Origin of the sequence: uncultured Abyssibacter sp. (assembly GCF_964000955.1) — a bacterium.
In the GTDB taxonomy this organism is placed as follows: Bacteria; Pseudomonadota; Gammaproteobacteria; order Nevskiales; family OUC007; genus Abyssibacter.
The window spans coordinates 1-49,867 of the sequence record NZ_CAXFCL010000059.1; the positions used below are offsets into that span (position 1 = coordinate 1).

Annotated in this window: 49 protein-coding genes; 24 read left to right on the forward strand and 25 right to left on the reverse strand. The window is 65.8% G+C overall.

The window, feature by feature from the left end:
• From ABNS06_RS02710 to rsmG, 3 genes are all read right to left on the reverse strand, one after another.
• On the reverse strand, window positions 1-297 hold a 297-nt coding region (locus ABNS06_RS02710; RefSeq protein ID WP_348672428.1), incomplete at its 3' end, for a ParB N-terminal domain-containing protein.
• Complete coding sequence (locus ABNS06_RS02715; RefSeq protein ID WP_348672429.1) at window positions 297-1,073, reverse strand: ParA family protein; 777 nt, start codon at window positions 1,071-1,073, stop codon at window positions 297-299. The genes ABNS06_RS02715 and ABNS06_RS02710, both read right to left, overlap by 1 nt.
• Window positions 1,073-1,657, reverse strand: a complete 585-nt coding sequence (gene rsmG / locus ABNS06_RS02720) for a 16S rRNA (guanine(527)-N(7))-methyltransferase RsmG (RefSeq protein ID WP_348672430.1) — start codon at window positions 1,655-1,657, stop codon at window positions 1,073-1,075. Before rsmG ends, ABNS06_RS02715 begins: the two co-directional genes overlap by 1 nt.
• Before the next feature lie 204 nt (window positions 1,658-1,861).
• Here rsmG and ABNS06_RS02725 point away from each other — a divergent pair, with 204 nt between their 5' ends.
• Both ABNS06_RS02725 and ABNS06_RS02730 read left to right on the forward strand, forming a co-directional pair.
• Window positions 1,862-2,158, forward strand: coding sequence for a hypothetical protein (locus ABNS06_RS02725; RefSeq protein WP_348672431.1), 297 nt, complete (start codon window positions 1,862-1,864; stop codon window positions 2,156-2,158).
• Between the two features lie 210 nt (window positions 2,159-2,368).
• Window positions 2,369-2,668: a hypothetical protein gene (locus ABNS06_RS02730; protein ID WP_348672432.1), complete on the forward strand. Its 300-nt coding sequence runs from the start codon at window positions 2,369-2,371 to the stop codon at window positions 2,666-2,668.
• Window positions 2,669-2,779: 111 nt separating this feature from the next.
• Here the strand turns inward: ABNS06_RS02730 and ABNS06_RS02735 are convergent, their stop codons facing one another.
• Window positions 2,780-3,772, reverse strand: coding sequence for a YhdH/YhfP family quinone oxidoreductase (locus ABNS06_RS02735; protein WP_348672433.1), 993 nt, complete (start codon window positions 3,770-3,772; stop codon window positions 2,780-2,782).
• Window positions 3,773-3,973: 201 nt separating this feature from the next.
• Between ABNS06_RS02735 and ABNS06_RS02740 the strand changes: the two genes are divergently transcribed.
• On the forward strand, window positions 3,974-5,347 hold the full coding sequence (locus ABNS06_RS02740) for a sensor domain-containing diguanylate cyclase (protein ID WP_348672434.1): 1,374 nt from the start codon (window positions 3,974-3,976) through the stop codon (window positions 5,345-5,347).
• A gap of 82 nt (window positions 5,348-5,429) precedes the next feature.
• The gene (gene pdxH / locus ABNS06_RS02745; protein WP_348672435.1) at window positions 5,430-6,056 is read left to right on the forward strand and encodes a pyridoxamine 5'-phosphate oxidase; all 627 of its coding nucleotides are present in this window, start codon (window positions 5,430-5,432) and stop codon (window positions 6,054-6,056) included.
• A 21-nt stretch (window positions 6,057-6,077) separates the two neighbouring features.
• Here the strand turns inward: pdxH and ABNS06_RS02750 are convergent, their stop codons facing one another.
• Window positions 6,078-6,707 carry a glutathione binding-like protein gene (locus ABNS06_RS02750; RefSeq protein WP_348672436.1) on the reverse strand — a complete coding sequence of 210 codons (630 nt, stop codon included), beginning with the start codon at window positions 6,705-6,707 and terminating at the stop codon, window positions 6,078-6,080.
• A gap of 28 nt (window positions 6,708-6,735) precedes the next feature.
• On the reverse strand, window positions 6,736-8,313 hold the full coding sequence (locus tag ABNS06_RS02755) for a sodium:solute symporter (RefSeq protein WP_348672437.1): 1,578 nt from the start codon (window positions 8,311-8,313) through the stop codon (window positions 6,736-6,738).
• A gap of 174 nt (window positions 8,314-8,487) precedes the next feature.
• Here ABNS06_RS02755 and ABNS06_RS02760 point away from each other — a divergent pair, with 174 nt between their 5' ends.
• A complete protein-coding gene (locus tag ABNS06_RS02760) occupies window positions 8,488-9,198 on the forward strand; it encodes a VTT domain-containing protein (RefSeq protein WP_348672438.1) in 711 nt (236 codons plus the stop codon).
• Here ABNS06_RS02760 and ABNS06_RS02765 read toward each other — a convergent pair.
• On the reverse strand, window positions 9,195-9,773 hold the full coding sequence (locus ABNS06_RS02765; RefSeq protein ID WP_348672439.1) for a lipocalin family protein: 579 nt from the start codon (window positions 9,771-9,773) through the stop codon (window positions 9,195-9,197). The two genes, ABNS06_RS02760 and ABNS06_RS02765, sit on opposite strands and share 4 nt — an antisense overlap.
• A gap of 100 nt (window positions 9,774-9,873) precedes the next feature.
• Here ABNS06_RS02765 and ABNS06_RS02770 point away from each other — a divergent pair, with 100 nt between their 5' ends.
• Genes ABNS06_RS02770 through ABNS06_RS02780 form a run of 3 tightly spaced genes read left to right on the forward strand, consistent with a single transcriptional unit; the run spans window position 9,874 to window position 12,172 of the window.
• Window positions 9,874-10,611 carry an endonuclease/exonuclease/phosphatase family protein gene (locus tag ABNS06_RS02770; protein WP_348672440.1) on the forward strand — a complete coding sequence of 246 codons (738 nt, stop codon included), beginning with the start codon at window positions 9,874-9,876 and terminating at the stop codon, window positions 10,609-10,611.
• Window positions 10,608-11,837 carry a cardiolipin synthase ClsB gene (clsB, locus tag ABNS06_RS02775; RefSeq protein WP_348672441.1) on the forward strand — a complete coding sequence of 410 codons (1,230 nt, stop codon included), beginning with the start codon at window positions 10,608-10,610 and terminating at the stop codon, window positions 11,835-11,837. Before ABNS06_RS02770 ends, clsB begins: the two co-directional genes overlap by 4 nt.
• Window positions 11,834-12,172 carry a PGPGW domain-containing protein gene (locus ABNS06_RS02780; RefSeq protein WP_348672442.1) on the forward strand — a complete coding sequence of 113 codons (339 nt, stop codon included), beginning with the start codon at window positions 11,834-11,836 and terminating at the stop codon, window positions 12,170-12,172. The genes clsB and ABNS06_RS02780 overlap by 4 nt, the downstream gene beginning before the upstream one ends.
• A gap of 6 nt (window positions 12,173-12,178) precedes the next feature.
• Here ABNS06_RS02780 and ABNS06_RS02785 read toward each other — a convergent pair whose 3' ends face one another.
• Together ABNS06_RS02785 and ABNS06_RS02790 are read right to left on the reverse strand one after the other, a co-directional pair.
• Complete coding sequence (locus ABNS06_RS02785; protein WP_348672443.1) at window positions 12,179-13,633, reverse strand: DUF3336 domain-containing protein; 1,455 nt, start codon at window positions 13,631-13,633, stop codon at window positions 12,179-12,181.
• A 213-nt stretch (window positions 13,634-13,846) separates the two neighbouring features.
• A complete protein-coding gene (locus ABNS06_RS02790; protein WP_348672444.1) occupies window positions 13,847-14,608 on the reverse strand; it encodes a sulfite exporter TauE/SafE family protein in 762 nt (253 codons plus the stop codon).
• Window positions 14,609-14,919: 311 nt separating this feature from the next.
• Between ABNS06_RS02790 and ABNS06_RS02795 the strand changes: the two genes are divergently transcribed.
• The 6 genes from ABNS06_RS02795 to ABNS06_RS02820 all read left to right on the forward strand — a co-directional run bounded on the left by ABNS06_RS02795 (window position 14,920) and on the right by ABNS06_RS02820 (window position 21,237).
• Window positions 14,920-15,528 carry a TetR/AcrR family transcriptional regulator gene (locus ABNS06_RS02795; RefSeq protein WP_348672445.1) on the forward strand — a complete coding sequence of 203 codons (609 nt, stop codon included), beginning with the start codon at window positions 14,920-14,922 and terminating at the stop codon, window positions 15,526-15,528.
• Between the two features lie 43 nt (window positions 15,529-15,571).
• Window positions 15,572-17,968 (forward strand): MMPL family transporter, encoded by a 2,397-nt coding sequence (locus ABNS06_RS02800; RefSeq protein ID WP_348672446.1) that lies wholly within the window; start codon window positions 15,572-15,574, stop codon window positions 17,966-17,968.
• Entirely contained in the window at window positions 17,952-18,743 is a 792-nt protein-coding gene (locus ABNS06_RS02805) for an outer membrane lipoprotein-sorting protein (RefSeq protein ID WP_348672447.1), read from the forward strand. Before ABNS06_RS02800 ends, ABNS06_RS02805 begins: the two co-directional genes overlap by 17 nt.
• Before the next feature lie 10 nt (window positions 18,744-18,753).
• Window positions 18,754-19,557 (forward strand): thioesterase family protein, encoded by an 804-nt coding sequence (locus tag ABNS06_RS02810; protein WP_348672448.1) that lies wholly within the window; start codon window positions 18,754-18,756, stop codon window positions 19,555-19,557.
• A 278-nt stretch (window positions 19,558-19,835) separates the two neighbouring features.
• Window positions 19,836-20,495, forward strand: coding sequence for a BON domain-containing protein (locus ABNS06_RS02815; RefSeq protein ID WP_348672449.1), 660 nt, complete (start codon window positions 19,836-19,838; stop codon window positions 20,493-20,495).
• Between the two features lie 166 nt (window positions 20,496-20,661).
• Complete coding sequence (locus ABNS06_RS02820; protein ID WP_348672450.1) at window positions 20,662-21,237, forward strand: outer membrane beta-barrel protein; 576 nt, start codon at window positions 20,662-20,664, stop codon at window positions 21,235-21,237.
• A 77-nt stretch (window positions 21,238-21,314) separates the two neighbouring features.
• Here ABNS06_RS02820 and ABNS06_RS02825 read toward each other — a convergent pair whose 3' ends face one another.
• Window positions 21,315-21,713 carry a hypothetical protein gene (locus ABNS06_RS02825; RefSeq protein WP_348672451.1) on the reverse strand — a complete coding sequence of 133 codons (399 nt, stop codon included), beginning with the start codon at window positions 21,711-21,713 and terminating at the stop codon, window positions 21,315-21,317.
• 382 nt (window positions 21,714-22,095) lie between these two features.
• On the opposite strand from ABNS06_RS02825, the gene ABNS06_RS02830 reads away from it, so the two are divergent.
• The 3 genes from ABNS06_RS02830 to ABNS06_RS02840 all read left to right on the forward strand — a co-directional run bounded on the left by ABNS06_RS02830 (window position 22,096) and on the right by ABNS06_RS02840 (window position 26,075).
• A complete protein-coding gene (locus ABNS06_RS02830; RefSeq protein WP_348672452.1) occupies window positions 22,096-24,522 on the forward strand; it encodes a penicillin acylase family protein in 2,427 nt (808 codons plus the stop codon).
• A 100-nt stretch (window positions 24,523-24,622) separates the two neighbouring features.
• Entirely contained in the window at window positions 24,623-25,354 is a 732-nt protein-coding gene (locus tag ABNS06_RS02835) for a phosphoadenylyl-sulfate reductase (RefSeq protein ID WP_348672453.1), read from the forward strand.
• An 88-nt stretch (window positions 25,355-25,442) separates the two neighbouring features.
• Window positions 25,443-26,075, forward strand: coding sequence for an alpha/beta fold hydrolase (locus ABNS06_RS02840; protein WP_348672454.1), 633 nt, complete (start codon window positions 25,443-25,445; stop codon window positions 26,073-26,075).
• Between the two features lie 14 nt (window positions 26,076-26,089).
• Here ABNS06_RS02840 and pyk read toward each other — a convergent pair whose 3' ends face one another.
• The 7 genes from pyk to ABNS06_RS02875 form a co-directional block, all read right to left on the reverse strand.
• Complete coding sequence (gene pyk / locus ABNS06_RS02845; RefSeq protein WP_348672455.1) at window positions 26,090-27,520, reverse strand: pyruvate kinase; 1,431 nt, start codon at window positions 27,518-27,520, stop codon at window positions 26,090-26,092.
• A gap of 56 nt (window positions 27,521-27,576) precedes the next feature.
• Window positions 27,577-28,596, reverse strand: coding sequence for a 2-dehydropantoate 2-reductase (locus ABNS06_RS02850; RefSeq protein ID WP_348672456.1), 1,020 nt, complete (start codon window positions 28,594-28,596; stop codon window positions 27,577-27,579).
• An 8-nt stretch (window positions 28,597-28,604) separates the two neighbouring features.
• Window positions 28,605-29,036 carry an acyl-CoA thioesterase gene (locus ABNS06_RS02855; protein ID WP_348672457.1) on the reverse strand — a complete coding sequence of 144 codons (432 nt, stop codon included), beginning with the start codon at window positions 29,034-29,036 and terminating at the stop codon, window positions 28,605-28,607.
• 202 nt (window positions 29,037-29,238) lie between these two features.
• Window positions 29,239-30,237, reverse strand: a complete 999-nt coding sequence (locus tag ABNS06_RS02860; protein ID WP_348672458.1) for a hypothetical protein — start codon at window positions 30,235-30,237, stop codon at window positions 29,239-29,241.
• Window positions 30,238-30,381: 144 nt separating this feature from the next.
• Window positions 30,382-31,374, reverse strand: a complete 993-nt coding sequence (locus ABNS06_RS02865) for a hypothetical protein (protein WP_348672459.1) — start codon at window positions 31,372-31,374, stop codon at window positions 30,382-30,384.
• Window positions 31,375-31,590: 216 nt separating this feature from the next.
• On the reverse strand, window positions 31,591-32,481 hold the full coding sequence (locus ABNS06_RS02870) for a haloalkane dehalogenase (protein WP_348672460.1): 891 nt from the start codon (window positions 32,479-32,481) through the stop codon (window positions 31,591-31,593).
• Between the two features lie 75 nt (window positions 32,482-32,556).
• Complete coding sequence (locus ABNS06_RS02875) at window positions 32,557-34,317, reverse strand: diguanylate cyclase (protein WP_348672461.1); 1,761 nt, start codon at window positions 34,315-34,317, stop codon at window positions 32,557-32,559.
• 259 nt (window positions 34,318-34,576) lie between these two features.
• On the opposite strand from ABNS06_RS02875, the gene ABNS06_RS02880 reads away from it, so the two are divergent.
• Window positions 34,577-34,945 carry a cupin domain-containing protein gene (locus tag ABNS06_RS02880; protein WP_348672462.1) on the forward strand — a complete coding sequence of 123 codons (369 nt, stop codon included), beginning with the start codon at window positions 34,577-34,579 and terminating at the stop codon, window positions 34,943-34,945.
• On the opposite strand, the gene aroE is transcribed toward ABNS06_RS02880, so the two are convergent.
• The 3 genes from aroE to ABNS06_RS02895 are packed head-to-tail and all read right to left on the reverse strand — an operon-like array spanning window position 34,924 to window position 37,639.
• The gene (aroE, locus tag ABNS06_RS02885; protein ID WP_348672463.1) at window positions 34,924-35,760 is read right to left on the reverse strand and encodes a shikimate dehydrogenase; all 837 of its coding nucleotides are present in this window, start codon (window positions 35,758-35,760) and stop codon (window positions 34,924-34,926) included. The two genes, ABNS06_RS02880 and aroE, sit on opposite strands and share 22 nt — an antisense overlap.
• Window positions 35,757-36,761 carry a porphobilinogen synthase gene (gene hemB / locus ABNS06_RS02890; RefSeq protein ID WP_348672464.1) on the reverse strand — a complete coding sequence of 335 codons (1,005 nt, stop codon included), beginning with the start codon at window positions 36,759-36,761 and terminating at the stop codon, window positions 35,757-35,759. The genes aroE and hemB overlap by 4 nt, the downstream gene beginning before the upstream one ends.
• 35 nt (window positions 36,762-36,796) lie before the next feature.
• Window positions 36,797-37,639, reverse strand: a complete 843-nt coding sequence (locus ABNS06_RS02895) for a DUF547 domain-containing protein (RefSeq protein ID WP_348672465.1) — start codon at window positions 37,637-37,639, stop codon at window positions 36,797-36,799.
• 42 nt (window positions 37,640-37,681) lie between these two features.
• Between ABNS06_RS02895 and glpK the strand changes: the two genes are divergently transcribed.
• From glpK to ABNS06_RS02925, 6 genes are all read left to right on the forward strand, one after another.
• Entirely contained in the window at window positions 37,682-39,211 is a 1,530-nt protein-coding gene (glpK, locus tag ABNS06_RS02900) for a glycerol kinase GlpK (protein ID WP_348672466.1), read from the forward strand.
• Between the two features lie 65 nt (window positions 39,212-39,276).
• Complete coding sequence (locus tag ABNS06_RS02905; RefSeq protein WP_348672467.1) at window positions 39,277-40,311, forward strand: YbaY family lipoprotein; 1,035 nt, start codon at window positions 39,277-39,279, stop codon at window positions 40,309-40,311.
• Window positions 40,312-40,366: 55 nt separating this feature from the next.
• Entirely contained in the window at window positions 40,367-40,999 is a 633-nt protein-coding gene (locus tag ABNS06_RS02910) for a LysE family transporter (protein ID WP_348672468.1), read from the forward strand.
• Between the two features lie 67 nt (window positions 41,000-41,066).
• The gene (dauA, locus tag ABNS06_RS02915) at window positions 41,067-42,752 is read left to right on the forward strand and encodes a C4-dicarboxylic acid transporter DauA (RefSeq protein ID WP_348672469.1); all 1,686 of its coding nucleotides are present in this window, start codon (window positions 41,067-41,069) and stop codon (window positions 42,750-42,752) included.
• Window positions 42,753-42,771: 19 nt separating this feature from the next.
• Window positions 42,772-43,659, forward strand: a complete 888-nt coding sequence (locus ABNS06_RS02920) for a hypothetical protein (protein WP_348672470.1) — start codon at window positions 42,772-42,774, stop codon at window positions 43,657-43,659.
• Window positions 43,660-43,715: 56 nt separating this feature from the next.
• A complete protein-coding gene (locus ABNS06_RS02925; RefSeq protein ID WP_348672471.1) occupies window positions 43,716-44,432 on the forward strand; it encodes a hypothetical protein in 717 nt (238 codons plus the stop codon).
• A gap of 36 nt (window positions 44,433-44,468) precedes the next feature.
• On the opposite strand, the gene ABNS06_RS02930 is transcribed toward ABNS06_RS02925, so the two are convergent.
• From ABNS06_RS02930 to ABNS06_RS02950, 5 genes are all read right to left on the reverse strand, one after another.
• A complete protein-coding gene (locus tag ABNS06_RS02930) occupies window positions 44,469-45,071 on the reverse strand; it encodes a DUF924 family protein (protein WP_348672472.1) in 603 nt (200 codons plus the stop codon).
• Window positions 45,071-46,045: a magnesium transporter CorA family protein gene (locus tag ABNS06_RS02935; RefSeq protein ID WP_348672473.1), complete on the reverse strand. Its 975-nt coding sequence runs from the start codon at window positions 46,043-46,045 to the stop codon at window positions 45,071-45,073. The genes ABNS06_RS02930 and ABNS06_RS02935 overlap by 1 nt, the downstream gene beginning before the upstream one ends.
• A gap of 90 nt (window positions 46,046-46,135) precedes the next feature.
• Complete coding sequence (locus ABNS06_RS02940) at window positions 46,136-47,110, reverse strand: malate dehydrogenase (RefSeq protein ID WP_348672474.1); 975 nt, start codon at window positions 47,108-47,110, stop codon at window positions 46,136-46,138.
• A gap of 104 nt (window positions 47,111-47,214) precedes the next feature.
• Entirely contained in the window at window positions 47,215-48,675 is a 1,461-nt protein-coding gene (locus ABNS06_RS02945; protein WP_348672475.1) for a PAS domain S-box protein, read from the reverse strand.
• A 21-nt stretch (window positions 48,676-48,696) separates the two neighbouring features.
• The coding region (locus tag ABNS06_RS02950) for an FtsX-like permease family protein (RefSeq protein WP_348672476.1) at window positions 48,697-49,867 on the reverse strand (1,171 nt) is incomplete at its 5' end.

Sequence of the window (49,867 nt, forward strand, 5' to 3'; positions counted from 1 at the left end):
CAGCCCGACCATCTGCACCGCCCGCCAGCGACGCTCGCCGGCAATCAGTTCATAGCCCTCGTCGGCTCGGCGCACGACGATGGGCTGAATCACACCCTGGGCACGGATCGACTGCGCCAGCGCTTCCAGCGCCTCCGGGTCGAACTCACGGCGCGGCTGAAACCGACCGGGCCGGATCGACTCGACGGCAATGTCCTCGAGGCTGCCTTCCGCCTCCGCCTGCTCGCGCGAGACTTCGACCCCGCCGGCGAGCAGCGCGTCCAGCCCACGCCCGAGACCCCTCTTCTTCGCAGCCATCAGGCGGCCCGGCGGCGACCGCCGCGCAGCACTTCGCCGGCCAGCGCGAGGTAGGCCTGCGCGCCCTTGGACTGGCTGTCGTACTCAAAGGCCGGCAGGCCATGGCTGGGCGCCTCGGCCAGGCGCACGTTGCGCGGGACGATGGTGCGATACACCTGGTCCGGGAAATGCGCCAGCAGCTGGGCGGAGACTTCATTCGCCAGATTGTTGCGCGGATCGAACATGGTCCTCAGTACCCCCTCGATCTCCAGCCGCGGGTTCAGCACCGCACGGACCTTGCGAATCGTGTCCAGCAGCGCAGACAGCCCTTCCAGCGCGTAGTACTCGCACTGCATCGGAATGACCACGCCGTCAGCCGCGACCAGCGCGTTGACCGTCAGCATCGACAGGGCCGGCGGGCAGTCGATGACAACATAGTCGAAATCATCCTGAATCCCCGCCAGCGCCTGAGCCAGCGCCTTCTCGCCGCCCTTGCGCTGCCGCAGGCCGACTTCGGCCGCGGTCATGTCCGTGTTGCTGGGCAGCACCGAAAAACCGAGCGAAGCGGGCGTCACGATCGCCTCGCCGATCGCCGCCTCGCCCAGCAGCACATCACAGCCGGTCAGCTCCAGCTCGTCCTTGTTGACGCCGACACCCATGGTCGCGTTGCCCTGGGCGTCGATGTCGACGAGCAGCACGCGCTTTTTCGTCGCCGCCAGCGAGGCAGCGAGATTGACGGCCGTCGTCGTCTTGCCGACACCGCCTTTCTGGTTGGCTATCGCCAGGACGCGCGCCATCAGCCGGCCTCGGAAAGAATGACGACACAGCGCTCGGCATCCAGGCCGGGCACGGTCAGGGGGAGAATCGATTCGACGTTCACGCTGTTGTCCAAGGCTTTGAGTTCCTCGTCGGGAACCTGTCCCTTCATCGCAACCCACCGACCACCAGGTGCAAGCAGGTGGCGGGTCAGGTCGACAAAACGTTGCAGGCTCGTAAAGGCCCGGCAGGTGACGGTAGCGAAACGGGTGTCGCTTTGAAAGTGTTCCACGCGCGCCTGCTCGATCGTCACGTTGGACAAGTCGAGCTGGCGACACACGTGACGCTGGAATCGGACCTTCTTGCCGACCGATTCCACCGAGGTGATTGCGAGTTCTGGCCGCGCGATCGCCCAAGCCAGGCCCGGCAACCCGGCGCCACTGCCGATATCGGCCACCGGCCGGCGCGCATGGGGCAACACGACGAGGCTGTCCAGCAAGTGATGCGTCACCATCTGCGCCGGATCGCGCACCGCCGTCAGATTGAAACTGCGGTTCCAGCGCGTCAACTCGCTCAGGTACAGCGCAAACTGCTCGACCGTCCGAGGCTCGGCCGTGAACGACAATGCCGCGAGGCCGCGCTCAATCTGTGATTCCAGGGAACTCAGAGCGGACTCCCGTGCCGGCGTGGTCGATGGATGGGCGAGGCGCGGGAGTATACGCACCGCCGGGGTCCGGACGGACGACACCGACCGCGATCGACCAACGCGCCGGGAACATCCGGGATCGCTTCGCGTCGGAAACTGGGAACTTCGAGCAAGGCAACCACCATGCGAACATTTCTGGCGACTCTCCTCGGCGCATGTCTCGGCCTGCCGGCCGCGGCGCAGGCGCAGCTGGGCGAGATCAACACACCTTCCGTCCCGACGCTGAGCCAGCGCGCCGGACCCGGCCCGGCGTCGATCCCTCCGTTCGCCGCGCTCGATGTCGATGATGACCGGCAGATCTCGCAGGAGGAAGCCGCCAGCGACATGACGGTGAGCCGCTACTTCATGCGCGCCGATCGCGACCGCGATCGCAGCCTCTCCCGTGCCGAATACGTCGCCCTGCAACAGCAACTGCGCTGAACCGGCGCCACGCTGTCGGGAGGTGGCGACGCCGGCAACCACCTGATCATGTGGGGATTTCTCTCCCATGCCACCTGGTGTCGTCGCTGATCGGCGCCACCCGGCCATTCCAAGTGACTGAAATCATGGGCCCTGGAGCTGGCACAGCGGTTGCGCCAGCGATGGTGCGAGCAAATCGCATGACTGACGCATCAGACAGGAGGTCCACGAATGACTCGTTACATCACAACCATCGCAGCCTTGCTGTTCGCGGGAACCGCTGCCGCCGGTGGCGCCCTGAGCGCCGATGTCGGCGTTGGCGTCGACATCTCCGGCCAGACCGACACCGAATTCTCGGAACTGGACACGAATGCCGACGGCATGATCAGCACGGCGGAAGCCGAGGCAGACAGCACCGCCTCCATGCGCTTCACCGAAGCGGATGAAAACCATGACGAAATGCTGACCAAGGCGGAATTCTCGGCCATTGCCAAGACATCCGCCGAGCAGGAAGAGGAAGCCGGCGAATAACACGCTTCCGAGGCATGGTCCTCGCGCCGTCCACCGGCGCGGCGGGCCTTGAGGGCCTGACCCTCGATCAACGGCCGTGGACCCTGAGTCCATGGCCGTTTTCATGCGGGTTCAGTCCGCCAGCCGGACGACAAAGCGACCGATGTGACCGCCGGCGAGGATCTCGTCGCAGGCACCCGGCACCTCGTCCAGCGTGATCTCGCGCATCGGGATGCTGTCCATCGTCACCGGCTTCCAGTCACCGGCCAGATGCGTCCAGACGTCCCGCCGCCTGGGCATGGGGCATCCGGCGGAACGCACGCCGATCAACGTCACACCGCGCAGGATGAAAGGCAGCACCGTGGTGTTCAGTTCGACGCCGCCCGCCATGCCGATGCTCGCGACATTCCCCTCGGCCGCGGTCACGCGGATCAGCCGCGACAGCAGGTCGCCCCCCACGTTGTCGACCACCCCGCCATAGCGCTCGGTTTCCAGCGGACGCGTCCCGACCCTCAGCGCGTCCAGGGCGATCACCTCGGTCGCGCCGAGCGCCTTGAGGTAATCCTCCGCATCGAATTTGCGACTGATGGCATGCACCGTGTACCCGAGCCGGCTGAGTATCGCGATGGCGAACGAACCCACCCCGCCGGTCGCGCCCGTCACCGCGACGGCGCCCAGCTCCGGCGCCTGCCCGTTGTCCAGCAAGCGGGAGATCGCCAGACCCGCCGCGAACCCCGCGGTGCCGTATTCCATGGCCTGACGCAGGGACAGGCCGGATGGCAGATGGACCACCGAGTCCGCGGGCACGGTGACCGTGGTCGCAAGCCCGCCGTCGCGCGTTTCCGACAATCCACGCCCCGTGACCAGCACGTCGTCGCCCACCTGGAAGCGCGGATCCTCCGACTGCTCGATCACGCCGGAGACATCAACGCCGGCGTTGAGCGGGAACCGGCGCAGGATGCGACCCTTGCCCGTCACCGCCAGCGCATCCTTGTAGTTCAGGCTGGACCACCGGGCCCGGAGCCGAACCTCGCCCCTGGCCGGCATCGGTGCGGACCAGTTCTGTATTTCGGCAATCGTGGACTCGCTGCGGCGGTCGATCCGCAGCGCGCGTTCTTCGGTCATGGTCACGGACCTGACGACTGGGGTTCAACCGGCATGGTAACGGCCCAATGACCGCCCAGGCGGCGTCATGTCCCCCGCGAACCCGGCGGCGCGAATCGACATCACCGGATATTCACGTCGGATCCGGTATACCTCCAACTGCCAGCCCTCCCTCGATTCGAGCCACCCAGCAACCCGAACCCCAGCGTGCATCAGTCCCGGTTGATCTCCGTTCTCTCCAGCCTGGGCGGTGGCTCCACCTCCGAAGCCACGTGGCGCCTGGCGGCGATCGCACTGTTCACCGCGGTGCTGGCGATCACCGAGACCGGCGTGGGGCTCTACCAGCGCTCGGCGGCCGCGGGCGCATTCACCGACGCCGCGGTCACGGTCAGCCAGGCCCAGGCACGGATGGAGTCGGAGCTGGCGTCCATTCTTCATCTGAGCAGTGGCCTGAGCGCCTACTTCACGCTCAACGCGGACCATCTGGATGCGGCGGAAATCGAGCAAATGTTCGCCCTGCTGCATGACGAAGCCCGCCATGTGCGCAATTTCGGTCTGGCGGTCGGGTATGTATTGACCTACGTCTACCCGGTCGAGGCCAACCGGGCCGCCATCGGCCTCGATTATCGCCGGATACCGCGCCAGTACGAGGCGGTGCGCGAAGCGATCGAGCGCGGCCAGCCGACGCTGTCCCCCCTGCTGGATCTCGCACAGGGCGGTCAGGGCGTGATCTATCGTGCGCCGATCTTTCGCAACGGCGAATACTGGGGGCTGCTGAGCACGGTGATCGACGTTCACAGCCTGACCCGCGCCCTGTTCAGCGAATCAGGCTTCGGCGGCATGCCCATCGCCGTCAGGGACCCGAAAAACGTCACGATCTGGGGCGACGACGCGCTGTTCGACAACAGCGACAATCCGATGCTGGTCTCCGACCACGACTGGCAGTACGTCGCCCAACCCGCTTCCGACCCACGCATTCCGGTCATTGTCGGCCTGATACGCGGCTTCGGACTGTTGCTGGCGGCGTCGCTGGCCTTCAGCCTGTACATGGCGCTGCGTCATCACGACGACCTGATCCGCCTGTCCCGCCAGGATGCCCTGACCGGCCTGGCGAACCGGCGCCGGCTCAACGAACACATCCGTCACGGCCTGGAGCGGGTCAGGCTGAACAACGACCCGGGCTTTACCGTCGTCTTCGTCGATCTCGACGGGTTCAAGCAGATCAACGACAGCATGGGACATCGCGCTGGCGACGCGGTGCTCTCCGAGATCGCGAGACGGCTGGTCGGCCTCTGCCACGGCGGCGATGTCGCCGCGCGCTGGGGCGGCGACGAGTTCGCGATCTATCTGGCCGGATTGCGCGACCGCGACCCGGAGGTCGCGCTGGATCGCTTCCGGTCCGTGTTCGATCGTCCGGTCACCTTCAATGGCACGGCGATCCTCATTCGCGGTTCGGTCGGTCACGCCATCGCGCCGCGAGACGGCGACAACGAACAGGACCTGATCTGCGCGGCCGACCGCCGCATGTACCGGCAGAAGACGCACCGTCATGCGCCGGACGACCGGCGACAAGGCCGCCCCGCGCGGGCATCCTGATCGCCATCGGGCGGACAGGCCGACGCTTGCTGCGGCATAGTTTCGCACCTGGAAATCCACAACCGACGGATCACTTGCCGCGATGGCTCAGTACACGCTTCACGAACAGGCCGGCCTGGACGTTCAACAGCTGGACGCCAACCCGCTGACCCAGCTGGCTCACTGGATCGACGATGCCCGGAACGCCGGCATGCTGGATCCGGTCGCGGCCTGTCTGGCCACCACGTCAGCCGGCGGCCAACCTTCCGCGCGCATCGTGCTGGTTCGCGAAATCGGCGAGGGCTCCGTGGCCTTCTACACCAACCACGAGAGCCGCAAGGGTCGCGAACTGGCGGAAAACCCGGCCGCAGCACTGTGCTTCTGGTGGGACAAGCTCCAGCGACAGGTCCGACTGGAAGGGACGGTCACCCGGATGTCCCAAGCCGACGCCGAGCCCTACTTCCGGGAACGCCCCCGCGGCAGTCAGATCGGCGCCTGGGCCTCGCACCAGTCCCGGCCGGTCGCCGAGCGGGCCATGCTTGAGGACCGTGTCGCCGCCATCGCCGAACAATTCGGCGACGAACCGGTCCCGATCCCGGACTTCTGGGGCGGCTATCGACTGCGGCCGTCGACGATCGAATTCTGGCAGGGACGCGACAATCGCCTGCACGACCGGATCCGCTTTTGCGCGACGGACGGCGGCTGGACCGCCGACCGCCTGGAACCCTAGCGATAGCGGCCCGCCGCCCGGCTAGCGGGTCTTCTCCCCGTAGGCGGCACGAGCCGCCGGCCGTTCCGCCATCAAGTCGTACCAGCGCTGCAGGTGCGGCTGATCCTCCGCCGGCGCGAATCCGCTGAGCTTGAAGAACCGCAGCGCGCAATAGGCGGTGATGTCGGCAACGGTGAGCGCATCGCCGGCCACGAAGAGCTGGTCGGCCAGCGCCTTGTCGAGCCGGGCGAGCCGCTTGGTGGCCGCAACGCGCTGCTTCTCGCCCCACTCCGGCACCTGGTCCTCCGCGAGCTTCATGCCCGGGTGGGTATGCCGGAAGCACATCGCCATCGGCACCATCACTTCGAACTCCATGATCCGGTTCCACATCTCCACCTGACCCTGCTGCAGCGGCGTTACGCCGAACAGCGCCGGCTCCGGATGCAACGCCTCGACGTATCGACAGATCGCCATGGTCTCGCAGAGGATGGTGCCGTCATCCAGCTCCAGCGCAGGCGTGCGACCGTTGGCGACGCGGGCCCGGTATTCGGGCGTCTTGTGCTGGGCCGCTCGCAGATCGATCACCTCGGTATCGGGTTTCAGGCCCTTTTCGGCCAGGAAATAGTCCACGCGGGCCGTGCTCACCGTTCCCGGTGCTCCGATCAGCTTCATGCCGCTCCTCCCAGGGTCGTTCTTGTGATCACCAGAATGCCAGCACCGTGAGCACCGTCACCACGACGAGCACCGCGGCTTGCAGGCGGTAGTCCGACAGGATGCCCCCCGGGCGCATGTCAGTCGATTTTTCATCCGGCGGCCAGGTGATGTGATACGCCAGCTTGAAGTCCTGGCCGAACAGCAGCGAGACCACGACCAGCAGCACGGCGGTCCAGAGCGTCAGGACGATGGCCATGATCGTGAAATGCACGTCGATCATGCCGGTAACCGGCCCGAGCACGAACAGGACGGCCGAGGTCAGGTGACCCAGGACCAGCGCCCAGAACCCCGCCCGCGGATGCGCGCCCTTCCAGAACAGGCCGGTCAGGAAAATCGCGACCAGGGGCGTGGTGATGTAGGCGAACGCGGACTGGATGTAGTTCCAGAGACCGGGAAAATCCTTGATCTGCGGCGCCCAGGCAATGGCGATCGCCATGAACACGAAGGTGCAGACCCGACCGACGAAGGCGGTTTGCGTCGGGCTCAGATCCGGCCTGTGCGGCTTGATGAAATCCAGCGTGACTAGCGTGGACGCCGAATTCAGCGTCGAGTCGACCGAAGACATGATCGCGGCAATCAGGCCGGCAAGCACCAGCCCGGTCGCGCCGACCGGAAGCAGTTCGGTGACCATGGTCGGAAAGACCTGATCCTTGTTCTCGACCTCGGGAAACAGCGAGATCGCGAACGCGGCGGGCAGGATCATGATGAACAGCGGCAACAGCTTCAGCGCGCCGCCCAGCATCGCGCCGGCGCGCGCGGCCTCGAGATTCTTCGCGCCCAGCGCCCGCTGGATGATGTACTGATTCATCGTCCAGTAGTAGAAGCCGATCAGCGGCACGCCCAGCAGCAGGCCCGGCCAGGGCAGCACGTCGTCGTCGGCCGGTCGGATCATGGACAGATGCCCCTCCGGCAACTGGGCCGTGGCCTTGGCCCAGGACCAGTCGAACTTGTCGAAGATGATCAGCCCCATCGCCGCCGAGCCGATGATCAGGATGATCGCCTGCAACACGTCGGTGAGCACCACCGCCTTGAGGCCGCCGGCGGCCGTGTAGATGCCGGCGAACAGGCCCAGCCCCAGGCAGAACCAGAACAGATGCTGACCGCCGGAACCGGGGAAGAACAGCTTGTCCAGCACCAGCGATCCCGCGTACAGACCGCCAGCCATGTCCACGACAATGGACAGGAAGATGGTGATGCACGACAGATAGAGTCGCACCCGGTTGTCATACCGGTGTTCGAGAAACTCCGGAATCGTCGAGATCTTGGTGCGGATGTAGAACGGCAGCACGAAAATCGCGGAAAACACCAGGATCAACCCGGCCATCCACTCATAGGCCGAGACCGCGATGCCGGTCTTGTACGCATCCCCCGCCAGACCGATCAGCGTCTGCGCGGAGATGTTCGATGCGAACAGCGAAAAACCGATGACACCAAAGCCCAGCGCACGGCCGGCAAGAAACAGATCGTCCCCGCTCTTGGTCTGACGGGTGACATAAACCCCGATCCCGATCACCACCATGAAATAGCCGACGATCAGCGCGATATCGATGGGATGGATGCTCATCTCCACATCGTGCTCCTTGCTTGTCCTGCGGTCCCCTCGCGCACCACAGCCTAGCCAAAGGGTCTGGCGGATGCGAATGCCGACCGCAGCCCGCACCGGGCGACATCACCGCAGGGCGCGGCGATACCCGGGGAAACTGTTAGGGTATGGAGTCCCCCTATGCTCCGGTCATGAATGACGCAGGACTCCGCCAATTCGGGCGCTCCCGTCCGGCGCAAGACGGTACTCATCGTTGCGATGCTGGTGATGGTAATCGTCAGCCTCGCGGCGCTCTGGCGACTGACGCCGCTGTCCGAATTCGCCGATCCGGACCGCCTCGCCGACGCGGTGAGCGATTTGGTGAAATCACCCTGGGCGCCGCTGACGGTGATGGCGCTCTACCTCGTCGCCAATGCCACGCTGTTCCCGACCCTGGTGCTGAACATGACGATGATCCTGGCGCTGGGCGCCGGGTGGGGATTCGCCTATGCGCTGTACGGCAGCATGGTCGCCGCCCTGGCCGGCTACCTGCTGGGCCGGCTGTTCGGCCGCAAGCCGCTGGAGCGGCTGTCCATCCGGCGGCTTGAACAGACGATCAACATGCTCAAGCGCAGCGGACTGGTTGGTCTGGCGGTACTGAGGCTGATCCCGTTCGCGCCGTATCCGGTGGTGAATGTGGTGCTGGGCGCTGCCGGTATCGGCTGGATCACCTATACCCTGGGCACCTTCATCGGCCTGCTGCCCAGCCTGATTGCGATGACCGCGGTCGGGCACCAGATTCGCCAGCTGATCCAGCATCCGGATCCGACGCAGATCGCGCTGCTGGTGGTGGTCACCGTCGTCTGCATCGGCGGCCTGTGGGGCGTGCAGAGCCTGGCCCGACGGAAATTCCGCACCACGGGCTAGGGCAACTCGAAATCCACGTCGTCGCGCCGGTCCAGTGGCTGCTGCGGCACCTTGCGCAATGCTCCGGCGTCGTAGCCCAGCGCCTCGACACGCTCCACCAGATCGGCATAGGTCGCATCGTCGATCTCGGGCGTGCGCGCCATGATCCACACCCAGTCGCGCTTGGACCGGGCGACGATCGTCGTTCGGTAGTCGGGATCGACGTAGGCGATGGTGTATTCCATGCGGATCGGCCAGATGAACTGCATGGCCCATTCGGCGCCGCTGCCCTCCTCCAGCACGAAGCCGGTCGGCTCCATCCGTTTCGCCTCGCCATCGAAACCGCCCTCCCGGTACGTGTAGACGGTATCAATCGCGTTGCCGTCGCCCCTCGAGTAGCGCTCGATGTTGTTGTAGGAATCGGCGACGACACCCGGGGGAATATGGGCGATGACGAACCATCCGCCCATGAAGCGGTCGACATTGACGGACGCCATGCGCGGGAAATCCGCCGGCGGCATCACGCTGCACGCCCCCAGGCCAATCGAGGCCAGCAACGGGACGATGACATCTCGGGTACGGTGTCGCAGATTCATGGCGAAGATGGCTGAACCAGATGCCCGCCAGACTAACCTCGCCGGTGGGGCTCTCCCCAGCGCTGTACATGGCCCGGCGACAATCCGACAAAGACAGAGCATGAAGATCCTGACCCTCAACATGCACAAGGGCTTCACGTCCTTCAATCGCAAGTTCATCCTCCACGAACTGCGGGAGGCCATCCGCGGCAGCGGCGCCGATGTGGTCTGCCTCCAGGAAGTGCTGGGCGACCATCAGGAGCACTCGACGCGGTACGAGGCCTGGCCGGAAGGTCCGCAATACGAGTTTCTCGCCGACACGATCTGGTCGAATTTCGCCTACGGCCGCAACGCCGTGTACCCGGCCGGTCATCACGGCAATGCACTGCTGTCCAAGTTCCCGATTCTTCGCTACGAGAACCACGACGTCTCGACCCGCGAACACGAGCGCCGCGGCCTGCTGCACAGCGTGCTGGAGATCCCCACCTCCGGTGCCGAACTACACGTGATCTGCACCCATCTTGGCCTGACCGGCGGCCAGCGGATGAAGCAGCTCAACTTGCTCTGCGACCTGATCGAACGGGAGATTCCCGACGCCGCGCCAGTGCTGGTGGCCGGCGACTTCAACGACTGGCGGGAAAAGGCCCATGCGCTGCTGCAGGAGCGCGCCGGCCTGCAGGAAGTGTTCATCAAGGCCTACGGCCAGGCGGCGAGAACCTTCCCGGTGCAGTTTCCGATGCTGCGTCTGGACCGGGTGTATGTCCGCAATCTCGAGGTCAGCCACCCCGAGGCGCACACGGGCGCCCCCTGGTCACATCTGTCCGACCACGCGCCGCTCAGTCTGGAGCTTCAACTTTGACGAACGGCCGCTGGACCGATGGCAACACCATCGAACTGCTGGAAAACGGTGAAATGTTCTATCCGCGGGTGCTGGCCGACATCGAGCGCGCCCGCGACGAAGTGCTGATCGAGACGTTCATCTGGTTCGACGACGACATCGGCTACCAACTGCATCGGGCCGTGATCGACGCCGCGCAACGCGGCGTGCGGGTCGACATCACGGTCGACGGCTTCGGCTCCGGGAAGCTTCCCGCCGACTTCGTCCAGACACTGACCGACGCCGGCGTGAACCTGCATGTCTACGACCCTCGTGGCAGCGTGCTCGGCTTCCAGACCAATCTGTTTCGGCGGCTGCATCGCAAGTTCACCATCATCGACGCCACCGTGGGCTACATCGGCGGCATCAACTACTCGATGGAGCATGTCCGCGAACACGGCCCGAAATCCAAGCAGGATTACGCCGTGCGAGTCACCGGGCCGGCGGTGGACGAGATGCATCGCTTCTGTCGGGATCAGGTCGGGCGGACCCACGAACCAACGCGCCGGGGATGGCTGCGACGTCTGCGCTGGTACCGCCCCAACCCGCTCAAGCCCGCCCGCGACGCGCAGGTGGCGCTGGTCTGGCGGGACAACGCCGAACACGACCAGACCATCGAGCAGTGGTACTACCAGGGCATCGCCGAGGCCAAGCGCGAGATCATCATCGCCAACGCCTACTTCTTCCCCGGCTACCGGTTCCTGCGAGCCCTGCGCCTGGCGTCGCAGCGCGGGGTGCGTGTCTGCCTGATCCTGCAGGGCGAGCCGGACAAGTTCTACGTGCGTCACGCGGCGGCAACGCTTTACGACTACCTTCTGAACGCCGACATCGAGATTCACGAGTACATGGATCGACCGCTGCACGGCAAGGTCGCGATCATCGATGGCGACTGGGCCACCGTCGGTTCCAGCAATCTCGATCCGTTCAGCCTGGCCTTGAACCTGGAGGCGAACCTGTTCATCCGCGATCGCGAGTTCACGATGCTGCTGCGCGAACGGTTGGTTGCGCTGATGGACACGGCCTGCCGCCGGGTGCGGCGTGATTCGGTGCCGCGGCAGAAGGGCTGGCGCCAGATCGTGCGCGTGCTGGTGTTCCACATCCTGCGCCGGTTTCCGACCTGGGCTCGCATCATCCCCGGACACGTCAAGCCGATCCGCCGCTCCGGCCAGGACCGACTGGTGCCGCATGATCGCAAGCGGCTGACATGAGCGAGGAGAGCCCCCGAAGAGGCGGCGGCCTGCGCGAGCACGCCGCGGTGCTGGGTGCGGCCAAACCCGGCAAGCGTTTCGTGACCTACCACGAGTGGCGAGCCACGCGACTGCGGCGGCGCTGGGTCCGCACGCTTTATCTCACGCTGTCATTGCTGCTGATTCCGATCGGTCTGGTGATGCTGGTCACGCCGGGACCGGGCCTGCTCGCGCTGGCCGTCGGGTTCGGGCTGATCGCCCAGGCTTCGCACCGCTGCGCGCGGTGGCTGGATTCGACCGAACACTGGTACCACCGGCGCTTCCGTCGGCGGAGCGGCGAGCGCTCCGGACGCTGACCCAGGCTAGGTGCGCGTCACCCGCATCGGCGCATCATCCCGCCGCCGGCCGAATCGGCGCGCCTTGAGGCGGATCAGGCATTCCTCGAAGGTTCGGCTGATCGTCGTCTGGATGCGCACGCGCTCGATCGTCGGCCAGGTCGCGCGCTCGCCATCGTTCACGTAGCGCGCCATCTCTTCCATGGTCGGATTCGCGAGCGCGCGCATCAGCTTCTTGGGCGTGTAGTGCGGAAGAATCGTCACGTCACCGGTGTAGCGCTGGTTGGTCAGCGCGTGGATCTGCCGCACGACGCGCCCGAAGCCGCGATTCTGGAAATGCTGCCGCGCCAGATCGATGGTCTGCCGGCCGCTGGTCATCAGCCAGTCCCGGGCAAAGGGCAGCAGCCCGGTGGCGTCGTCCTTGGCCAGGAACGGGACCACGTGCGGGTTGGTCTGGCTGACGATGTAGTGATTCACGTTGTGCAGGCGCGCCAGTCGCAGCATCGGCAGGTCGCTGGACAGCGAGCCGTCCACCCAGCGCTTGCTGGGCATGTAGTCGACCACATCGCCCTCGTACTCGCGCGCCTTGAGTTTCACCGGCGGAAACAGCCCGGGCACCGAGCAACTGGCCTGGGAGGCCTTGTAAATCAAGACGTTGGGCGAGGTCAGGTAGTTCAGCAGGCGACCGTGCTGGTGGCGCTCGGCCGGTGACACGGTGATGTCGAGAATGCGCCCGGTGCGCTCGAAGGCCTCCTCGAAGGTCGCGTCGCCGATGTTGGAGAGCAGACACTGGGCCAGCACCTCGGGATTCATCAGGGCGCGGCCGTTGACCGCGGTGCGGAAGTCCAGCTTCTGCCAGGCATCGAGGTTCAGCGAGTCCAGATCGTAGGATGCGGCGATCTCCTCATCGGTGCGGGTCGACACGCCGCTGGCGACAATGGAACCCGCGGACGAGCCGGAGATCACGCGTGGCAGCAGGCCCTGCTCATGCAGCGCCTTGATCACGCCAAAGTGGAACATCCCCAGCGTCGCGCCGCCGGACAACATCAGCGCGGAGCGTCCGAACGACACCCCGGTGCGCTTGAAGAACAGGATCTTGTCCTCGAAACCGAAGTGCTCAAACTCGGTGTCGCAGATCCACATCAACGCCTTGGAGACTTCCTCGACGTACTCGGTAATCAGCCGCTTGGTACCGACCCGGCAGTGGCTGTAGAGCGCGGGATTGGCCATGTTGCCGAGGTTGCCGTGCAGGCCCTCGTGCAACCGGAATACCAGCCGGCGCACATCCTGCTCGCGGCGCATCCGCCGCACCTCGAGCAGCCGCTCCTTGATCAGCCAGTGATCGTAGCCCTCGCAGGCATCCTCGGCCCGCCAGATGTCGTTGCCGTCGCGATGGTCCAGTTCGAGCGCGATTTCCCGCCAGGTCGCGTAATCGGGCGCGTGGGCGAGATCGCGATGCAGGACGTGGGGTGGATTCTTCATCAGGGTCATCTCGCCGAGGGCGATCGACGGGGTGCGGCCGGCGTCAGGTGGCGACCCTGCGGCGCGAGCCCATCAACATTGTCCTCGGCTCGGTTTGAATGAGGCCGTTCGGTTCGACGCCAGTCGAACGCTCCGAACGATCGTTCAAGTAAACGCGGTGTTTCCGCATCTGACAAGCACCCCCCTCGTTCCAGGCCCTGTCACGGCGGTCAATCACGAACCCAGCAAACGCCGCCCCGCGTCCCAGACCAGTTTGATCGCAAGCACGGCCAGAATGCCGCGAAACAGGGGCCGAAACGTGTTTTCCTTCACCAGGTGATGCAGCGCGCGGCCCAGCGCGGTGCCGCCGATCACGCCCAGGATCATGCCGCCCATCAGCAGCGCCTGATCCAGCACCACGAAACCCACGGTCGCGAACGCCGTCACCTTGAAGGCATGGCCCAGTGACTGGCAAAGCGCCAGCGTGCCGATGGTCGTTTCCTTCGCCCATTGCGGACGCAGGAAGAACGGACCAATCAACAAGCCGGTGGCGCCAACCACCGCGCCCACTCCGCCGTTGAGCACGCCCGCGGTGGTCATCGCCGCCCGGTCGGACAGCGCGACCGCGTGAGCGCTGCGCGGCAACAGCGTCCACAGGATGAACGCCGCCATCAGCAGCCTGACGTAGTCGGGGTTGACCATCGACACCAGCGGCGCGACCACAAACGGCGCCGGCAACGCCCCCAGGCAGAACGTCAGCGCGGCCGACCAGCGCACATGCGGCAGATAGGCAACGACACGGCTGGCGTTGGACACCATCTGCACGGCCGCATGCAGCGGCACCGCCACCACCGGTGGCATGCCGGCGGCGTAGATCGCGCCGATCAGGATCGTTCCGCCGCCCGCACCGGCGATGCCGGAAAGCGTGGCCGAGGCAAAGGCCACGGCGATCAGAATCCACTCGGTGGACCCGAATCCGGCAAGCCAGCCGCTCATCGGGTCATGGCTCGGGCCCGGTGGCTGCCGCTTGACGCTGCGACATCTACGTACATACTGGTCGGTATGTAATCGCCGGAAGGCGAGGAATCGATGCTGTCAAAGTCACTCAAAGCCAGGTTGCCACATGGTGTCATCGCGCCGGGAGCTCGGATCGAACCCGCTGCGATGCTGTTGCCGATCAACGCGCGTGCAGCCGCCGGCAAGGCTGGAAACCACACCGTGACCGGCACGCCGGACCGACAGTTTACGCCCTCGTCGACGGCCTATTGAGAGCGGCCACGCAACGCCGCCCACATCCGAGCAAGCCCATGAGCCCAACCCCCACACGACGTCAGCCCGATGCCACGCGCCAGCGCCTGCTGGACGCGGCATTCGCCGAAATTCACCGCTATGGCTATCACGCCTCCAGCCTGGATCAGATTCTGCGGGCGACGGACGTCACCAAGGGCGCGCTCTACCATCATTTTCGCAACAAGCAGGCGTTGGGGCTGGCGGTCATCGACGAAGTGGTCCGGCCCTGGATCGAGACCCGCTGGCGGCCGATGCTGGAATCCGACCGCCCCCTCCAGGCGGCGATTGATCACGTCAGCGCGCACGCGGACACGGTGGATGACGACATGCTCGCGCTGGGCTGTCCGTTCGCCAATCTCGTGCAGGAACTGGCCGGCAGCGAGCCGGCGTTCCAGCAGCCGCTGTTCGACATTTTCTTCGAGTGGAAGCGCGGCCTGATGGAAAGCGTGCGCAAGTCGCAGGCCATCGGCGAGGGACGCACCGACGTGGACCCGGAAGACATCGCCGTGTTCGTCATCAGCGCCATCGAGGGCATGTGGGCCATCGCCAAGGCCTCGCGCTGTCATGAGCAGTTCCGCGCCAGCCATCGCGGGCTGGTGCTGTTCCTGGAATCCATGCGCGCCTGAAGCGCGCCGCCACCGAATACGCATTCATCGTTTGGGGATCGTTATGAACGCACCACAAGACATGTCGAAGCTGGACCGGGGGGTAATGGCCTACGGACGGTGGGTGACGAATCACCCCTGGCTCACGCTGCTGCTCTCACTGATCGCCGTCGCCGCATTCAGCTACCCGATGGTCGCCACGGTCGCCGGAACGCCCGGCCCGAAACTGGCGATGAGCAAGGACTACCGGGTGTACTTCGGCCCGGGCAATCCGCAGCTGCAGGCCTTTGATCAGGTTCAGGATCGCTACACCAAGAACGACAACTCGCTGATCGTCATCGAGCCCACGACCACCGACAACGCCTTCAACCGCGACACCCTGGCGCTGGCCGAGGAGCTTACGGACCGGGCCTGGGGTCTGGTGTACTCGCTGCGCGTGGATTCGGTGACCAACTATCAGCACACCGAGGCCGAGGGCGATGATCTGCTGGTCGCCCCGTTGGTGGAAAACGCCGCGTCACTCAGCGATGAAGAGCTGGCTCGCATCCGCGAGATCGCCGTCAACGAGCCACTGCTCATCGGCCGGCTGACCTCCGAATCGGGCCATGCGGTCGCGGTCAACGTGATCCACCAGCTGCCGGCGCTTGATGACTCCGAAGTCGAGGAGGTCGCCGCCGAGGTTCGCGCCCTGCGCGACGAGATGCTGGAGAAATACCCGGACCACAACATCTACCTCACCGGCAGCAACTTCATGTCGGTGTCGTTCTCCGAAGCCAGCCAGCAGGACGTCGCGTCACTGATCCCGCTGATGTATCTGGTGATCATCGTCATCACCTGGGTGCTGCTGCGCTCGATCGTCGGCACGATCGCGACGCTGGCCGTCATCATGACGTCGATGATGGCGTCGGTCGGGCTCACGGCGTTCGCGGGCATTCATTTCACCCCGCCGTCGATCTCGGCACCGCTGATCGTGTCCACGCTGGCCGTGGCGGATTCGATTCACGTGCTCGTGTCGATGTTCGCCAACATGCGCGAGGGCCGCAGCAAGCATGACGCGCTGGTCGACTCGTTGCGCGTGAACTTCATGCCGATTCTGCTCACCTCGGTCACCACCGCACTGGGATTCCTGTCGATCAATTTCGCCGACAGCCCGCCGCTGCGCGACCTGGGCAACATCGTCGCCATGGGTGTGATCGTCGCCTGGCTGCTGTCAGTCAGCCTGCTGCCCGCGGTGATGGTGCTGCTGCGCGTCCGTGTGCCCCGGCACTCCGGCGGGCTGTCCAGGAGCATGGAGGGCCTCGGGCGTTTCGTGGTGAACCGCCGCGTGCCGGTGCTGATCGGCAGCGTCGCGGTCACCGTGCTGCTATGCGCCCTGGTTCCGCAGAACCAGGCCAACGAAACCTTCGTGCACTACTTCGACACCAGCGTGAAGTTCCGCACGGACACCGACTGGGTGGCCGAGAACATCACCGGCCTCTACACCATGGAATTCGACCTGGAGTCACCCGAGGGCACGGGCGGTGTCACCAACCCCGAATACCTGAAGCAGCTCGACGCGTTCAAGCAATGGTGGATGGAAGACCCGCGGGTCAAGCACGTCGCCAGCGTGTCGGACATCTTCAAGCGCCTGAACAAGAACATGCACGGCGACGATCCCGCGTACTACCGGATTCCGGATGATCCGGAGCTCGCCGCGCAGTATCTGCTGCTGTACGAGTTTTCGCTGCCGTTCGGGCTGGATCTCGGCAACCAGATCAACCTGGACAAGTCGGCGACCCGGTTCTTCGTCGCCTACGAGCACCTGGACGCCGTCGCGACCCGCAAGATGGTGGCCGATGCCTATGCCTGGCTGGAGACCAACGCCCCCGGCCTGGAAACCATCGGCGTGTCGCCCGCGGTGATGTTTGCCTACATCGCCGATCGCAATATCAAGAGCATGTTCATCGGCATGCCGGTGGCGCTGATCGGCATCAGCTTCCTGCTCATCCTCGCGCTGCGCAGCTGGAAGATGGGTCTGTTGTCGCTGGTCCCGAACCTCGTCCCGCTGGGTCTGGCGTTCGGGCTGTGGGGCATCATTGACGGCAAGATCAACTTCACCATGGCCATCGTGCTGGGCATGACGGTGGGCATCGTCGTCGATGACACCATCCATTTCCTGTCGAAATACCTGCGCGCCCGCCGCGAGCTGGGACAGTCGCCTCAGGAAGCCATCGTCTACAGCTTCCGCACCGTGGGCACGGCGCTCACCACCACCAGCCTGATTCTGGTCGCCGGATTCGCCGTGCTCGCGCAAAGCGCGTTTCTGCCCAACAGCGGCATGGCGCAGCTCACCTCGATCGCTATCATCTGCGCCCTGATCGCGGACTTCTTCCTGCTCCCGGTCCTGCTCCTGCTGGTGGATCGCGAGCGCGCACCGACTTCAGAAACTCCCGAGGAGGACACCCATGCATACGCTCACTAAATTCAGCTGGCTCGGCGCCCTTGCCATCGGCGCCGCATTGCCGGTCCATGCGCAGGACGCTGCCCAGCGCGGTCTCGAGATCGCCCAGGAGGCCGACCGGCGCGACACCGGCTGGAGCGACTCCGTGGTCGACCTGACCATGACACTGCGCAACAAGAACGGCGACGAATCCGTCCGCGAAATGCGTTCACGGGCGCTCGAAGTCGAGGACGACGGTGACAAGTCGATGATCATCTTCGACCAGCCTCGCGACGTTCGCGGCACCGCGCTGCTCACCTATTCGCACAAGACCGGCGACGACGACCAGTGGCTTTACCTGCCGGCGCTCAAGCGCGTGAAGCGCATCGCCTCCAGCAACAAGTCCGGTCCATTCATGGGCAGCGAGTTCGCCTACGAGGATCTGTCCTCGCAGGAGGTGGAGAAATACACCTACAACTTTCTTCGCGAAGAGGAACTCGATGGCGAAAAGGTGTTCGTGATCGAGCGCTTCCCGACCGACGAGAACTCCGGCTACACCAAGCAGGTGGCCTGGCTGGACCAGGCGGAGTACCGCGTCCGCAAGATCGAGTTCTACGACCGCAAGAACTCGCACCTCAAGACGCTGACCATGCATGAGTTTGACGAGTACCTGGACGAGTACTGGCGCCCGGGCCGGATGGAGATGGTCAATCACCAGACCGGCAAGTCGACGACGCTGACCTTCGCCAACTATGCCTTCCAGGAAGGCCTGGATGATCGCGACTTCGACCAGTCCGCGCTGAAACGCGCCCGCTAGGACCACGCGCATGACCGACACCAGCTTTGCCGCCCTGCTGGGCGGCCCGGACCCGTCCGCCCGGCAGACCTTCCGGTTCACCGAGGACTGGGGGCAGGGTCGCGCGATCTACGGTGGTCTGATCGGCGCCGCGTTGTACAAGACCATGCGCGGGCACGTTCCGGCCGACCGACTGCTGCGGGCGATGACCGTCGCCTTCGTCGGGCCGGTCGCCCCGGAGGCCGCAACGGTCACGGCGACCGTGTTGCGGCAGGGCAAATCGGTCACGCAGGCCGAGGCCCGCCTGGAGCAGAACGGCCAGGTCTGCGCGACGGCCAACGCCAGCTTCGGAGCGCCGCGCGAATCCGGCGTCGTCGTACCCGGCGCACCGCGGCCGGATGCGCCACCGCCCGACAAGGCCTTGATACTGCCGGACATCCCCGGCGTGACCCCGGTGTTCCTGCGCCATTTCGTGCTCGGCTTGACCGGTGGTCAGGTGCCGTTCTCCGGCGCGGATCAACCCGACTTTTCCGGCTGGTGCCGGCACAAGGAGCCCGCCGGTGACGACGAAGCCGCGCTGATCGGCCTGCTCGACGTGTGGCCGCCCAGCGTCCTGCCCATGCTCAAGCGCCCCGCGCCGGGGAGTTCGCTGACCTGGTCGCTGGACCTGATTGATCCGGGTGTCCCTGCCGCCGGCGATGACTGGTGGTTTTACGAGGTGAACACGCAGGGCGCGGCCAACGGATTCGTGCAGGCCGATGCCCGGATGTGGCGCCCGGATGGCCAGCTGGCGGTGATCAGCCGGCAAACCGCCGTGGTGTTCGACAAGCCGTGAGCACCGCGCCGTTCAGCGCTGACTGAACGCCATGTCGCGCTGCGACGACATGGCGTTTCCATTAAAATCAATGACTTGGCATCTAGCGACGGGCATGGCGTTGCCCGCTGGCAACAGAAATCCGGGCCCGGTCACCCTCCGGCATGGCAGAAAACCCTGGGCAGCACGACATTTTCCATTGTTTTCAATGACTTGAATCATCTGGCATCGGCGTTGCGCTGATGGATGGTGCCGAGACGAACACTCGGCGTCTCATCCAACATCCAAGGACGATGCAGATGAAACAGCAGAATTCTCTACATGCCCACGAATCGGCCCGCCGGATTCGCCGCGGTCTCGCGGTCGCGGGCCTGAGTCTGGCGCCGATGGCGCTGATCGCCGCCCCGGCCACCGCCGATCACCCGCTGATCAGGACCGCCGCGGCCGAATCAACCGGCGGTTCCGCCGATGAACAGCAAAGCCTCAGCGGCGCCGCATACGACGCATTCCTGGAGGGTCGTCTGGTCACCGCCTACACGATCAACCGCAACCTGAATCCGTTTGATCTCAGCGTTGACGTGACCAACCAGAAGGCGACGATCGGAGGCACCGTGGAAACGGAGGCGCAGCGCGCGCTGGCCATCGAGATCGCCGCCGGCATTGACCCGATCACCGATGTCGACAACAAGATCAACATCAAGGCCGGCGCCGAGGAAGAAGCCGAGCGCAGCGTCGGCGAGGCCGTTGACGATGCCAGCACGACCGCCGCGGTGAAGACCCGGCTGCTCTCCAACGATGTCACCAGCGGACTGACCATCGATGTCGACACCCGCGATTCGGTGGTCACGCTGAGCGGTCAGGTCGACACGCCGGTTGAATCCGATCTCGCCACGCAGATCGCGATGAACACCGATGGCGTCACCGACGTCGTCAACAAACTCACGGTCGAGATGTCCTGAACCGGACCCCGACCTGAGTCCGACTGGCTGTCCGCCCCCGCTTCCTTCCCCGCAGCCAGTCACCAGCCCGGCTCCTGCGCCCCTTGAGCCGGGCACCTATTCGCGGCTCGACGCCGGACGCGTCGAGCCGCCACCCCGATTCATTTCCGAAAACAAGGAGCAATCCATGAACATGATGTTCAAGACCGCCTGTGCCACCGGACTGGCCGCCACGCTCTGCGCGCCCGCCGCACTGGCTCAAACCGACTTCGACCCCTACGGTTATGTGGGCGCCGATATCGGCTATTTCCGTGTCGAATCGGAGGATTTTCCCGAAGATGACGACAATGTCGAGGACAGCCGCACCAGTTATCGTCTGCGTGTAGGCGGCCGTTTCGCGCCGGTGATCGGCATCGAAGGCGGCTACGTGGACTTTGGCGACTACGAGGATGGCGCGGTGGACTACACCGCCGATGGCCTGACACTGGCCGGCGTGCTGTACATCCCGCTGGGTGAACGCGCCTCGCTGTACGGCAAGCTCGGTGAGCTGTTCTGGGATGCCGAAGCCACCGCCGAAGGCGCCGTGGGCAGCGTATCGCGTGAAACCGACGGCGAAGATGTCTTCTATGGCGTCGGCGCCAACCTGCCGCTGGGTGAAGTCGTCGCGCTGAACATCGGCTACGAGCGCTATGCGCTGGACGATGTTGATGTCGATCTCGCCGCGATCGGACTCGACCTGCAATTCGGCGGCAGCGGCTACTGAGGGAAACGCGTCCCGATCAGAGCGCGCCCGGGCTTCAGGCCCCGGCGCGCTTTTTCATGCTCGGCGACTCTGCGCCGCTATCGGAAGGACCCGCCGCGTCCACCGCTCGGGTCGATCAAACCCGGCGACGGTGCCTGCTGACCCGGAACGACGATGGAGGACTGTTGCTCCCGGCGCATCCGGTTGATGTCCTCGATGGTCTGCTCCAGCGCCGCCCGCGCCGCGTCGGGATACTGGGCAAGCGCATCCTCGAATGTCGGACCGGGCAGTTCGAAGTTCAGCGGCAGGGCGCCGCCCGGCGTCAGCACGCTGGCCTGACCTTCGAACATGACCGGCCGCGAGCTGTCATCCTCGCCGGTGGCCGTCACCGGCGTCATCCGCCGGATGGTGCCGGCCTTGCGATCGGTGAAAACGTCCTCGCGATAGAGGTCGGCCTCGTCCAGCTTGAATTCCGGCAGTTCTGGTTCCTGTGCCATGGTCGATGCTCTGCGCCAAATCGGATTGAGAGGCCGCATACCCTAGTCGATTCCGGTCCGTTTCGGCAGTCACCACGGCGGATTTCCCGATCAGGGATCACGTTCGTCGGCCGAAAGATGCCGTTGAGGCGCACTTCGCAATTTCCTCATCCGGGCTTGACGTCCGTTTGACATCGACTTGTGCAAGGTAGACGCCATCCAGACGGCTGGGGAGCCGAAAGGGGTGGTACCAACCGCATGTTGGCGGACTGCTGCAAACGCACGGTCCGCCATTTTTTTTGCCCGTCGGGGCGATCGAGTACGATATCCCGCACACGGTCCTCACCGGACCGCATAACAACGAAAGCGACGCGGCGTCACGACCGCGAGCGGGAGGAGACAGATGGGGAAGTCCAGCATCGCGGCCGGCCTGGCCGCTTGCGCGCTGTTGCTCACGGCCGGTTGCGGCAATGGTCAGCGGTTCGGTGCCGATGGCGGAAATACGCCGCCCACCGGCTCACCACCCACCTACGACGCCACTATCCGGCGTGATTCCTACGGCGTTCCACATATCCGCGGTGAAGACTACGGCGATGTCGGCTACGGCTACGGATACGTCCATGCCCAGGACAATGTCTGTGTGCTGGCGGAGGACATGATCACCACGCTGGGCCAGCGCGCGAAGTACTTCGGTCGCAGCGGCACCTACAGCATCCCGGCCAACGGCAACACCTCGAACAATGTCGATTCCGACTTCTTCTGGCGGCATGTGGCGACCAGTGATCGCGTCGCCGCGCTGCGGGAGGACGCATCGCCGCAGGCGGCCGCTGCCACCGCCGGATTCGCCGCCGGCTACTCACGCTACGTGCGCGAGCTGAAGAACGGCGAGCATCCGGGACGGCACCTGGCCTGTCGCGATGCCGAGTGGCTGACGGAACTGACCTCCGACGATGTCTATCGCCGCTATTTCCGGCTCGCCGTCATCGCCAGTTCTTCCGCTCTGGTCACGGAAATCGGCGCGGCGCAGCCTCCGCTGCCCGGCGCCACCGCGGCGGCGGTCGCGGTGGATCGCGACCGCTTCCCGATGCAGGACGGACTGCCGATCGGCAGCAACATGTACGCACTGTCCGGCGAGGCGACCCAGACCGGACAGTCCATGCTGTTCGGCAACCCGCATTTCCCCTGGGAGGGCACCGAGCGGCTGTACCAGGCGCACATGACCATCCCGGGCGAGCTCGACATCATGGGGGCATCACTTTACGGCGTGCCGGCGGCGCTGATCGGCTTCAACCGCAACGTCGCCTGGAGCCACACGGTGTCCACCGCCTATCGGTTCGGGCTCTACGAGCTGACGCTGGTGCCTGGCGACCCGACCAGCTACCTGTTCGATGGCCAGCCGGTGGAGATGGCCTCCGAAACCTACACGATCGAGGTGCTGGAAGACGATGGCAGCGTGACGGAGGAGACCCGTACGCTCTACCGCAGCCACTACGGCCCGATGATGAGCCTGAGCGTATCCGGCATCCCGGTGCTGGGCTGGGATGTCGTCCGGGCCTACACCCTGCGCGACGCGAATGCGGAGAACACGCGGCTGATCAATCAGTTCTTCGCCTGGAACCGGGCGGAGTCGCTGGACGATTTCATGGCAAAGCAGCGTGACATTCTGGGCATTCCCTGGGTCAACACCGCCGCCACCGGACCGAACCAGCCGGCGTACTACGCCGACATCACCGTGGTGCCCAACGTGCCGGACAGCAAGGTCACCGAATGCCAGAGCGTGCTTGGCCCGGTGGTCGGCGCCCTGATGCCCGGCCTGCCCGTGCTCCGGGGCTCCAGTTCCGAGTGCGACTGGGACAGCGATGCCGACGCCCCCGTGCCCGGCATTTTCGGCGCGGGCAACCTGCCATCGCTACTCCGCGACGACTGGGTGCACAACTGCAACGACAGCTACTGGCTCACCCATCCCGACGAGCCGCTGACCGGTTACGCCGCCATCATCGGCGACGAGGAAACCGAACGCAGCCTGCGCACACGCCTGTGCATCCAGCAGGTCCAGGATCGGCTCGACGGCAGCGACGGACGCCCGGGAACCGGTTTCGCCGATCTGGAGCAGCTCCAGGACATCGTGCTGTCCAGCGCGGTGCTGACCGAACGTCTGGCCCGCCAGGCGGTCCTCGATGACATCTGCCCGCTCGGTACGCTGCTGTCGTCCTCGCTGAGTACCGTCGACATTTCCGACGCCTGCGCGATCCTGGAAACCTGGGACGGTTCGCTAAACCTGGACTCGGTGGGCGGACACATCTGGCGCGAGTTCTGGAAGCGGGCGGACGACGCGACCCTGCCGCTGTGGCTCAGCCCGTTCTCGACCGACGACCCGGTCAACACGCCAAATTCGCTGAACACGCTCAACGCCGAGGTGGTGCTGGCCTTCGCCGACGCGGTGGAGGCGCTGGACGCCGCGGGCGTCGCGCTGGATGCCCCGCTGGGGACGCTGCAGGTCTCCGGCGTGCACGACCCGCAGGATCCGATTCCGGTCTTCGGCGGCAACGGCTTCGAAGGCGCGTTCACCATTGCCGCACGCGGCAATCTGGTCGACGGCCGCTACCCCGTGACCTATGGCAACAGCTATATCCAGACCGTGACCTGGGACGACAACGGAGACCCGGTCGCCGAGGGCTTCGTCACCTATTCCCAGTCCACCGATCCGGCCTCGCCATACTTCCAGAACATGACCGAAGCGTATTCCGCCAAGGAGTGGATTCCCTGGCGCTACACCGAGGCCCAGATCACGGCCGACCCCAATCTCACGTCGATGCGGGTCTTCGAATAGCGGTTGCCGGCCTTCTTTCCTTATTCCAAAGCGGTCACCGCGCTGGTGACCGGCTGCCCCCGCCCCTACACTGCGTGGCCCGCTGGAATGGGATTGCATCATGCAAACCGCGTTCGCCGATCAATACACCGACGTGACCGACGACAGCACGGTCGGCAATTCAGCCGGTCTGGACCCGAACCAGATCGCCGCGCTGAATGCCGCCTACGAGCCACTGGATTTCGGCGAGCGAATCCGCCGGGTCTACGACGACTTCGCGCCGGACAAGGTTCTGGTCACCTCGTCGTTCGCCGCGACCTCCGCCTATTTCCTGCACATCATCTCCAGCATCCGTCCGGACCAGGAAATCTCGTTCATCGACACCGGCTACCACTTCCAGGAAACCATCTCGTACCGGGAATTCCTCAGCGCCGAGTACGGCCTCAAGGTGCGAGCGCTGCGCGCGGAGGACTGGAAGCATGAGTTCACGCGCAAGGACAAGACCTGGAGCCACGATCCCGACTTCTGCTGCTCGATCAACAAGGTCGAGCCGCTGGAGGCGATCAAGCCGAACTACCACCTGTGGATTTCCAGCCTGATGCGCTGGCAGACCGATCACCGCTCCGACATGGCGATTTTTGAAGAGCGTCGAGGCATCATCAAGTTCAACCCGATGATCGACGTGACCAAGGAGCAGCGTGAGGCATACATCCGGGATCACGGCCTGCCGTTCCATCCCCTGGTGGCCGAGGGCTACCAGTCGATCGGCTGCACGCATTGCACCGTCAAGGGTGACGGCCGTGCCGGGCGCTGGATCGGCAAGCCCAAGACCGAATGCGGGCTGCATCTGTAGGACGGCCTTCGCGACGCTCGTCGCGCTAGGCCTGCTCGCGCCGCTGCCGGGTCACACGCAAACCTCGCCGGCCGGGAACCGCCCGGTCGTGCTGCTGCACGGACTGGCCCGCACGGCGCGTTCAATGCGGCCGATCGCGGCGACGCTGGAGGACGCCGGCCGCCGCGTCTGCAATCTCGACTATCCGTCCACCAAGGCCACGGTCCAGGCACTGGTCGAGGACCATGTCCTGCCGGCGATTCGCGATTGCGCCAATGACTCCGACGCGGCGATCGACTTCGTCACCCATTCCATGGGGGGCATTCTCGTTCGCGTGCTGGCCGAGCACGATGACGCCCCCGACATCGGCCGCGTCGTCATGCTCAGTCCGCCCAACCACGGCAGCGAACTGGTCGACCGCCTGGGCGACTGGTGGCTGTTCCGCTGGTGGAATGGTCCCGCCGGCGTCTCGCTGGGCACCGACGAGTCGGCACTGCCCGCCCGGCTCGGCGAACCCGGCTTCGAGTTCGCGGTCATCACCGGCGACCGCAGCCTGAACCCGCTGTTCTCCCGCTGGATACCCGGCGCCGATGACGGCAAAGTCTCGGTGGACAGCGCCCGGCTGGACGGGATGGCCGGGTTTCGCACCGTCCCCGCCTCGCACACGTTCATCATGCGGGATGACGCCGCAATCGGACTGACGCTTCAATTCCTCGCGGACGGCCGTTTCGACGAGCCGTAACCCGCGAGTTCCGGTCAGTACTCTCCGACCGTGACGATCTTCAGGGCGTTGGTGCCACCCGGGCCGGTGAAATCGCCCTTGGTAATCAGCACGCGATCGCCCTCGACGATCAGTTCACGATCCAGCAGGCAGTTGATCGCCTCGCGAATCGGCTTGAGCGAGGAATCCAGATTCGTCGCATCGAACTGCACGGGGTAGACCCCGCGACAAAGACACATGCGCCGGCGTGTCGTCTCGAAGCGCGTGAGGGCGAAAATCGGAATGCCGATGTCCTGCCGCGACATCATCCGCGCGGTCGCGCCGGATTCGGTCAGCGAGATGATGGCCTGCGCGTGCATGTGCCGCGCGGTGTACATCGTCGCCATCGCAATCGCCTCGTCGGTGCGGGCGAAATGATCCTGCGCCGTGGATCTGCGGCGCGTCGCCACCAGATGCTTCTCGGCGCCGAGACACACTCGCACCATGGCCTCGATCGCCTTCACCGGATACTTGCCGGCCGCGGTCTCGGCGGACAGCATCACCGCATCGGTCCCGTCCATGACCGCGTTGGCCACGTCCAGCACTTCCGCGCGCGTCGGAATCGGCTGATTGATCATGGACTCCATCATCTGCGTCGCGGTGATGACCACGCGGTTGAGATCCCGTGCCAGCGCGATCAGGCGCTTCTGCACCGCCGGCAGTTCGGCGTCACCGATTTCCACGCCGAGATCGCCGCGGGCGACCATGACCCCGTCCGAGGCTTCGGTGATGGCTTCCAGATCGTCCACCGCTTCCGCGCGCTCGATCTTGGCGATCAGGTGCGCATCCAGACCATGCGCCTCGCACAAGGCCCGCGCGGTCTCGATGTCCTTGGCCGAACGCGGGAACGACACCGCGATGAAATCCGCACCGACGTCCGCGGCGAAGCGGACATCCTCTCGGTCCTTGGCCGTCAGCGCGTCGGCGGACAGGCCGCCACCAAGCCGGTTAATCCCCTTGCGATCCGACAACCAGCCACCGGAGACCACGCGGCAATGCACGGCCGTGCCTTCGATGGCCTCCACTTCCAGGCGGATCACGCCGTCGTTGAGCAGCAGCGCATCACCGGGGCTGACGTCGTCAACCAGTTCCGGATAGCTGATGCCGACCCGCTCCACGCTCCCGGCATCCGGCGCCAGTGCGGTGTCCAGCGAGAACCGGGCACCGTCATCCAGATGAACCGGCCCGTCCGCGAAGCCTTCGATGCGAATCTTCGGACCCTGCAGGTCGACCAGAATGGCGACCTCCCGACCGGTGGCCTCGGCGGCGGCCCGCACCGCGTCGATACGACGGCGATGCTCGTCGTGGCCGGAATGGGACGTGTTGATTCTCGCGACATTCATTCCGGCGAGCACGAGCTCCTCGATCCGGCCCGGAGCGTCGGTCGCCGGTCCCAGCGTCGCCACGATCTTGGTGCGTCTGCGCATGCGATCAGCCTAGCAGCTCAACTTGAACAGGGGATGTCGCGCGAGGAACTGGTGGATCAGGCGACCCCGATAGCCGTGAGCAGCGCGGCCGCGGACAGTTGCGGCGAGGCCTGCGCGGCTTCCGCGTCCCGTACCAGCCGACAAATCGCGGCGTTGACCGGCGCCGCCTGGCCGGTCTCGTCCGCCAGGCGGACGATCTCTCCGTTGAGGTAGTCGATTTCGGTCCTGCGGCCGCGGGTCAGATCCTCCCACATCGACGATCGCGCCTGCGGATCGATCCTGACCATGCCACGGGCCACGATGCGGAACAGCCAGTCCGGCGCAGACAACACCAACGGCATCAGCGTCGGCAGCAGCGGACCCGCGGCCCGAACCGACTTGCCGCCCGCGCGGATGACGGCAAGCGCCTCGCGCTGCGCGGCGGCGGTCACGCGGCGATAGTCCCGATCCGCGAGCTGGGCCTGCAACGGAACGCCGGACAGGGCGTTGGTCGCGTTATTCAGGTTCACCACCAGCTTGCCCCATTGCACCGCCTCGATGCGCGGATTGAGCACCGCGGCCAGGCCTGCGCCGGTCAGCGCCTCGGCCACGGCCTTTGCCAGATGTTCGGCGTCGTCACGACGCTCGATGACCAGCGATCCGCTGGTGCCCTGGTGAAAATGGGCGGGACCGGCCCACACAACGTTGTACGGCACCATGCCGGCCAGCACGTTGGCCTGGGCCAGGCACTCGCGCAGGATGGCCGGATTGCGCACGCCATTCTGAAAGCTGATCACGGTGGCGCCTTCCGTCACGAACGGCGCGAGGCTCTCCGCCATGGCCCGGGTGTCATGGCTCTTGGTCGTCACCAGAATCACGTCGCAGCCTTCCAGGCCGCCCGGCTCCGTCACCACCCGGATTCCATCCGGCGGAACCTGGCTGTCATGCCCGTTGAGGTCGCTGACCCGAACCCCCTGATCCGCGACCGCGTCGGCCAGACGCTGGCGTCCCAGCAGGACGACTTCATGACCATCAGCGGCCAGACGCGCGCCCAGATAGGCGCCGATGCTGCCCGCACCGGCGACGCCCACACGCATCGGATGAATCATCGGCGCGCCGCCCGCATGGTCTTGAGCCGCTCGGCATGCTCCAGCCGCAATGCCCGCCGGACCTCGGCTTCCTCGTAGCGGTGCTGTTCGGCGTCGGTCTCCGGCCGCACCGGCGGCACGATGATGGCGCGGCCGTGCTCGTCCAGCGCGACGAAGGTCAGATAGGCCGAAACGATATGCCGCGAATCACCGGTGTAGCTGTTCTCCGCCACGACCCGGGCGCCGATTTCCATCGACGTGCGCCAGGCGCGGTTGACCGCGACCGAGTAGATCAGCGTGTCACCGTCGGCCGCCGGTGCCAGAAAATGCATGGCATCCATGGATGCCGTGACGCAGACCCGGCCGCTGTGCCGCTCGGCGACCACCAGCGCCAGCCGGTCGATCGTCGACATGACCAGCCCGCCGAACACCGTCCGGTGCGCGTTCATGTCGTGAGGAAAGATCTTGTAGACGTGTCCGCGAATCGCCGAGGCGGCGACGGGACGTGCATCCGGTGTGTCGGAAGTCAGGAGCCTGCTCCGTGGCAGCTGCGGTGCCCGAGCATAACGGAGCCGTCAGGGGTCTGTCGCGACCAGCCGGCCGCGCAGGAATGCGGTGCCGGACGATGGACGTCCGGCACCGCTGACAAACTCAGTCGCAGATCGGCAGCAGGCCGCAGAGCAACGCGGACAGACCACCGGTTACCGGCGTCAGGACGGCCGCGAGAATCTCGTACACCACCGTGACCAGACCGGGCAGGATGCCGACGTCACCGAGAAGCACGTCCAGCTCCGCCACCAGATCAAGCAGTACCGGCGCGAGATCCAGTTCGCCCTCGGGGATGCCCGCGAGCGCGGATGCCAGCACCTCGATCAGGCCTACCAGACCGAACAGCATGTTTTCGACCGACGTCACCATCGATACGTCCGGAAAACCCGTGGCCGGTGAGCTGAAGCCGCTGATCATGTCCGCGGTGTCCGACATGGTCAGCTCCATCACCTGCAGCGCGGCCGCCGCACCCTCCGCGGATTCACCCGAGAGATTCAGGGCGGAGAGGTCGAGCGCCGCCAGATCTGCCGCCGCGACCTTCATCTGAGCCACCAGGGCCTCCACGTCGGTGATCCCGGCCGGATCCGAAAGCATCGCATCCAGCGCGACCAGAGACTGCGGGGCACCCCCGAACTGCTTGGCCGAACCTTGCGGCACCAGGGACTGCAAACCACTCAGCAGGATGACGACGGCATCACGGGTATGGGTGAAAATCTCGGCGCCCGTGTCCTGCAGCAACGTCTGAAACAGCGCGGGGTCGGACTCACCCTGCTCCGCGAGCGTCTGGACGGACAGCAATGCTTCCAGCAGCTCATCGGGTGCGTCCAGGAGAGTGAGCACCGCATTGGAAATCGAGGCGACCAGCTCGCGACCCGCGAACTCCGGCAGGTTGGCGGCCAGCCCATCGACCAGCAACTTGTCCAGAATCACCTGAATCTGATCCAGCGGTTCGCCACCAACCAGGCCTTCCAGGTTGTCCGTGGTGTTCACGGGGCCCTGATCCTGTGCCGACGACGTGTCGCCGCCCGAGCATCCCGCCAGACCGACTGCGACTGCCAGCCCCAAAGCCAGCAGAATATGACGTGCTCCCTTGTGTTCCATCACGAGTCTCCGTGCAAAATGAGTTGAATACGTTCGGTTCGTATTACGAATTCTTAACGTAGTGTGAGTCCCGTGGTGCACCAGTCTGACGGACGGCGCAGATCGGGCGCATGGCCGCGTGGGGCATGCGCCCGAACCGAGCAATCAATCACAAACCGGAAGCAGGCCGCACAGAATGGGCGATAACACGCCCGTCAGCGGCCCCAGCAAAGCAATCAGCGGGCTGATCAGGGCTGCCACCAGATCAATGACACCATCGGCGTTCAGCAGACTGGTGAGTTCACCCACCAGGCCCAGCGTCGCCGACACCGGGTCGAATCCACTCCGCTCGATGAGGGCGCCGAGCACGTTCTCCAGCGAGGGCACCGAGCCCAGCAAGCCGTTCAGCAGACCCTCGATGGGATCGAGCAACGCATCCGCCGGCAAACCGGAGCCTTCGCTACCCAGCCCGGCCAGCATCTCCGTCACCCGGGCGAGGCTGCCGAACAGGATGCCCAGCACCGTATCGACCGCCTCCTGTCCCTGCTCGGGAATGCCCAGATCGGCGGCATCCAGCTGCGACAGCGCCAGGACGGCATTGTTGAGCGGCTCAAGCAAGGTCGCCGGATCGGCGATCGCGGTCGGATCGTTGATCAGGTCGGAGATCGCCAGCAACTGAATGACCGCCTGCGTCACCGGATCGGCCGCGCCAGTCCCGGCCAGACCCAGCAACACGCCGGCCAGCTCGAACACGGCGCCCTGTACGTGGGCCAGAATCTCGGACCCCGCGTCGCTGAGCAGCATCTGATAGACCTCGGGGCTGGTCTCACCCTCGGCCAGCAGGCTGCCGGACAGTATCAGCGCTTCCAGGAGTTCGTCCGGCACCTCCAGCAACCGCAAGACCACCTGGGTGAGTTCGCTGACCGTGCGACCACCGACCTCCTCGGGCAGCGCCCCCGCCAGCAGTTCGCCGAGCAAGCGATTCAGCGCGACCTGCAACTGGTCGAGCGGCTCGTCGCTCAGGAACATCTCCACATCGGTCTGCACCGGCTCCACCGCGGTCTGGCTCTCGCCATTGCCCGATGAACAACCGGCCAGACCCACCGCCGCCGCCAGCCCGAACGCCAGCGCACCAGATCGAATCATTCGACAGGTCATGAGTGCCGCCTCCTTGAATTAAATTCTTGTTAGGCGGAAGCGAGTCTACCTGAAGGGTGGAAGGTTCATTGACGGCGAACTGACGGACGGTGTATCACCGGGGACTGAACAGACTGGAGGGCCTGTCGGCGGAAAAATCCCTGGTCAATCAATCCCATAACGCCGGAATCCGGAGGTCGAGCGACCGCCGATCGGCGCGCGCCGGGTCCTGTCGCCCTATAGCCGCCCGCGAACGAGCGCGTCGACGATGCCGGCGAGCTGAGGCCCCTGGTCTTCCTGCACGAAATGACCACCCAGAACCCGCTGGTGGGCAAGGCCTCGCGCACCGGGCACATGCTCCTGCCACATGCGGTCACCGCCTCGGGTGATCGGATCACCGGTGGAGAAGCAGGTCAGAAAGGGCTTGGTCCAGCGCCCGAAGATCTGCCACGCCGCGCGGTTCGCCTCCGCGGCGGGATCATCCGGTGTCGTGGGAACCAGAGACGGAAACACTCGGGGCGCCGTCTTGAAGTCTCTAGCGGGATAGGGCGCGTCGTAAGCCCGCCGTTCCGCGCGCGTCAGCCGGCGCCCGGTCCCGGACGCCACGATCCGCCCGATCGGGAAAACCGGCGAGTGGGCGGCGAAACGCTGCCACAACCGGAAGGCACCCGGCATTCGCTGGTCGCCGGTCGGCAAGCCACCGTTGCTCAGCACCACGGCGGCGAAGCGATCGGATTGCTCAGCGGCCAGACGCAGGCCGACCAGCGATCCCCAGTCCTGACAGAACAGAGTGACGGCGTGCAAATCCAGCCTTTCCAGCCAGGCCGTCATCCAGCCGACCTGGGCGGCATAGCTGTAGTCGCCGGGAGATGCCGGCTTGTCCGAACGGCCGAAGCCGACCAGATCCGGCGCGAGCACCCGATGCCCCGCCGCCACCAGGGGTGGAACCATGAACCGGTACAGGTAACTCCAGGACGGCTCGCCGTGCAGCAACAGCACCGGCGCGGCATCGCCATCCCCTTCATCCAGGTAGTGGATGCGCAGACCATCGACCTCCAGATACCGTGGCGTGAAGCCGAAATCCGGCAGAGCATCAAAGCGTTCGTCCGGCGTTCTGAGAATCTGCATGTCGAGCCACCCCCGGGAGTTCCGGAAAACAGTCTCCGCCGCGGCCCGCCCGCTGACAAACGGCCCGGTACGTCCTTAGCCGACGCAGCGGTTGCGACCGGTCTCCTTGGCGACGTAGAGCTGGGAATCGGCCGTTGCCAACAGCTTGTCGGGCGTGTCGGCGTGCGGGTACTGCACCTGTGCGACACCCGCGCTAATGCTGAGAATCCCCGTCGGAGCCTTCTCGTGCTGAATCTGCAGGTCGCGGACCTGCTCCACCACCAGTTGACCGATGCGCAACGCGCCCGCCAGGTCGGTGTGCGGCAACAGCAGCGCAAATTCCTCACCGCCGAATCGCGCCGCCAGATCACCGGGCCGCCGGGCGGCATCCTCAAGCACCCGGGCCACGGCCCGCAGACAATCGTCACCGGACAGGTGACCGTAGTGATCGTTATAGGCCTTGAAGTGATCGACATCGATCAGCACCACGCTCAGCGGCTGCTGGTCCCGTACCGCGGTCCGCCATGTGCGGCCCAGTTCCTCGTCGAAGACCCGGCGATTGCACAGCCCGGTGAGGCCATCGATACGCGCCAGGAGCTCCAGGGTCTGGTTCGCCCGCTCCAGCGCGACGGTCTTCTCCTGAATGATGGCCTGCCGGCTCATGACCTCGTCATGCAGTGCGAAACGCAGTTCCTCGGATTGCGCGAGCAATTCGTTCTGGCTGTCGCGGGCCCGGATCATCTTGGCGAGCAGTTTCATGAACTGCGCCCGCAACGAGCGGATCTCGGCCGGCCAATCCAGTTGCGGGCGTTGCAGCTCCGCCTCGGACAGGGTCTCCAGGTCGAACTGGCGAATCTCCGCGATCAGTCCGTTGACCGGCCCGTTCACCCGACCCGCGATCCAGCGGCCGACCAGATACGCGACGATCAACCCCATCAACAGAGTGGACAAGGCGATGATCTGCGTCGTCTGGTCGGTACTGAGCCGCCCGGGCGTCTTCGCCAGGGCGCCGACCACGAACCAACCACCGATCGAAGGCTCGGCAACGATGTCCGAATCCGGATCACCGCCCAGCCATGACGCCGGCGCCGCGCTCAGCGGCTGATACCGCCCCGGGTCCGTGGAACCGACAATCGTCCCCAGCGCATCGACCACCGCGATACAGATGTCGCTGCTCTTGGCCCGCGACTGCACACGCTGCATGAGCACATCGGCGGGAATGGCTCCCTGGATGACATAGCGGGCATCGCCATCGACCAGCACCGAGCGACTGACCGCCACCAGGGTCTCGTCTCCGAACCCCCGACCTTCGAACACGCCCGAGACCTGCACGCCATCGTGCCCCATGGCATGGCGGAAATAGTCGCGATCCCAGACGGTCTGGCCGTGCAACTCACGAACAATGGCGGGTTGACCCTTGATGATCTGACTCGTGGCAACGACGACGCCGTTGCGGTCGGCGAGGATCAGCGTCAGAAAACTCGTGTAGACGGCATGGACATCCAGCAGATCCTGCTGCATGTCGGGCAATGAGCCCGAATCCGCCTCCAGCTGCCGTCCCACGAACTCCAGGGCCTGGACATGCCGCCCCAGATATTCCTCCAGCGTCGCGCCGCCGAGGTGCACCGCCGTCTGAACCTGCCGCTGCGAACCCCTGCGGTACTCGATGCCCTGATAGCTCACGACGACGCAGACGGCCACGATCATCGGCACCATGGCCGCGATCGCGATCGCGAGGGTGATCTGCGACTGGAGATCGTCGCCCGACAACTCGCGGCGCAACCAAGCGACGACACGGCCGCTCAGCTTGAGACCGGGTGTCGACCTATCGGTCGTGGCTGTGGAATCCTGGGTCACGGATTTGGGTGGCCGAGCGTGAGAATCGTGAAACCGTCACTGCCGGCCGAGGCCGCTGCGGGCCGGCACCGGATCAGGCGCACCGGAACTCGCGCGACGCCATTCGCCTGACCCGCACCCATTCACATCATCGTGACTCAACACACTCGCCGCCCCAATTTGCACTTGATACCCCTGTCCCTGCTTTTTCTCTAACACAGTGGACGTGCAAGAATTGTAAACATCGGACACGCGGCACCGACCAGGAGACATCGATCGGATGACCGAAGACTTGACCGGACAAGCACCCGCGGAGGAATACTGGTTCCGGGAAGGTTGCCACATCCTGGAATGGCTCAACTCCGCGGACGATCCTGCGGTTTCCGTCGCTCGCGCACGTGTTCCTGCCGGGTCCGTGACCCGCTGGCACCGCCTGCAGGGGATTACCGAACGATACCTCATCTTGTCCGGACACGGTGAGGCGGACATCGGTGATGGCGCGCCGCAGCCGGTCGGAGTCGGCAGCGTCGTGCACATTCCTTCCGGCGAGCGTCAGCGAATTCGCAACACCGGCTCGGACGAACTGGTCTTCCTGGCGGTGTGCACGCCCCGGTTCACACCGGAGCGTTATGAGGACTGCGACAACTGACTGCGCAGCTTTCGGAGCACGGCCTCGGTATCGGGCGAGTCGCCGGTCCAGCGTTCGAATGACGCCGCACCCTGCTCGACCAGCATTCCCAGCCCATCAAACACCGGCCCGCCGCCCCGGGTCTGCGCCCAGTCACGAAACACGGCGTGCGCCGCGCCATAGCTGAGGTCGTAGCAGGGCGTGTCCGGCCGAAGCAGCGTCTTCGGCAGTTCGGGCATGCGCCCGGTGTGGCCCGCGGGGCTCGCGTGAATCAGCACGTCGGCCTGCCAGCCCTTGAGCGCCAGGTAGGTGCAGGCCTGCACGGGACCGAAATCACCGAAGCGCTCGGCGATGGCCTCGGCGTTGTAGGGGGAGCGCCCGGTCACCACGACCATGGCCGGATTCTGGTCCAGCAACGGCTTCATCAGCCCACGCACGGCCCCACCCGCGCCGATGATCACCACCGTGCGGTTCTCGATCGCAACACCGCAGCGCCCGGTCAGGTCGCGGATGAAGCCCTCACCGTCGGTGTTGTCGCCCAGCACACCGTGCTCGACGAAATGCAGCGTGTTCACCGCCTGCGCCAGATCCGCGACCGCGGTGCGCGTATCGCAGATCGCAAACGCATCCTCCTTGTACGGGACGGTCACGTTGGCGCCGGCATAACCCGTCTCCCGCAGCCGGTTCACGGTGTCGACGAAGGCGCCGGGTTGGCATTCCACACGGTCGTACTCCAGCGTCAGATCGAACTGCCGGGCGAACAACTGATGCAGTTCCGGCGAACGGCTGTGCTCCACCGGATAGCCGATGACGGCCAGTCTCAGGCCTTCGCTCATGCCCCCTCCTGCATCCAGCGCGCGGCGTCCAGCGCGAAATAGGTCAGCACGGCATCGGCGCCGGCGCGTCGGAACGCGATCAGGCATTCCAGCACCGCCTTGCGTTCATCCAGCCAGCCGTTGTCCGCGGCGGCCTTGAGCATCGCGTACTCGCCGGAGACCTGATAGGCCAGCGTGGGCACGCCGAAGCGATCCTTGACCCTGCGGACAATGTCCAGATAGGGCAGGCCGGGTTTCACCATCACCATGTCGGCACCCTCGGCCAGGTCCAGCGCGACCTCGTGCAGCGCCTCATCGCCGTTGCCGATGTCCATCTGGTAGGTGTGCTTGCCGCCACCCGCCAGATTGCCGGCGGAGCCCACCGCATCGCGAAACGGTCCGTAGAGGTCCGAGGCATACTTTGCGGAATAGGCGAGAATCGCTGCGTTATTGTGGCCTTCTGCCTCGAACGCGGTTCGAATCGCCTTGATCCGGCCGTCCATCATGTCCGACGGCGACACCACGTCGGCACCGGCCTCGACATGGCAGAGCGACTGACGAACCAGTGCGTCGACCGTCGCGTCGTTGGTGACGTAGCCGGCATCATCCAGCAAACCGTCCTGACCGTGACTGGTGTACGGATCCAGCGCCACATCGGTGATCACGCCTATGTCCGGCACGGCGTCCTTGATGGCCCGGATGGCCCTGGGCACCAGGCCGTCCGCATCCCAGGCCGCCGCCGCGTCATCGCTCTTGCAGACCGGGTCGATCAACGGAAACAGCACCAGCGCGGGGATGCCGGCATCAACCGCTTCGCGGGCCGTTCCCACGAGCTGGTCCACCGAGTGCCGGACCACGCCGGGCATGGAAGCAACCGGTTCGCGGATGTCCTCACCCTCGCGGACGAACACCGGAAGGATCAAATCCGCCGGCGTCAGCCAGTGTTCACGGACCAGATCACGCAGAAAGGGCTGGCTGCGCAGCCGGCGCAACCGCGTGGCGGGAAACTGTCGACTCGTCATGGCGGCGCAGTGTACGTCGCCCCAAGGTTCCAGTGCTACGAACCGGTGGCGGCCACGTCGTTGAGCGACCAGTCGTAGCGGTCATCGTCAATGTCCCGCACGCCGTCCAGTCGCTTCCTCAACGCCGGATCGGCATAGCGGCGCAGGTGTTCGATCACCCCCGCGTCGCTGCCGCCGAAATCGGCCTGAAACCAGATGTAGATGCTGGAAACCATCAGACCGTCGTCGGTGACCTGCGCGCCACGCGCATCATTCACATACGCGCGAGCATTCCCGGCGAGCTGCTCATCCACCGAATCGCCGGTGTAGGCGGTCGCCAGCAGATCCGGGCAGCCGATAGACGCGCAGTTCACCCCGTAGTGGATCAGCGGGTCCTGCCAGATCGGCCGCAGAATGCGGTGTTCGATGTCGTTGAGCGTCAGCGGCTGCCCGGCAACCGACACGAGGTCCTTCTTCCACGGACCCGGACTGAACAAACCGGAGCGAATGTCGCGGATGCTGCCCACCGGATAGGCCTCGAGAATCTGCTGGACGGTCAGCGCGTTGTAGAGGTTGATCCAGTATGCCTTCTGCTCGGCGCGGTTGAGCCCGCGCGGATCGATCGCGGCAAGCGTGTCGACATACCCGGCCAGGCGATCGCGATCCGCGTCCGACACCGCGCCATAGTCGAAGCGGTTCGCCCCGGATTCACGCTCGCGCACATAGCGCTGCAACAGCCGCGACCAGTCGCCGTGATCGACGATCTGCTCCGACTCGGGGTCATGACCCGCCCAGAATGGCCACGGATCAGACTTGGGCGCGGCCGCGCTGGACGCGGCCCACAACAGAGACAGGATGCCGACACTCCGGGCCAGCCCATTCGACAATCGACGCGACATTCTTGAACTCCGACGGTGCATTTGCTCAATTGGACCCGCGGGATGGGACATGTTTCGCAACGCGACCGTACGCAAAAGGAGACCGAGGTGAGTAGCAACCTGTTGGCCATCGACCAAGGCACCACCAGCACACGCGCCATCGTTTTCGATGAAAGAGGCCGAATCAAGGGCTCGGCGCAAACCGAATTCGAACAGATTTATCCGCAGGGCGGCTGGGTCGAACACGACGCCAGCGTGATCTGGGCCGACACGGTGAAGGTCTGCCGCCAGGTGCTGGACGATCTGGGGCTGGCTGCCGCCGATCTCGCCGGCTGCGGCATCACCAACCAACGCGAGACCACCGTGGTCTGGGACCGCAAGACGGGCGAACCCATCCACAACGCCATCGTCTGGCAGGACCGCCGCACCGCCGAGCGCTGCCGGGAACTGCGCGAGGATGGCACCGACGACTGGCTCAACGCCCGCAGCGGCCTGCTGCTGGACCCTTATTTTTCCGCCACCAAGATTGCGTGGATTCTGGACCGGGTCAATGGCGCCCGCGCCCGGGCGAACAACGGCGAACTGGCCTTCGGCACCATCGACAGCTGGCTGATCTACAAGCTGACCGGCGGCAAGCGCCACGTCACCGACATCGGCAACGCGGCCCGCACCAACTTGTTCAACATCGTCGACCAGCAATGGGACGAGGACCTGCTGAAGTTCTTCGACGTGCCGGGATCGATGATGCCGGAGGTGCTGGATTCCACGACCGAGTTCGGCGTGATCGACGCCGAACTGCTGGGCGCACCGGTCACCATCGGCGGCGTGGCCGGTGACCAGCAGGCCGCGACCATCGGCCAGGCCTGCTTCGCGCCGGGCATGGTGAAGAACACCTACGGCACCGGCTGCTTCATGGTGCAGAACATCGGCGAGCGCTTCGTGCAATCGAAGAACCGGCTGCTGACCACCGTCGCCTACCGCCTGAACGGCAAGACCACCTATGCGCTGGAAGGCTCGATCTTCATCGCCGGCGCCGCGGTGCAATGGCTGCGCGACGCGCTGAAGATCATCAACGCGGCGCCGGATACGCAGGCGCTGGCGGAAAGCCTGGACGGCAACGACGGCGTCTATCTGGTCCCGGCCTTCGCCGGCCTCGGCGCGCCGTACTGGGATCCGGATGCCCGCGGCGCGGTACTGGGGCTCAGCCGCGGCACCGGCATCGCCCACTTCGCCCGCGCGGCGCTGGAATCGGTCTGCTACCAGACACGCGACCTGATGGAAGCGATGAAGGCCGACGCGCTGGATGCGGTGGAACTGCGCGTGGACGGCGGCATGGTTGCCAACAACTGGCTGTGCCAGTTCCAAGCCGACATCCTGCAATTGCCGGTCGTGCGACCGGAGATCACCGAAACCACCGCTCTGGGCGCCGCGTTTCTCGCCGGCCTGCATGCCGGGGTCTACGATTCACTGGACGACATCGCGGCGCTCTGGGCCGAGGACCGGCGGTTCGACCCGAAATCCGACGCCCGGACAGTGGACACGCTCTACGAGGGTTGGCAGAACGCCGTGGCCCGCGTGCGCACGCCATCATGAGCCGGTGAACTTGGGAGCGCCGGCGCCACTCAAAGCGAGCGGGGCTCCGACAGAGGACACGGACGATGCGACAGTTCCGAATGTTCGTCTCCGCGCTTTGCGCGCTGAGCCTGCTGGCCGGCTGTGGCTCTCCCGAACCGACGGATGAACAGGGCTCGGATCAGGCCCGCATCAACCTGTTCGGCGAAGTCAGGACCACGGATGGCAACACGCTGCCGGACAACGCCACGGTGGAAATCCGCCTGCGGCGCAGCGATGCCGAAGACCTGGAATCCGGCACCGCCGCGATCACCACGATCAGCGCCGCCAGCGCGCCGCCGTATCCGTTCTCGCTGGTTTATCAGCCAGCCGAACTCGATCCGCAGGCCCGCTACGTGCTTGACGCGCGGGCGATGACGGCGGACGGACAGCTCACCCACGCCAGCCGCACGCCGGTGCCACTGCCGACGCCCGACGACACGGTCACCGTGGATTTGCAGATCAGTCCCGTGGCGCCCAGGGCCGCGACCAGCGTCCCGGTGGTCACCGCCTATCGCTGCGACGGCATCGACATCGTCGTCCAGACCCGCGACGACGATATTTCCCTCTACGGCGCCACCGAGGCGCCACTGCACCTGCGCCAGGTCCGCGCCGCCTCCGGCACCCGATACGAGGACGAGGCCGGTGATCAGTTCTGGTCGCACGCCCGTGAAGCCCGGCTGAGCGTCGACGGCAAGACCCGCGAATGCGAGGAGGACCCGGCCGGCTCGCGCCGAGAAGCGGCCCGGCTGGCCGGCGCCAGCGTCTACGCCGTGGGCCAGGAGCCCGGCTGGTTTCTGACCGTGGTCCCGGATGATCGCGTCACCCTGGTGGCCGACTACGGCAGCCAGGTCGTGATCCTGCCCCCGGCCACCACCCGCAGCATCGACGGCGGCTGGCTCTACACGGCCCGGACCGACGCCCACGATCTGCGCGTCGTGGTCAGGGAAACCCCGTGCATGGACACGATGTCGGGCGCGCGCTGGCCGCGGACGGTCAGCCTGACCCTGGACGAGCGCGCGATGGAGGGTTGCGGAGCCCGCTGGGAGACCGAAACCCGACCCGCCGGCCGGCCAGGCTGACGCCGCGGGGCGCAGGTCGCACAATATTCGCTGCCTGATCCCAGCGAATAGCCTCTTGTCTGATCCGATTCAGGTGGCGATCACCGTGATCGTCGCCCACGCCCTTGCCGTCGCCAGTCCGGGACCGGACTTCGCGATCGTGCTGCGCCAGGCCATGACCCAGGGCCGGGGGCCGGCGCTGTGGACCAGCCTGGGTATCGGCCTGGGCATCGCCATCCATGTGAGCTACGCGCTGTTCGGCATCGCCCTGGTGATCAGCCAGACACCGTGGCTGATGCGCGGCATTCAGCTGGCGGGCGCCGCCTACCTGCTGTGGATTGCCTGGCATGCCATCCGCGCGCAACCGCAGACCGGGGATGCGCTCGGCTCCGGTGAACAGGCGCATTCCGCCTGGCGCAGCCTGCGCATCGGCTTCATCACCAACGTGCTGAACCCCAAGGCCACGCTGTTCTTTCTGTCCCTGTTCACCGTCATCGTCGGACCCGGGCAGCCGCTCTGGCTGCAACTGGGCCTGGGCGCCTGGCTTTGCGTGATGACGGCCGCCTGGTTCGCGTTCGTGTCCTGCCTGTTCACCGCCCGCGAACCCCGCGAGTGGTTTCTGCGTCGCGCCCATCTGATCGATCGCGGCATGGGCGTGCTGCTGGCCGTGCTTGCGGCGCGGCTGATCTGGACGGCGCTGGCCGGGTAGCGCGTAGCCGCTGGCCGGACACACGGGGCAAGACGCATACTCAACACGATGCACCGACAATCCGCCCATGTTCTCCGCACTTCGCGCCTGTTTCGCTGATCAGAGCCTGACCCGAAGCCTCTCCGCCAACCTGGTGGCGGGGCTGACCGTCGGCGTGGTCGCGCTGCCATTGTCGATGGGGCTGGCGATCGCCAGCGGCGTGCCGCCGCAGCATGGTCTTTACACCGCCATCGTCGGCGGCATCGTCATCGCGCTGGCCGGCGGCTCGCGCGTCAACATCTCCGGGCCAACCGCCGCGTTCGTGGTCGTGCTGCTGCCCATCGTCCACGACTTCGGCCTCGGCGGTCTGCTGGTGGCCGGTGCGCTAGCCGGGCTGATGCTGATCGCCTTCGGTCTGCTGCGCCTGGGACACCTGATCCAGCTTGTGCCCTATCCGGTGATCGTCGGCTTCACCACCGGCATCGGTACCGTCATCGCGGTGCTGCAGTGCAAGGACTTGTTCGGCCTGCAACCGAGCGGGGACAACCTGCATTTCATCGACAAGCTGACCGCACTGATCCAGGCCGCGCCTACCGTGCAATGGCAGGAGGCGCTGCTCGGTGGCCTGACGCTGGGCGTGCTGATCCTGTGGCGGCGGCTGCCGACCCGCATCCCGGGTTTTCTGGTCGCCCTGGTTCTGGCCAGCCTGCTTGGCATCGCGATGAACGCGATCGACGCGATCCCCGATGTCGAGACCATCGCGTCGCGATTCAGCTACGAACTGAACGGGCAGACCGGCGCGGGTATTCCACCGACACTGCCGACCTTCGCGCTGCCCTGGCAGTTGCCCGGGCCGGACGGCGCCCCGATCGGACTGACCCCGGAGATGCTGCGCACCCTGCTGACGGCGGCGTTTTCCATCGCCGTGCTCGGCGCGCTGGAATCGCTGCTGTGCGCCGTGGTCGCGGACGGCATGAGCGGCTTTCGCCACGACCCGGACGGCGAGTTGATCGGCCAGGGGCTGGGCAATCTGGCGGTCGCGTTCTTCGGCGGCATCCCGGCCACCGCGGCCATCGCCCGCACGGCGACCAACGTGCGCTCCGGCGGCACGACGCCGCTGGCCGCCGTCACTCACGGCGTGGTCGTGTTGCTGGCGATGCTGCTGCTGGCGCCGCTCCTGGGCCGTGTGCCAATGGCGGCCATGGCCGCGGTACTGCTGATGGTGGCGTGGAACATGAGCGAGGCGCCGCATGCCTGGCGCATCATCACCCGCGCCCCCCGGGCCGACGCCGCGGTGTTCTTCTGCTGTTTCGCGCTGACGGTGGTGATCGACATGCAGGTGGCCGTCGCCGCCGGTCTGGCACTGGCGTCCGTGCTGTTCATCCGGCGCATGATCGAGCTCACCGAAACCACGGCAACCCATGCCGAGCATCCCCATCCGCGGGTCCGGCAACCGGGCGTCGTGGTCTACGACGTCGACGGCCCGCTGTTCTTTGGCGCGGCCCACAAGGCGCTGAAGGTGCTTGCGAGCATCGAGCGCAACGTGCACACGGTGGTGCTGGATTTCGAGGATGTCCCGATGATGGACACCACCGCGATGATGAATCTGGAATCCATCGCCGAGGAGTTGAGCGGCCGTTCGGTACGGGTCGCCATCGTGCACATTCATCCGCGACTGGTCGCGAAACTGACCCGGTTCGGCCTGGTCGGGCCGGACAGGCCGCTGGAGATCGCCGCGGACGTCGACGCACTGCTGCCGCCCGAGCCGGCATGATTCACGCCGGGACGAGCGCGTGAAGATCGCCTGCCTGTCGATGGACGATCCGTCGGCGTTCGTCATCGACGACCCGCTGGCGCATGCCGAACTGCGCCGCCGAGGCATCGCGGTGGACATCGTGCCCTGGCGCCGGCCCAGCGACTGGTCGATCTACGACCTGGTGATCATCCGGACCCCCTGGGACTACCAGGACGCTCCACAAACCTTTGTCGATACGCTTCGGGCCATCGAGCGCTCGGGCGCAACGCTGTGCAACCCGCTGTCGGTCGTGCAATGGAATCTCACCAAGACCTACCTGCGCGACCTCGCCGCGGCCGGCCTGCCCATCGTCCCGACGCGCTGGTTCGAGCACGGCGCCGGCCTGTCCGACATCGAGCAGGCATTCTCCGACTTCGGAGCCGAGCAGGTGGTCGTCAAGCCGCTGGTCAGCGCCAACGCCGACCACACCTACTGGTTGCAGGCATCGGACTGGCAAGCGAAATATCCCGCAATTGACGCGATCTTCCGCGATCGCCCGTGCATGACGCAGCCTTTTGTCGAGACTGTACTCAATGAAGGGGAATGGTCGCTGTTCTACTTTGATCACGCCTACTCGCATGCCATCCGCAAGCTGCCGAAGCCCGGCGACTTCCGCGTCCAGGAGGAACACGGCGCCGAGATCCTCGCCGCGGACGCACCGGATGGCCTGCGCTCCCTGGCGGTCGCGGCACTCGATTGCGCACCGGCTCACCTGCTCTACGCACGTGTGGACTTCCTGATGGATGCGCAGGCCGGACCGCTGCTCATCGAGCTGGAGCTGATCGAACCCTCGCTTTATTTCCGCATGCACGCCGATGCCCCACGAGCCTTCGCCGACGCGGTTGAACAGGCGGCGGTGGCATCGAATCGCGGCCGCGTGGGATGATCTGCCCCGTCGCGTCCGCCGGCGCGGTGACTGTCAAACATCATGGGGGACCATCAATGCGAGGATTTTTCGGCCTGCTCGGCGCACTGCTGCTGTTGCCGAGCGCCGTTCATGCGTACGAACCCAATCTGGGAGTGGCCGCGCGTGTCAGCACCCTGGGCCTGAGCCTGGAAATGACCACCGCCGTCACCGAGAAATTCAATCTGCGGGCTGGGGTCAACCAGTTCGACTACGACTACGATCCTGAGCCCGAAGAGGACGGCAGCGGCAACGAACTGACCTACAACGGCACCCTGGACCTGTCGTCACTGGGCACCTATGCCGACTGGCACCCCTGGGGCGGCGCATTCCGGCTCTCCGCCGGCGCCATCTTCAACGGCAACGAGATCACCGGTTCGGCCCGCTGTGAGCAGGCGAACTGCGAGGTCGGCGACGAAACCTTCGACAGTGACGACATCGGTACCCTCAGCGCGCTGATCGATTTCGACAGCGTCGCACCCTACGTCGGCCTGGGCTGGGGCAACGCGGTGGCCGCTGATACCGGCTTCGGTTTCCAGTTCGATCTGGGCGTCATGTTCCAGGGCACGCCGCAGGTCTCGCTGACCAGCAACAACTCCTGTCAGGGCGCGCGCGGCACGGCGCTCGGCACCGCCGCCTGTCAGGCCGAGCTGGATGCCGAGCTGACCGAAGAAGAACAGGAGCTCCAGGAAGAAGCGGAAGACTTCGAGCTTTATCCGGTGATTTCCCTCGGCGTTCGCTACAAGTTCTTCTGATGACCCGCTGAACGCCGGAGGCGCACTCTCCGGCGTTCAGAACCCGGCGTCGGGCCTCGCCAGATAACGTCGCTCGGCCGCCGTATTCTCGCGTCCCAACACGCGATTGCGGTGGGGAAAGCGCCCGTAGGCGGCGATCACCTCACGATGCGCTTCGGCGAATCCCGCGAACCGCTCGAACGCGTCCCGCTGGCTCTCCGGTACCGACGTCACCAGTTGCCGGTACAGCGCCACGGCATCGTTCTGATCGGCCAGCGATTCGGAATGCTCCAGCGGCATGTAGACGAACACCCGGTGGATTGGACGCAGCCGACCATCACCGCCACGACGCAGACACTGCCGGGTGAGCCCCCGGGCGAAATCATCCAGCGCGAATGCCTGCGCCGAGTTCCGGTACAGGTTGCGGCGAAACTGGTCGGTCAGGATCAGCAGGGCAAGCAGCCCGGTGTCGGTGCCCGACCAGTGGTTCAACGCTCCGCGCGCCGCCGCCTCCACCAGCACGCCGAAGCGACGGCGGATGCTGGCGTCGACCTCCGCCGACTTGCCCCACCACAGGCCCCCCTGCCGATTCGCGATCGCGGCATCATCGCCCGCCGGATCACCGAACCAGAACGCGAGAATCGCCTGGGGCGAGGCCATCAGATGCCGGTGAAGAACCCGCGCCGGCGGAAGTAGAACAACAGGCTGCCGGCCAGCAGCACCATGCCTCCCAGCGTGATGTGATAGGCGTAGGGATGGTGAAGTTCGGGCATGTTGTCGAAGTTCATGCCGAAAACGCCGGCGATCAGGCCCAGCGGGAGGAAGATGGCCGACAGGATGGTCAGCGTGGTGACCGTCTGGTTGGTCGCATGCGCCACGGCCGAGAAGTGGAGCTGAACCGCGGATTCGACATCGGTTTGCTGCGCCTGCGCATGCGCCTGAACCCGATTGATGTGCTCGACGAGGTCGTTGATACGGACCAGTTGCGAGTCCGTCAGTTCGTAGCGTGTCTGCCGGCGCCACGCATCCAGGGCTTCCGCCTGACCGGATGACAGCGACTCCAGCTTGCGGGCCTGCTTGCGGGTGTTCAGCAGCGCCTTCCAGTCGGCGAACGGATTGTCCGGATCGAGCAGCGACTCCTGCAGATCGTCGATGGCCTTGCCCAGCGGCTCGCGGATGGCGAGATACCGGTCAACCATCAGGTCCAGGACGAAATGCGCCATGCCCACCGAAGTGGCGGGGATTCGGGCGACCGAGCGGTCCAGCAGACGTTGGGCGGCCGTTCCGAAAGACACATTGTCCGGCGCGCGGACGGTGACCAGCAGATGATCGAACAGGAAGAACGCCGCGGTCCGGGTCTCGATCTGCTCGTGGCGCAACTCCGGATCCAGGCCCTGGAACACGACCATGTCGTAGTCCGAGGTGCCATCGTAATGCGACGGATGGGTGGCATTGTTGCCGTCGATGATGTGCTGATGGAGCAGCGGCTGACCGGCCAGCTGCTCGACCACGGTCGGCCACTCGGCATGCTCGCCGCGGACGAAGTCCACCCAGAGCATGGAGCCTTCGGTGCGCTGGTCGAGTCGGTCGAGTTCCTTGGGTGCCCGACCCTCCATGCATTCGATGATTCGCATAGGCTGTCCCTGAAAACAAATCGGGCGTCGACGGTAACCGTACGACGCCCGATGAGGCTAGCAGGAGATGCCAGCCGGGGTGATCCCTGTTTAGCCCAGCAGATCTTCCACCGCGGCGCGTTCGCTGCGCAGCTCGTCCTCGGTGGCCTTCATCCGCTCGCGGGAGAACGCGTTGATCTCAATGTCCTGGACGATGGCGTAGTCGCCGTCCTTGCAGACCACCGGGTAGCTGTAAACGATGCCCGGCTCGACGCCGTAGCTGCCGTCCGACGGGATGCCCATGGACACCCAGCCATCGGAACCCAGCGCCCAGTCGCGCATGTGGTCGATGGCGGCCGAGGCAGCGGACGCTGCCGAGCTGGCCCCGCGCGCCTTGATGATCGCCGCGCCGCGCTGCTGCACGGTGGGGATGAAGTCATTTTCGTACCAAGCCTGATCGACCAGGCTCATCGCGGGCTCGCCGTCGACGGTGGCGTTGTGCAGGTCCGGGTACTGGGTGGCGCTGTGGTTGCCCCACACGGCCATGTTCTTGATGTCGTTGATCGACTTGCCGGTCTTTTCAGCCAGCTGCGACAGGGCGCGGTTGTGGTCCAGACGCATCATCGCGGTGAACTGGCGATGATCCAGGTCCGGCGCATTCTCGCGCGCGATCAGCGCGTTGGTGTTGGCCGGGTTGCCGACCACCAGCACGCGGATGTCACGGCTGGCGTGATCGTTGATCGCCTTGCCCTGCACCGAGAAGATCGCGGCGTTGGCCTGCAGCAGGTCAGCGCGCTCCATGCCCGGGCCGCGCGGCCGTGCGCCGACCAGCAGCGCGAAATCGGCATCCTTGAACGCCTCTTCCGGCTTGTCGGTGGCGACGATGCCGGCCAGCAGCGGGAACGCACAGTCGTTGAGTTCCATGACCACGCCCTTGAGCGCGTCCATCGCCGGCGGAATTTCCAGCAACTGGAGAATCACCGGCTGGTCCTTGCCCAGCATGTCACCCGCTGCGATGCGAAATGCCAGCGAGTAGGAAATCTGGCCCGCCGCTCCGGTAATGGCAACGCGAACAGGTTCGGTCATCGTGTACTCCCGACGTCAACTTGAAAAAAGGGGCCGGGAGCATAGCGAAACGCCGGCAGGACGGCCACTGCCGGCCGTCGCGCGAGGCTTCAGGCAAGCCTGGCTCAGTCGGGAACGGCCGCCAGCGTGAAGCGGAAGCTGGTTCCCTGACCTGGCGCGGAGTTGACCCAGATCTTGCCGTGATGCCGCTCGATGATGCGCTTGACCGTCGCCAGCCCGATACCCGTGCCCTCGGCCTGCCCATGCGGTTGCAGGCGCCGGAACACCTCGAACACGCGATCCTGGTGATGCTGGTCGATCCCAATACCGTTGTCGGTGACGCCAATGCGCCACTCATTGTCCGCACGCTCCGCGGTCACCGTTACCGATGGCGACTCGTCCGGCTGGCTGTACTTGATCGCGTTCGAGAACAGGTGACAAAACGCCTTGACGAGCTGCGACTCGTCACCGATGACGAGCGGCAGCACGTCATGCCGACAGCGCAGCCCGGAGGCCTCGATCTGGTCGGACATGCGACGCTGCGCGGCGATGACCACGGTCTCCAGCGACACGGGCCGCAGCGGGCGGCCGTGCGTGTGAATACGCGAGAATTCCTTCAGGTCCGCGATCAGGGACTCGATGCGGCGCACGCCCGTCACGGCGGTGTCGATGTAGTCCAGCGACTCGTCACCCAGTTCATTGGCATGACGCCGACGCAGCAACTGCAGATAGCCGCCGATGCTGCGCAGGGGTTCGTGCAGATCGCGGGTGAGGGTGTCGGCGAACTGGGTCAGTTCGGCATTGGCGGCGCGCAGCTGCGACACCGCCTGCTCGAAGGGCTGACTCCCCTCGGCCCGATCGACGACCTCGCGGAGAATGCACAGCACCGCGGACCGCCCCTTGAAACTGACGGCGGTGCCTCGCGACTCGACCCAGAGAACGCTGCCATCCGCCCGCAGGGTGCGACGAATCTGCGGCTCCAGGGTCTCGCCTCCGGCAATCCGCAGCATGCGGCCCAGCGTGTCGTCGAGATCATCCGGATGCACCAGTTCAGCCAGCGTGCGCCCCAGCAGCTGATCCCTGTTCGGCGCGCCGAACATCTGCCCCGCCGTGGTGTTGGCGAACACGACCCGGCCATCCTGAACAACAACCATCGGATCGGGCGCGGCGTCCATCAGCCGGCGAAACCGCACCTCGCTTTCCGCCCGTGCCCGCTCGGCGTGGTCTGTATCGGTGGCGTCCCGCCCGCTGAACACCACGTGGACGCGGCCATCCAGCTCCAGCGGCCGCGCGCGCACCTCCACCAGCCGCGCCTGATCCCGCTTGTCTCGCACGCGACAGCGAAACTGGATCGGGGTACCGGCCGCCACGGTCATCAAGGCGGACTGCACCGCCGCATGATCTTCCTGCACGATGAAGCGGAACACGCTGCCGCCGATCGCATCCGCCGGCTCCCAGCCGATGATGGTGGTCATCGCCGGACTGACGTAAACCACCGTGCCATCCGGCAGGGCGACACCGTTGAGATCCTGCGAGACATCGAGCACGGCCTGCAGCAGCTCGCGGGGTGGGGATTGGCTATCCATGCGGCGGGTAATCTGCCCGGGTCAGCGAAGCGTCGCAAGCGGGGGCTGCGACGCGACGCCACGAACACCGGCCAGCGCCGCCAGCGTCATGATCGCGATGCCCGCACCCGGCCCCGCGACCCACAGCAGGGGGCTGGCCGCGTACTCGATATCGAAGACCGCGCGCGCCAGCACCCAGGCGATCACCTGCGCGAAACCGGCGGCCAGCAACCCGGATAGACAGCCCAGCACCCCGAACTCGGTGAACAGCGCCTGACGCAACACCCCGCGTGACGCGCCCAGCGTGCGCAACAGGGCGGCCTCCTGGCGCCGCGTCTGCCGCGTGCCCTGCAATGCCGCCACCAGCACGACCAGCCCCGCCAGCAGGGTTAGCGCGAACACCGCCTGAACGGCCAGGCTCACCCGGTCCATGACCCGGCGGACCTGCGCGATCAACGCATCGACATCGAACACGGTGATGTTCGGCTCCTGGCGGATCAGATCCAGCAGGCGGGTCTTGCCGGCGGGGGGCAGGTGCACACTGGTCAGCCAGGTCGCGCCGACATCGTCGAGCAGACCGGGCGGCACCAGCAGGAAGAAGTTCACGCCAAAGCTGTCCCAGTCCACGCGGCGCCGATGCACGACCTCCAGGTCAACCACCTGCCCGGCGAAATCGAACTCCAGCCGGTCCCCGAGCTGCCAGCCGTAGGCGTCAACCATCGACTCCTCGATGGAAATCCACGCGCGGCCGTCGCCCGACTCGCCCCACCAGCGCCCGTCGATGGTCTCGTTGTCGGAGCCGATCGCATCGGTCCACGACACGTTGAACTCCCGCTGCAAATCCTCCCGCGCCTCCGGATCGTCATAGTCCTGCGGGTCGACGGCCGCGCCGTTCACCGCCAGCAGGCGACCACGGGCCATCGGATGCAGCGTCGGTGTGCCCAGATCGTTGCGATCGAAGAATGCGCGCACCGTGTCCCGCTGATCCGGCTGAATGTTGATCAGGAACACGTTGGGCGCATCCTCGGGCAGGCTGTCACGCCAGGTGGCAAGCAGATCGCCTCGCACCACGACCAGCAGCAGCAACACCGTCATGCCCGTGCCGACCGCCACGAGTTGCAGAATCGCATCGCCACGCCGCCGGGCAATATTCGCGAGACCGTAGCGCCAGGCGGCGCCGCTGCGCCGACGCAGGCCCTGCACGACCCGGGTC

Coding starts and splice junctions, on each gene's coding strand:
- ABNS06_RS02715 (WP_348672429.1), bottom strand. CDS start 1,073: ATGGCGCGCGTCCTGGCGATAGCCAACCAGAAAGGCGGTGTCGGCAAG.
- ABNS06_RS02725 (WP_348672431.1), top strand. CDS start 1,862: ATGCGAACATTTCTGGCGACTCTCCTCGGCGCATGTCTCGGCCTGCCG.
- ABNS06_RS02730 (WP_348672432.1), top strand. CDS start 2,369: ATGACTCGTTACATCACAACCATCGCAGCCTTGCTGTTCGCGGGAACC.
- ABNS06_RS02735 (WP_348672433.1), bottom strand. CDS start 3,772: ATGACCGAAGAACGCGCGCTGCGGATCGACCGCCGCAGCGAGTCCACG.
- pdxH (WP_348672435.1), top strand. CDS start 5,430: ATGGCTCAGTACACGCTTCACGAACAGGCCGGCCTGGACGTTCAACAG.
- ABNS06_RS02750 (WP_348672436.1), bottom strand. CDS start 6,707: ATGAAGCTGATCGGAGCACCGGGAACGGTGAGCACGGCCCGCGTGGAC.
- ABNS06_RS02755 (WP_348672437.1), bottom strand. CDS start 8,313: ATGAGCATCCATCCCATCGATATCGCGCTGATCGTCGGCTATTTCATG.
- ABNS06_RS02760 (WP_348672438.1), top strand. CDS start 8,488: ATGACGCAGGACTCCGCCAATTCGGGCGCTCCCGTCCGGCGCAAGACG.
- ABNS06_RS02765 (WP_348672439.1), bottom strand. CDS start 9,773: ATGAATCTGCGACACCGTACCCGAGATGTCATCGTCCCGTTGCTGGCC.
- ABNS06_RS02770 (WP_348672440.1), top strand. CDS start 9,874: ATGAAGATCCTGACCCTCAACATGCACAAGGGCTTCACGTCCTTCAAT.
- ABNS06_RS02780 (WP_348672442.1), top strand. CDS start 11,834: ATGAGCGAGGAGAGCCCCCGAAGAGGCGGCGGCCTGCGCGAGCACGCC.
- ABNS06_RS02785 (WP_348672443.1), bottom strand. CDS start 13,633: ATGAAGAATCCACCCCACGTCCTGCATCGCGATCTCGCCCACGCGCCC.
- ABNS06_RS02790 (WP_348672444.1), bottom strand. CDS start 14,608: ATGAGCGGCTGGCTTGCCGGATTCGGGTCCACCGAGTGGATTCTGATC.
- ABNS06_RS02795 (WP_348672445.1), top strand. CDS start 14,920: ATGAGCCCAACCCCCACACGACGTCAGCCCGATGCCACGCGCCAGCGC.
- ABNS06_RS02800 (WP_348672446.1), top strand. CDS start 15,572: ATGAACGCACCACAAGACATGTCGAAGCTGGACCGGGGGGTAATGGCC.
- ABNS06_RS02805 (WP_348672447.1), top strand. CDS start 17,952: ATGCATACGCTCACTAAATTCAGCTGGCTCGGCGCCCTTGCCATCGGC.
- ABNS06_RS02810 (WP_348672448.1), top strand. CDS start 18,754: ATGACCGACACCAGCTTTGCCGCCCTGCTGGGCGGCCCGGACCCGTCC.
- ABNS06_RS02815 (WP_348672449.1), top strand. CDS start 19,836: ATGAAACAGCAGAATTCTCTACATGCCCACGAATCGGCCCGCCGGATT.
- ABNS06_RS02820 (WP_348672450.1), top strand. CDS start 20,662: ATGAACATGATGTTCAAGACCGCCTGTGCCACCGGACTGGCCGCCACG.
- ABNS06_RS02825 (WP_348672451.1), bottom strand. CDS start 21,713: ATGGCACAGGAACCAGAACTGCCGGAATTCAAGCTGGACGAGGCCGAC.
- ABNS06_RS02830 (WP_348672452.1), top strand. CDS start 22,096: ATGGGGAAGTCCAGCATCGCGGCCGGCCTGGCCGCTTGCGCGCTGTTG.
- ABNS06_RS02835 (WP_348672453.1), top strand. CDS start 24,623: ATGCAAACCGCGTTCGCCGATCAATACACCGACGTGACCGACGACAGC.
- pyk (WP_348672455.1), bottom strand. CDS start 27,520: ATGCGCAGACGCACCAAGATCGTGGCGACGCTGGGACCGGCGACCGAC.
- ABNS06_RS02850 (WP_348672456.1), bottom strand. CDS start 28,596: ATGCGTGTGGGCGTCGCCGGTGCGGGCAGCATCGGCGCCTATCTGGGC.
- ABNS06_RS02855 (WP_348672457.1), bottom strand. CDS start 29,036: ATGAACGCGCACCGGACGGTGTTCGGCGGGCTGGTCATGTCGACGATC.
- ABNS06_RS02860 (WP_348672458.1), bottom strand. CDS start 30,237: ATGGAACACAAGGGAGCACGTCATATTCTGCTGGCTTTGGGGCTGGCA.
- ABNS06_RS02865 (WP_348672459.1), bottom strand. CDS start 31,374: ATGACCTGTCGAATGATTCGATCTGGTGCGCTGGCGTTCGGGCTGGCG.
- ABNS06_RS02870 (WP_348672460.1), bottom strand. CDS start 32,481: ATGCAGATTCTCAGAACGCCGGACGAACGCTTTGATGCTCTGCCGGAT.
- ABNS06_RS02880 (WP_348672462.1), top strand. CDS start 34,577: ATGACCGAAGACTTGACCGGACAAGCACCCGCGGAGGAATACTGGTTC.
- aroE (WP_348672463.1), bottom strand. CDS start 35,760: ATGAGCGAAGGCCTGAGACTGGCCGTCATCGGCTATCCGGTGGAGCAC.
- hemB (WP_348672464.1), bottom strand. CDS start 36,761: ATGACGAGTCGACAGTTTCCCGCCACGCGGTTGCGCCGGCTGCGCAGC.
- ABNS06_RS02895 (WP_348672465.1), bottom strand. CDS start 37,639: ATGTCGCGTCGATTGTCGAATGGGCTGGCCCGGAGTGTCGGCATCCTG.
- glpK (WP_348672466.1), top strand. CDS start 37,682: ATGGGACATGTTTCGCAACGCGACCGTACGCAAAAGGAGACCGAGGTG.
- ABNS06_RS02905 (WP_348672467.1), top strand. CDS start 39,277: ATGCGACAGTTCCGAATGTTCGTCTCCGCGCTTTGCGCGCTGAGCCTG.
- dauA (WP_348672469.1), top strand. CDS start 41,067: ATGTTCTCCGCACTTCGCGCCTGTTTCGCTGATCAGAGCCTGACCCGA.
- ABNS06_RS02925 (WP_348672471.1), top strand. CDS start 43,716: ATGCGAGGATTTTTCGGCCTGCTCGGCGCACTGCTGCTGTTGCCGAGC.
- ABNS06_RS02930 (WP_348672472.1), bottom strand. CDS start 45,071: ATGGCCTCGCCCCAGGCGATTCTCGCGTTCTGGTTCGGTGATCCGGCG.
- ABNS06_RS02935 (WP_348672473.1), bottom strand. CDS start 46,045: ATGCGAATCATCGAATGCATGGAGGGTCGGGCACCCAAGGAACTCGAC.
- ABNS06_RS02940 (WP_348672474.1), bottom strand. CDS start 47,110: ATGACCGAACCTGTTCGCGTTGCCATTACCGGAGCGGCGGGCCAGATT.
- ABNS06_RS02945 (WP_348672475.1), bottom strand. CDS start 48,675: ATGGATAGCCAATCCCCACCCCGCGAGCTGCTGCAGGCCGTGCTCGAT.